Below are 56114 nucleotides of genomic sequence, written 5' to 3' on the forward strand. Positions count from 1 at the left end.
CTGGTTCATTCCGGGCGGTGCAGCCGGAGCAGCTTTCTATACGTTCCAGCAGCCCGGCATCTATGCCTATGTGAACCACAACCTGATCGAGGCCTTTGAACTTGGCGCAGCAGCCCACTTCAAGGTCACGGGTGAATGGAACGACGACCTGATGACATCGGTTCTGGCCCCGTCGGGCACATAAGGCCAATGCACGAAGGCGCTTCGCCTCCCGGAGCGCCTTTGGCAAATCTTCCCCAACTGTTGCTTTGCAAAGAAAGGCTCGGGGCTGCATCCGCCTGCCTCCCGGATGGATGCGGTCCCCTGTTATCCGATGAACAAATGCAAAGGAAAGAAGTGCCTGCGAGAGCTTGCGGTGGCCGTTCCGGCGGTTCTGCTGGCAGTTGTGGCGGGGCTGTTCGTCGTTGACGCCGTAGGACGTCCGGGTCAATCGCTGCCGGGCGCATCCGCGCTGCGTCCCGAAACGGTTGTCATTACGCCCCGCACCATGACCTATCGGGCCGATGGCGACTTCCAGAAGAACAATTACCCCGTCGATGCCCCGTTGACGACGCGCAGGCTGTCACGGCCATTCGAGATCATGAAATATCAGGTCGGCACGGCCGACTACGAGCTTTGTGTGGAGGATGGCGCATGCCAGCCTGCCGAGGCCCTGCCGCACAATCACGATGCATCGGCTGCCGAGGCGCCGGTCGTCGGCGTGAGTTACGATGATGCACTGGCCTATGCCGACTGGCTGTCGCGCAAGACCGGCGAAAACTGGCACCTGCCGACGGACGAGCAGTGGGCTTTCGCCGCAGGGTCGCGCTTTCCCGACGATGCGCTTGGCATCGAGGACGATGCCGCAAGCAATCCTGCAATCCGCTGGCTGAGGGATTATGAGAAACAGAGCGCCCGCAAGCTGGACAGAAGCCCCGCGCGACGCCCCGCCGGTGCCTTCGGCGTCAACGAACTGGGAGTAGCCGACATTGCAGGCAATGTGTGGGAATGGACGCAGACCTGCCACCGCCGCGTCAATATCGATGCCTATGGCAAGCAGGTTGCGGAAGTGCCGTCGTGCGGGGTTTATGTGGTCAATGGCAAGCACCGCGCGGCGATGAGCTCGTTTATCCGCAACCCGAAAACCGGAGGATGCAGCGTCGGCGTCCCGCCCGACAATCTCGGTTTCAGGCTGGTGCGTGACAACCGCTGGTATGCCGTGGTGTGGAAGCGTATCCAGAACATAGGTGCATGAGCTGTGAATGCCCGGTCCCCGGCTGCGAAAACAATTCCAAGCCCGCTGTGCTGTGCTAAGGTGAACATGGGTCTTGGAGTGTGAGAAAATGCAATGTCCATGATAGATCGCGGACTTGTCAGGAAACTGTCCCTGTTCGCCAAAATGAGTGATGGCGAACTCGACAAGCTTGTTTCATATGCAACCACAAAGCGCGTTCTGCCCGGAGAGGCGATTTTTGAACAGGGCGACGATGCCGTCCTGTTCTATCTGCTCCTGCACGGGCGATTGAAGGTCAATCAGGTGACGCCGGACGGACAGCAGATCATCGTCCGCATGGTGCATCCGGGCGACCTTTTCGGCTTTGCGCGCGCCTTGCAGAGAAGCGATTATCCCGGCACGGCGGTCGCCGTGGCGGAGAGCATCGTTCTCGCCTGGCCAACCGAGCTTTGGGACTATTTCGTCGAGCAGAATCCCGGTCTGGCGATGAATGCGATCCAGACCATCGGCAAGCGACTGGAAGAAGCCCATACGCGCATCCGCGAAATGTCGACGGAAGAAGTCGAGCGGCGTGTCGCGCACACGGTTCTGCGCCTCGCGCGTCAGGCCGGACGGAAAGAGGAAGACGGTATCCGCATCGATTTCCCGATCACGAAGCAGGATATCGCCGAAATGACCGGGACGACGCTGCATACGGTGTCGCGCATTCTCACCGGCTGGGAAGGACAGGGATTTGTTCGCGGCGGACGCCAGAAACTGACCGTTCTCAATATGTCGGGCATCAGGCGGCTGGCCGATGGCGAGCGATAAGGCGGCGGAAAACGCCTGAAAATCGAGCGAAAACAGCCGCCGAAATCCAAGCAAAATTCAATCAAAACAAATATTTAAAGATATTTCTTTTCAAAGAGATTCGGGACGACGGGCAGCGCATTCGTGGCTCCCGTCTCCCTCGCCTACTGACCGAGGAAAAGGACGGCGGCAATTACGATGGAAGCCGCAACGGCGGACAGGGTGCCCGCGCCCTGCAAGGCTCCCATACGATAGAGAACCAGTGAAAAACCGATGATCGCCGGTGTCGCGACGATGAGCCCGATCTGTGCGTCCGTCATTGAAGTTTCCTTTGCTATGGTGGCGATACACTGGCCCGGTCAGTGCGTTTGTTCTTTGCCAAAACGCAAAGAAGCTCCCGATTGCGGGCGCTAGGCATGTTCCATGTCTGGAACCGAAGATTTGACCATAGTTGCAACGGGTTCGGAGGATCGCCCCGAAGACGATCTCCTGCTCTGGATCCTGGTGTGGAGCGAGCTTGCCGCCTTCGCAATCCTGCTGACCGCTTTCATGGTGATGTCGATCATCGACGTGGAAGGCGTGACGCAGCTGCGTTCGCATCTGAGCCCAGCCCTCGCCGCAACCAACACCGTCGTGCTTTTGATGAGCGGCTGGCAGGCGGCAATTGCCGTGCGCAGGCGCAACGATTTGAGCAAGGCTCGCCGTCCGCTTTTATATGCCGCATTTTTCGGTCTCGTTTTCGTGGCGATCAAGCTCGTGGAATATTCGCATGAAATCGAGTTCGCGGGCGATGATGCCGCGGGCTCCTTCTTCGAGCTTTATTTTCTGCTGACCGGCTTTCACCTGATGCATGTGCTGTTCGGGTCGGTGGTGCTGGCGCTGGTCGCATGGCGGCCGACACGATCCAATGTCCTGCTGATCACGACGCTCTGGCACGCCATCGACCTCGTATGGCTGGTGATGTTTCCTGTCCTTTACCTTGCCTGAGGCCCACAGTGTCCGATCGCGCTTCTTCGCTCACCCGAACATTCATTGTCCTCGTTCTCCTTGCCCTGAGCGGCGCATTCATCGCAGCCACCAGCGCAGGAATGCTCGCAGCCGTCGTCATCGTTCTGATCCTCGCCTTCGCGAAGGGCTGGTTCGTCATCCTCGACTTCATGGAGATGCGCGGGACGGACGGCCTTTTGAGGCCTGCCTTGCTGGCCTGGCCTGCGCTCCTGCTGGCGCTTGCGCTCGGACGTTCCATTCTTGTCCGCATCCTCTTGTAAACAACTGTTCCATCTCCCGTTCTGCGCTTTTCTGGAAACGCTCCAGTCTTTGCCAAATCGCAAAGAAGGCTTTTGCCCGACCGATAGAACGGTCCTGTCCCGTGATGCTGGCGAGGGGAAATGACCAGCCACATTATCGACGGGGGAATTTGCCGGGCTTTGACCCCGGCCAATGAAAGGACGAAGGGATGGCAGAACGCCTAACCAAGACCGGCGCTCGAAACGTCTTCTACGGCGGGTCTATTTTCTTTTTCGCGATCTTCGTGGGGCTGACGGCGCACAGCCACTACTACATGAAAACGACGTCCACGGATGAATCGACGCTGACGGCATCCGTCGCCCGCGGCAAGCACATCTGGGAGAAAAACTCCTGCATCAACTGCCACACGCTGCTGGGTGAAGGCGCCTATTTCGCGCCCGAGCTCGGCAATGTCTGGAAGCGCTGGGGCGGGGAAGAAGACCCCGAAGGCGCACGCGAGACAATGAAAGCGTGGATGCAGGCACAACCCACCGGGATCGAAGGGCGTCGCCAGATGCCCCAGTTCAACCTGAGCGAACAGGAACTCAACGATCTGGCTGATTTCCTTGAATGGACCAGCCGCATCAAGACGCAGGACTGGCCGCCCAACGAGGCAGGCTGAGCGCGGGATGAACGGAGTTACACATTATGAAATATGAAAGCCAAAAGGTTGCGATGCTCTATTTTTATGGAGCGCTCGTACTGTTCATCGCGCAGGTCGCATTCGGCGTTCTCGCCGGTACGATCTATGTCCTGCCCAACACGCTCTCCGAGCTGCTGCCCTTCAACATCGTCCGCATGATCCACACCAATGCGCTGGTGGTCTGGCTGCTGATGGGCTTCATGGGTTCGACTTATTATCTGCTGCCGGAAGAGACCGAAACCGAGCTTTACAGCACCAGGCTCGCCGTCATCCAGTTCTGGCTTTTCTTCGTCGCCGCAGGCATCGCCGTTGTCGGTTACCTGTTCCATATTCATGAGGGGCGGGAATTTCTCGAACAGCCATTCATCATCAAGGTCGGCATTGTCGTCGTCTGCCTGATCTTCCTGTTCAACATCACACTGACGGCGCTCAAGGGCCGCAAGACGACCGTAACAAACATCCTTCTGTTCGGCCTGTGGGGCCTTGCCCTTTTCTTCCTCTTCGCCTTTTACAACCCGATCAATCTCGCGCTCGACAAGCTCTACTGGTGGTACGTCATCCATCTGTGGGTTGAAGGCGTGTGGGAACTGATCATGGCGTCGATCCTCGCCTTCCTGATGATCAAGCTCAACGGCATCGACCGCGAGGTCGTCGAAAAATGGCTCTATGTCATTGTCGGGCTGGCCCTGTTTTCCGGCATTCTCGGCACCGGTCACCATTATTACTGGATCGGCGCGCCCGGTTACTGGCAGTGGATCGGTTCGCTGTTCTCGACGCTCGAAGTCGCCCCGTTCTTCACCATGGTCATCTTCACCTTCGTGATGACATGGAAAGCCGGTCGCAAACATCCAAACCGTGCGGCTCTTCTCTGGTCCATCGGCTGTTCGGTGATGGCCTTCTTCGGAGCGGGTGTGTGGGGGTTCCTGCACACGCTGTCGTCGGTCAACTATTACACCCACGGCACGCAGCTTACCGCCGCCCACGGACACCTCGCCTTCTTCGGCGCCTACGTCATGCTCAACCTTGCGGTGATGGCCTATGCGATCCCTGAACTGCGTGGACGGGCGCCATACAACCAGATGCTCTCCATGGTGAGCTTCTGGGCGATGTGCACGGCCATGTCCGTGATGACGTTCGCCCTGACCTTTGCGGGCGTCGTCCAGACCCACCTTCAGCGCGTGCTCGGAGAAGCATTCATGACCGTGCAGGATCAGCTGGCCGTATTCTACTGGATACGCCTCGGCTCCGGCGTCGTGGTGGTGATCTCGGCCTTCATGTTCATCTGGGCCGTGCTGGTTCCGGGCAAGGAACGTCGCGAAAACACCTCCGGCTTCGTACAGCCCGCCGAATGATCGACGCTAGGCCCCGCCATCAGGCGGGGCTTCACCGCCTGATGCAAAGGAAAACGGCCATGAACTCCATTCTCAGAAATATCGACAATACCGGTGTCTCAATCCCTGCCTACAGCCCATCGGGCAATGAATGCGCGCTTTTTGAAATGGCATGGACGCGCAAGCTGCCATTGCTTCTGAAAGGTCCGACCGGCTGCGGCAAGACGCGGTTTGTAAGCCATATGGCCGCAAAGCTCGGCCTGCCGCTCTCGACGGTTTCCTGCCATGACGATCTGGCAGCCGCCGACCTGACCGGGCGTTATCTGCTGAAGGGCGGCGACACCATATGGGTTGACGGCCCGCTGACCCGCGCCGTGCGCGAAGGCGGCATCTGCTATCTCGACGAGATCGTCGAAGCGCGCAAGGACGTGGCCGTGGTCCTGCATCCGCTGACCGATGACCGCCGCCTTCTGCCATTGGAGCGCACCGGGGAGCTGCTCGAAGCGCCCGACCGCTTCATGCTCGTCGTATCCTACAATCCGGGTTACCAGAACCTGCTGAAATCCCTGAAGCCCAGTACGCGACAGCGCTTCGTTGCCATCGAGTTCGACTTTCTGCCGAAAGAGCAGGAAATCGCGGTGGTGAGTGAAGAAAGCGGACTTGCCGCACAGAAGGTCGCGCCGCTGGTGGCGCTGGCTCACCGGCTGCGCGGGTTGAAAGGCCACGATCTGGAAGAAGGTGTTTCGACCCGCCTGCTGGTCTACTGCGCCACGCTGATCGAGGCGGGCATGCCGCAACGCGAAGCGGCGCGCGCCGCAATGATCGAGCCTCTAACCGACGAGCCGGACGTGAAGGCCGCGCTGATTGAAGTTGCCGATGCAATGCTGAAATAGGCGGGCGCACCATGCTGGATTTTCTGGAACTGGAGGAAACCGTCGGTCGGGCGTGGCATCGCCTGATCGGCAAGACGGGATCATGGCCGCATTATCCCGAGCAAGCCGTGCAGCTTGGCGATATTCGCCAGAAGCTCGCTATCTGCTTTCGCGGTTTTGGCGGCGACGTAGCCGTGCAGATTGCCCCCGCCCGCGCGCGAACCTCCGGGCACAGGCTGGGCCTGCGGCAGCGAATGGCCCTGGGTGAAGAAAAACTCAGCCAGCCGTTGCGGGATGAAGCGACATTGATGCTGCCGCCAGAGATCGCGCTTTTTCCCGACCGCACGCTCAATTACGATCTTTACGTCTGGCTTGCCGGTTACATGGCGGTGATGCCGGTTGAGGTGAACGAGCTTCCCACCGATCCGCTGCGCCGCAATCTTGCATCACTTGCTGTCGCATCGGAAACGGTTGCGAAGACTTGCCGGGTATTTCCCGGCTTGCAGAAACGTTATGCGCGGTTGTGCGAAGCAGTGCTGGCTGCACGCCCCAAACGCCCGCTCCATGGGCTGGAGCGACAGGTGGAAGAGCGGATTCTGGCACTTCTGAAACAGGGCGCGGGACTGCCCGACGACAGCCTCCCCACGATCTTTCCGCATTGCGCGCCCGCGAGCTATCTGCCTGCCCTGCCCGCCCCACTATGGCCGGAATTGATAAGGCGCGAGGAAACCGCCCCGCGCGACAGTGACGACCAGCCGGTGCCCGGCAGCAAGGTCGAAGGCGTCGAAACCGGACGGCAGATCGCCAATCGCGAGAAGCAGGACCCCAGACTGGCCGACAGAAGCCCGTTCATTCTCAACCGCTTCGAAAAAATCCTGGCCATGGCCGAAATGGTGAGCGTCGACCGGCCAACCGACGATAGCGACGAGCAGAACGCCAAATCCGCCGACGAGCTTGACGATCTGACACTGGGTGAGCGCAAGGGCAGACCTGCTGCCCGTTTCCGGTTCGACCTCGACCTGCCGCCGGAAGCCATCGACCGAACGGCTCTCACCGCCGGACTGACCTATCCGGAATGGGACTACCGCAAGGCAAGCTATCTTCAGGATCATTGCCACGTTCTGGCTACCCCCGCGCAAGCTCGTGACGTGCCAATGGAACTCGATGATGAAGCAATGAGCCTTGTACGACGCGTGCGGCGCCAGTTCGAAATCCTGCGTCCGGGCCGCGAATTGATGCGGGCGCAGCTCGATGGCAATGATCTCGATCTTGATGCCGTGGTCCGTTCGCGATGCGACTTTGCCGCCGGTGGTCAGGGGAGCGACCGTGTGCACCTGATGAACCGCCCCAAGGCCAACGACCTTGCGGTCACCATTCTGGTGGACGTGTCGCTATCCACCGATGCCTGGATCGACAATCGGCGCGTGCTGGATGTGGAAAAGGAGGCGCTTCTGGTTCTGGCCAATGGCATTGCAGCCTGCGGCGACCGCTGTTCCATCCAGACCTTCACCTCGCGCCGCCGTTCATGGGTGCGGGTCGAGACAGTGAAAGATTTTGACGAAGCTTTCGGACCGGCGGTCGAACACCGGATTGCTGCGCTGAAACCCGGCTTCTATACGCGAATGGGAGCAGCCATCCGCCATTCTACGGCAAAGCTTGCCGAACAGCCCAACCGCAAGAAGCTCCTGCTGGTGCTGACGGACGGCAAGCCGAACGATGTCGATCATTATGAAGGCCGGTTCGCCCTTGAGGACAGCCGCAGGGCAGTCCAAGAAGCGCGCGCCAGAGGCGTCAACGTCTTTGCCGTGACGGTCGACCGCGAGGCCAGCAGCTATCTCCCCGCACTTTTCGGCCGCAGAAACTATGCGCTCGTGGCCAGACTGTCGAAACTGCCATTCGCTCTGCCCGCGATCTACCGGGTGATGACGGGATAGCGGGGTCGATCGACTTACTCGATAGCGCGACGCCTATCCCCGCTCCGCATTGTGGGTTTCTTCCGAAGGTTTCCAGATTCTATAGCGGATTTCGAAACCGTCCTTCGCATAGATGACAATCGGGAGGCGGCTATTATAGCGGAGCATGAAGTTCTCGCCGCGCACCGGCACGAAATCGGTTCGCTTGCTGTCTTCCGGGCAGGCCATCAGGGTGCCGGACATGCGGTCGCTTGCCGTGAGGGTGAAATAGTCGAAGCCCCAGCCTTCAACGGTACTCGGGGTCAGACTTCCGCCGAACCAGCTTATATTGCAGTCCACGGTTGCGTTGCGCCCCGCGATGATTTCCACTTTCGCATCCTGTTCCTTTTCAAGCGGCGGAAGATGGATGACATAGCGGTAGGAACCGGACGGCGCGGCCGGAAAAGCCTGCAGGTTCCTTTCAGATTCGGTCTTTCCCTCGGCGCTCGCGACCTGGGGAACGGCGAAACTGGCTGCGATCAGCCCTATCTGCAAGAATTGTCTGGCTTTCATGGTCATGCTCTCGTTTTCTGTTGCGTTCCCACTATCGCAATAATGGAGCGGAAGCTGTGGGAAATTTCACTCTTGCACGGTTTCAGAAACTGAATCCTTTTTCTCATCGGGTCGCCCGCCCAGGCGCTCGGGCAGATGCTCGGCCAGTCGCTGAATGACGAAGTAGAGACCGGGGGTGAGAAGCAATCCCAGACTGGTGGCGGCCACCATCCCGCCAAAGATCGTGACGCCGACAGCCTGTCTCGCGCCAGCGCCTGCGCCCGACGACAGGATGAGGGGCAGAATGCCGAGGATAAAGGAAACGGCTGTCATCATGACGGCACGAAAACGCTGTTCGGCACCGGCACGGGCAGCCTCCCCCGCCGTCAGACCGGCCTCGCGTTGTTCCTTGGCGAACTCCACAATCAGGATGGCGTTCTTTGCGGCAAGCCCGATCAGCAACACCATGGCGATCTGCACATAGAGGCTGTTCTGCAGCCCGAAGAAAGTGAGACCCGCGACGGCCCCCAAAAGCGCGGCGCCCAGCGACAGGATCACGACTGCCGGCAAGGCCCAGCTTTCGTATTGGGCGACAAGGAAGAGATAAGCAAAGAGGAAGGCAAGCGCGAAGATGAGCGTCTCCTGACCGCTGCTTCTTCTTTCCTGGAAGGATAGTCCCGACCATTCATAGCCATAGCCTTCCGGCAGGACTTCCGAAGCGACCTGTTCCATCGCCGCCATGGCCTGCCCGCTGCTGGAACCCGGTGCGGTTACGGCGTTGACCTGCGCCGAAGCTGCAAGATTGTATCGGGTGATGACGAAGGGCGCCAAAACCGTGGTCAGCGACACAACGCTTCGCAGCGGGACCATGGCTCCGCTGCGGTTGCGGACGTGAAGCTTGAGGATATCCTCGCTATGCGCGCGGAAGTCGGAATCGGCCTGCAGGTTGACCTGGAAAACGCGCCCGTTCAGAGTGAAATCATTGACGTAGCGCGAGCCGAAATTCGCACCGATCGCCGCATATATATCCGATACGCTGAGGCCAAGGGCTTCGGCGCGGGAACGGTCGACATCGACATAGATCTGCGGGACATTCGCGTTAAAAGTGGTTGCCGCACCAGCGATTTCGGGACGCTGATTGATGGAGCCCAGCAAGGAGGCAACCACCTGCGCGATCTCCTGCGGAGGCTGGCCCTGCAAGGCTTGCAGCCGGAAATCGAGACCGCCAACCGCTCCCATACCCGCGATTGCGGGCGGCGCGAATACGGCAACATTTGCGCCCGGAACCTGCGAGAACTTAGCGCGCAGGCCGTTGACGATACTGTTGAGCTGCAAAGCCTTCGTCTCGCGGTCCGCCCATGGCGTAAGCGCGGCAACGGCCATGGCGCTATTGGGCGTGCTCGTTGACTGCAGGATGCTGAACCCCGCCACCGTTATGACATCCTGAACGCCTTCGGTCTCGCTCAGCGTCTTGCGCACATTCTCGACGATCAGGTTCGTGCGGTCGAGCGAAGCCGCGCTCGGCAGCTGTATGTCGACAAAGAGCGCGCCCTGATCTTCATCAGGCAGGAAGGTTGCGGGAAGATTGACAAAGACGAAATAGGCCAGTGCAAAACAGGCGACGACGCCTGCAACCGGTATGACCCAGTGCTTCACCAGAATGCCGACGATCTTGCCGTAGCCTTCGCGGGTTTTTTCCATGGAGCTTGAGAACCACGCCAGTGGACCCCTGCGGTAACCGCGCTGGCCGTGCCTGAGCAGAAACGCCGCAAGCGCTGGACTGAGCGTCAGGGCCACGAATGAGGAAAGTACCAGCGCCGACGAGATCGTGACTGCGAACTGCCTGTAAAGCTGTCCGCCGATGCCCTCCAGAAAAGCGGTGGGCGTGACCACCGCCAGCAGGACGAGCGTCGTGGAAATAATCGGCCCGGTGATCTGGTGCATCGCCTTGCGCGTCGCATCGATGACCGGAATGTCCGGCTCGTCTTCCAGCACATGCTTGACGTTTTCCACGACCAGGATTGCATCGTCCACCACAAGCCCGATGGCAAGGACGAGAGCCAGCAGCGAAATCATGTTCAGCGAATAGCCGACCGCAAACAGCACCGCCACCGCACCCAGCATGGAGACCGGTATGGCCAGCGCCGAGATCAGCGTCGCCCGCCAGTCCTGAAGGAAGATGAATGTGACCGCGAGCACGATCACGAAAGCCTCGAACAATGTTCGGGTGGTCAGTTGCAGGCTCGCCTCGACGAACCGTGTCGCATCATAGACGACATGATATTGCAGCCCCGCCGGAAATCTCGATGACAGGCGTTCAAGCTCCGCCTCCACGGCTGTCGCGGTCTGGATCGCATTGGCGCCGGGCGACTGGTTGATTTGCAGCATAGCCGATTCATGACCGGCAAAACTTGCTCTCGAAGCATAGTTGCGTGCGCCCAGTTCCAGACGCGCGATGTCGCGCAGGAACACTTTCGCACCGTCGGCCCCGGTACGAACGACGATGTTTCCAAACTCCTCCGTATCGCGAAGCCGTCCCTCGGCTACCAGCGTATATTGAAGCTCGGTCCCCACGCGCATGGGCGGCGCGCCAGCCTGACCGAGCGTCGCCTGGATATTCTGGCGCTGGATCGCCGCCGAAACCTCATCGACCGTTATGCCGAGCGCGTCCATTCGCTGCGGATTGAGCCAGACGCGCATCGAATATTCGGACGCGCCCACGACATTCGCCTCGCCGACGCCGGGTACGCGGGCCAGCGCATCGACAATCGTGGTCGTGGCGAAATTGGTGATTTCAAGGGCGTTCAGGCTGTCGTCCGGTGAGTAGAACGCTATGCCCAACACGAAATCCGGTGAGCGGGACCGGACCGACACGCCTTGCTGTGCCACCGCTGCGGGCAGACGGGAGATCGCCAGCTGCGCGCGGTTCTGGACATTGATCTGCGCCAGTTCAGGGTCGGTTCCCACTTCAAAAGTGACGGACAGCGAATACTGCCCGGCATTGGAACTGGTGGACGACATATACATCATGCCATCGACACCGTTGATTGCCGTTTCCAGCGGTCCGCCGACGACATCGGCGATCACTTCCGCGCTCGCGCCCGGATAGGAGGCCGATACATTGACCGTCGGCGGCGTGATCTGCGGATATTGCTGGATAGGCAATGAAAAGATCGCAATCGCACCAGCGATGGAAATGATGATCGAGATGACGATTGCGAGGCGGGTTCGCCTGATGAACAGCTCTGAAATCATTGCCCCACCCCTGCACTGCCGGGGATCGGGTCAAGGGGAGATACGGCCTGCCCGTCTGCGATGCGCTGCAAGCCCTCGACGACAATCGTTTCACCGGCCTTGAGGCCATCCGTGACCGACCACCCATTGTCGATGCGTGTGCCCGTCACGATGGGTCGCCGGGAAACCGTGTTTCCTTCGTTGAGAACGTAGACATATTTGCCCTGCCGGTCCTGCAACACGGACGCCATGGGGACCACCGGCAATTCACCGGCCGTTTCATCCATGAGATTGACGGCAACCACCTGCCCCGGAACCAGAATATGGTTCGGATTGGCAAACAGCGCCCGCACCGCCACTGTGCCGGTCTGCGCGCTCACTTCATTGTCGATGAACTGGATGGTCCCGCGTTCGCCATATTGCGTACCATTGGCAAGCGTCAGGCTCACCTTGAAGCTTTCCGGGCTGACCGTGCCACCTCCCGCTTCCTTCTGGCGAATGGCGATCAGCGCGCGGTCCGGGATGGAAAACACAACCCGCACGGGATCAAGCTGCACGATGCGTGCAAGCGACCCCATGCTCGGGCCGACCAGATTGCCCACTGTGAAGAGCGAACGTCCTATCGTCCCGTCGATCGGCGATCTTACCTGCGTGTAAGAGAGATTGAGCCGGGCATTGTTGAGCGCGGCTTCGGCGTTGCGCACATCCGCCGTGGCAATGTCGAACGCGGCCTGCGCATCATCGAGAGCGGCTTGCGAAACGGTATTCCGGTTGGCGAGGGTCCGCGTTCGGGCGAGTGTTTGCCGGGCGGCATTCTGGGCGGCTTCCGCCCGCGCGACCTGTGCTTCCGCGGACATGACCGCCGCCTGCATCTGATCCGGCTCGATTTCGAAAAGGAGATCGCCTGCCTTGACCGCCGATCCCTGTTCAAACGCCTTTTCCTTCAGGAAACCCGTGATCCGGGCCTGAATATCGACCGCTTCAATCGCCTCCACCTGCCCGTTGAAACGAAACGGCGCGGTTGCGGGCGCCAATTCCACTTTGCGCACGACCACGGGAGGCGCTCCCCCAGCCGGAGGCTGCTGGGCGAGACCGGGCAGCACCGGCAAGGTCCAGAGCATCGTTACAAGGGCAGCGGTAACAGAACGACGAACGAGAGACTTCTTCAATTGCGTGTCCTCCCTCCGGGACGGCATCGGTCGATCACTCACGCATTTCGGGTACTCAGGGCTATTCCGATATAGGCAACGCCCGCGATCATCAGCGCAATTCCAGCGATTGATCCGGACGGCAGGTCACGCGTCAAAGGCCATTTCGCCACCAGTGCCGCACTGGCGGACCAGGCAATGAGGCCGGACAGGGTAAACCACCACCAGCCGCCTGCGGGCCTGATTTTCCAGGACAGCGCCAGTTGAAGGAAACCATGGACGAACACGACGATTGCAATCAGCAGGGTGATGGCGAGCGCGCCCTTGAGCGGGTTCAGATAGATCATGATCCCGCCTATAAGCTCCACCACGCCGGACAGTTCCTGCCAGACGAAACCTGCCCAGCTCTTGATCCAGAGCGACTGGATTATCTTGACGACGCCGATGGCCATCAGCACCAGCCCGAACATGGTGCTGGCTGCAAAGTCCGAGATTGCGGGCAAGAACAGGCAGAGTATTCCACCCGCAAAAAGCAGAATGCCGATACCGAGAAAACCTTTCCATTTTCTCTGTTCGACTGTCTTTCGTTCCATTAATTGCAGTTGCTGGATGTCCATTGCGGACCCCTCAATGTCAACAGGAGGACGTTACTGCGAATGTGAAAGTATGTGCATGTTTCGATATAATAGTATAGTCCGCTTGCAATAAAACCAGAGGGCGGATCACCAATCGCCGTCTTCCAGTTTCAGCCAGCTCGTTGAGGTAATGCCGGAACGCAGGCTCATCTGCGCTACCAGCGCTTCGACCAGCCGGTCATCTTCCTTGCCCGCGAACAGCGTCGCCTCTATTTCGGTCTCATTGCTTCCTTCGATGTGATGGCTCCGGATCGCGTGGAAGCGGAGTTTCTTCAGATCGAGCGTCTGGATCAGCAGCGCCCTCACCGGAATTTCGCTTTCCGAAGGACACCGGAATTTCACGAGATAAAACTGCTCGTTCTCGGGTTCGACGAAGGAATAGCGGTTCACGAGCACCGCGATCCTTGGCAGCGAAATGTTCAGGCAGACGATGAAAAAGGCCGTTTCGATGGCGAGCGGCCACATCCCGTAACCGGTCAGAACGCCAACCGCGCCAGTGCTCCAGACCGTGGCTGCGGTACTCAGCCCCTTGATGCTCGCGCCGTCCTTGATAATCAGCCCCGCGCCGAGAAAACCGATGCCTGTCACAACCTGCGACCCCATTCGGAGGTCGCTACCAAGGCCGAGCGAATAGGGCAGCGAAGCATAGGCCGCAGCGCCCAGCGCCACCAGGCCGTGCGTCACAAGGCCGGAATGGCGTTGTTTGATCTGGCGCTCCAGACCAATCACGCAGCCGAGCAGAAGCGCCAGCCCGAGATTGATCATGATAGACGGGATTGCGACGACTTCCGTCATGCAGGTCCTTTATGTCTCGGGCGATCAGGCAGGCAATTGCCCCATGAAGCAGAGATGTCCGCCCTTGCGCCAGACACCCGCATTACAGCTGATTGTGCGCAGGCAGGGCCGCTCAACTGAACAGGAGGCAGTATAGGCATTCTTTGTGCAGATTAGGAAGACTTGTCATCTGTGCGATATCATATTTTTATTATAGTGCTTGAATTATTTCATCTAAAGTAGTTTCATCGAAAAATTCCGGACGCATTCTTTCCAAAATCGACTGAGGGGTCAGATTGCATGGGTTTGCTTGGAATACTACTCGGACTAGCCCTGCTCATGTGGTTTGCCTATCGCGGCTGGAGCGTCATTCTGCTTTCGCCGGTGGCGGCGCTGCTTGTCGCGCTTCTCTCCGGCGAGCCCCTTCTGGCCAACTGGACATCGAATTTCATGGGCGGAACGGCAAGCTTCGTCAGCCGATGGTTTCCGCTTTTCCTGCTTGGCGGCATTTTCGGAAAGCTGATGGATGACAGCGGCTCCATTACATCCATTGCAAGATATCTGACGGAGAAACTGGGTGTGAAGCGCACGATGCTTTCCGTCGTGCTTGCATCGGCAGTCGTCACCTATGGCGGCGTCAGCGTGTTCGTCGCCTTCTTCGTTCTCGTGCCCATGGCGCGGGAAATGTTCAAGGCAGCCAACATACCGGCGCGCCTGATGCCTGCGGCCATCGGGCTTGGCGCCTTTACCTTCACCATGTCGGCAATGCCGGGCACGCCCTCCACGAACAACGCCATTCCGATGCCCTATTTCGAAACCACGACATTCGCGGCGCCGGGACTGGGCATCATAGCCTCCATCATTACGCTGGTCTTCGGCATGTGGTGGCTGCAGCGCGCGGAAGCCAAGGCGCGGGCTGCGGGCGAAAACTATGTCGATGACACGGGCGATGTCGAAATCACAGAGAAAGTCAGGGAACAATCGACCCTCTCGGGCGACTTCGACCCGGCCGAGTTCGAACACGGAGCGCGCGCGGCCGCGCTGCCACCCTTCTTCTTTGCTCTCCTGCCCTTGCTCGTTGTCATCGTCGTGAATTTCCTGATGGCGCTGATTATCCTGCCCCGTGTCGATTTCTCGTTTCTCGAGCAGGAGCCATGGAATATCGACGTCGGTTCTTCGATCGGCTTGTGGGCTGTCCTTATTGCGCTGGCAGCGGCCATCGTGACGTTGTTGGTGGTCAATTTCAACCGGCTGCGGGCAATCCGGGAAAGCCTCGACGCCGGGGCCAACTCCTCGGTCCTGCCGATCCTCACCATAGCAAGCCTCGTCGGCTTTGGTGCGGTCGTGGCCGCCATGCCCGCCTTTACCGTGGTTCGGGATGCGGCGCTTGAGGTGCCGGGCGGTCCTCTCGTCTCATTGATTGTCGCCATGAATGCTCTCGCGGCTCTCACCGGGACCGCATCCGGCGGCATGGCCATAGCGCTCAACGCGCTGGGCGATGAATATATGCGACTTGCGATCCAGTATGGGATAAGCCCCGACCTCATGCACCGCCTCACCGTGCTCAGCGCTGGCACGCTGGACGCTCTGCCTCATAACGGTACGGTGCTTCTGCTCCTGCAGATCAGCAAGCAGACCCACGCATCAAGCTATTTCGACATGGTCATGACCGTGATTGTCGGTGTGATCATATCGCTCGCTGTCGTCTTCGTGCTCGGGTCTGTGTTTGGTTCCTTCTAAGCATAATCATTGTTGTTGAAAGGAAGCGAAAATGAAAAGGACATTTCTTCTTGCCGCCGCACTGTTTTCAGTGATGGCAAGCCCCGCATTCGCGCATCTCAACCCCGCCGAACACGGTTCGTTTGCGGCGGGCTTTACTCATCCCCTGTCCGGCGCCGATCACATACTTGCCATGGTCGCCGTCGGTCTTTGGGCCTCCATGCTTGGCGGGCGCGCGCTCATCGCCGTTCCGTTGAGTTTCGTGGGCGTCATGCTGCTGGGCTTCGTAGCCGCTCTCAGCGGCGTGCCGATCCCCTATGTGGAACCCGTCATCCTCGCATCCGTTATCGTGCTCGGCCTTCTCGTGGCCGTGGCATTCCGTGCATCGACCCCGGCTGCTGCACTTATCGTCGGGTTCTTCGCATTTTTCCATGGCTATGCGCATGGCGGAGAAATCGGCGGCGCTGCGTTTCTTTCCTATGGTGCCGGTTTTGCGCTTGCGACCGCATTGCTTCACGCGGCGGGCATTGGCGTAGGGCTTGCAGCCGGACGCGCGCTGCAGGGATCCGGCGGGCAGATGGCAATGCGAGTGGCTGGCGGCTTTGCGGCCCTCAGCGGACTTTACCTGATGGCAGGATGATGTGAGCGTCATCTTGCTGGATCATTCGAAGAGAAATACTGAACCTGAAATGCCAAACGATGGGCCGGTGCCGGAAATGCCCGTGCATTCTCCGGCGCTGCCCATGCTGCACCTCATGCGGCTGGTCAGTCCCAGCCAGCCCGTGGGTGCTTTTTCCTATTCACGCGGCCTCGAATGGGCCGTCCATTCGGGAACGGTCACGAATGAGGAAAGCTGTGCCGGATGGGTATTCGGCCTTCTGGAACATAGCTACGCCGCGCTTGACGGCGCTATTTTCTGGCGAATGGTTTCGGCGTTGATGCAGGACAATGAGGCCGAATTCCATCGTCTGAACGACTGGCTTGGAGCAAGCCGCGAAAGCAGTGAACTTGAACTGGAGGACCGCCGGATGGGCGAGTCCCTGCTCACATTGCTGTCGGAACTCGGTGTCGAGCGGGCCCGCAGCTTCGCTTCGGACCAGCGCGCGACCTATCCGGCGGCCTTTGCGATTGCAGCGTGTCACTGGAATATCGCGCCCGTCGATGCCCTGCGCGGCCTTATGTGGAGCGTGGTTGAAAGCCAGATCATGGCCGCAATCCGTCTCGTGCCGCTCGGTCATACGGCAGGCCAGAGGATACTTATCGCCGGCGCAGCGAAGATCGAGCGCGCCGTCGAAAAGGCCCGCACGCTGAATGACGATGAAATCGGCAACACGGCACCCGCGCTGGCCATGGCCAGCGCCTGGCACGAAACACAATACAGCCGCCTATTCCGGTCGTGACCGGAGCGTTTGCCTGTATCGTTTGAGATTTTCTTCCGCCGTGGTCGCATCCGCCGGAGCAACCGGCACCAGAGCCTTGAAAGCATACTGGCCGATCAGCATGATCCAGGTGACGATCACGAATGTCGAGGTCAGCACCGGCATTCCAATCGGTTTCAGGAATATCGCGACCGAGGCCCAGACCCAGGTGGACACGACGGCGCCGAAGACGGCGTAGAGGAAGCTGCTCCAGTTGAAAACAAGGAAGAAGCCGCCCAGCGCCATTGCCGTCAACGCCGCGTTATAGCCGAAAAGCCCGTCACGAATGGCCCCTTCCGGACCGCCGAAGGTGGCGGCGATCACCGCTCCTATTATCGCCCCCAGAAGGCCCATGAAGGCGCTTATCCGGGAGTGGATGGCGATGCCGACAAGCATGATGTAGCCGGTGATCCAGTTATCCTGAAAGAATATCTGCCCGATGGCCGTGCCGATCCCCATGTACCAGGTCGGAAGGTCATAGGGGATGGCGTAGGAAAACTGCTCCGGTGAAACCGGCTTCGCCATCGGCCCCGCATCTATGGCATCGAACTTGAGAATGGCGAACAGAAACAGCCAGCCGACCAGCACGAAGGGCATTGTCAGGGGCGCGACCTTGTGCGGTCCCAACAATGCGGCGATGCTGGTGAAGGCCATGGTGGTCAAGGCAGCGGCACAAATGACATAAATCGTCATGGCGGGCGACGGCACTGCGCCGCTGCGGAAATCCTCACTGGTGAAGGCGACCAGCGCAAGGGCGACCAGAACGCCGTTGAACCCGAACAGGCCGTCGCGGATGAGGCCCTTGTCAGCCTTGAGGATGATTGCCGTCAGCGTGCTGGACACAACCCCGAGCAGGCAGACAAGCGCGTAAATCCAGGAGTTCACCAGAATGGCGAACAGAATGACCAATCCGGATAGCGGGTTGTTCTGGAACACCACTTGCCCGATGCCGCGCAGCGTCCAGTCGATAAATCCCAGAGAAGGATGATCCCGCATTGCATTGAGCTGCATGGACGTATTCCCTTCTATATTGATCCAGAGCATTTCCCCGTTCAATCGAAGCGTCGGAAATGCTCCATCCGTTTGTTTCTACGCATGTCCTTACCCCGAGACCGGTTTCCACCTTCGGGAGACATGCTCTATTTCCTCCGCTACGGCATCGGCTCCCGAAATCGAAATCGATTTTCGGAAGCACGATGCGCAGCTTCGACAGGTAGAGCTTCCTTGCGTAGTCCCGAGGGACACGAGGGCGCTCTAGAACAGGAAATAGCGTTGTGCCATCGGCAGGACGTCAGCCGGTTCACACGTGATCAATTCACCGTCCACCCGCACCTGATAGTTCTGCGGATCGACCTCCAGTTTGGGCGTCAGCCCGTTGTGGATCATGTCTTTCTTGCGGATATTCCGGATACCCTTCACGGCAACGAGCTGCTTGTTGAGCTTCAGCTTTTCGCCGATGCCGTCATCCAGCGCCGATTTCGACACGAAAGTCACGCCGGTGGAACCGAGCGCGCGCCCCAGGACCCCATACATCGGCCGGTAATGGACCGGCTGCGGCGTTGAGATCGATGCATTGGGATCGCCCATCGGGGCCGTTGCAATCATGCCGCCGATCATGACGAGGCTTGGCTTCACGCCGAAGAATTCGGTTTTCCACAATACGAGATCGGCCCGCTTTCCAACTTCAATCGAGCCTATCTCATGCGCAAAACCGTGCGTGATCGCCGGGTTGATCGTATATTTGGCGACATAGCGCTTGGCGCGGAAATTATCATTCCGGCTGCTGTCTTCGCCGAGCGGGCCGCGCTGCACTTTCATCTTGTGGGCCGTCTGCCAGCAGCGCAGAGTGGTTTCCCCGATGCGGCCCATGGCCTGCGAATCCGACGACATCATCGAGAAGACCCCCAGATCATGGAGAATGTCTTCCGCCGCGATGGTTTCACGCCGGATACGGGATTCAGCGAAAGCCACGTCCTCGGGAATTTTCGGGCTGAGGTGGTGACAGACCATCAGCATGTCGAGATGTTCGTCGACTGTATTGATGGTGTAGGGACGCGTCGGATTTGTTGAAGACGGCAGGATGTTTTCTTCGCCCGCCGCCGTGATGATATCGGGCGCGTGACCGCCACCGGCGCCTTCCGTATGGAAACTATGGATGGTCCTGCCCTTCATCGCGGCAAAGGTATCCTTGACGAACCCGCTTTCGTTCAGCGTATCCGTATGGATGGCGACCTGGATATCCTCCTCGTCGGCCACGTTCAGGCAATTATCGATGGCGGCGGGCGTCGTTCCCCAGTCCTCGTGGAGCTTCAGGCCGACAGCTCCGGCCCTTATCTGCTCGCGGAGGGGTTCGGGCTTGCTGGCATTGCCTTTGCCCAGCAGTCCCACATTGATGGGGAGCGCCTCCACGGCTTCCAACATGCGGTGGATGGCCCATGGCCCCGGTGTAACCGTGGTTGCGAGCGTGCCGACCGTCGGCCCCGTTCCGCCGCCGACGAGCGTCGTGGTGCCGCTGGCCAGAGCTTCCTCGGCCTGCTGCGGCGCAATGAAGTGAATATGCGTGTCTATCCCGCCGGCGGTGAGGATCTTGCCCTCGCCCGCGATGACATCTGTGGCGGGACCGACGACTATATCGACGCCCGGCTGGATATCGGGATTTCCGGCCTTGCCGATCCCCGAAATACGGCCGTTCTTGATGCCGACATCGGCTTTGATGATGCCCCAATAGTCGAGGATGATGACATTGGTGATGACGAGATCGGCTGTTTCGGCAGCAGGTCTCTGTCCCTGCCCCATGCCATCGCGGATAACCTTGCCGCCGCCGAAGGTCACTTCCTCGCCATAGATGCAGCGGTCGTCCTCGATCTCGATGATAAGTTCCGTATCGGCCAGCCGCAGACGGTCGCCCTTTGTCGGGCCATAGAGTTCTGCATAGGCTTGTCTTGAGATGGTCCCCATCTCCCCCTCCTACAGCTTCCCGTTGATTTTTGCATTGAAGCCGTAGACCTCGCGGTCACCAGCCAGCGCGACCAGTTCGACTTCACGGTCCTGCCCGGGCTCGAACCGCACGGCGGTCCCAGCCGGAATATTGAGGCGGAAGCCCCTCGCCCGTTCCCGGTCGAAGTCAAGAGCCTCGTTCGTCTCGTAGAAATGATAATGCGACCCGACCTGTATCGGCCTGTCGCCAGTGTTCGCCACGGCGATGACGCGGGTTTCACGACCGTCATTGAGTTCGATCGTCCCGTCTTCGATGAAATATTCACCCGGTATCATGATCGTCTCCTCAAGCGCATCCCGATATTTTCAAGATGCGCGTTAAAGCAAAAGCCCAAACGTTCCCGGCAGTGCGGGAGATGTTCTACGGAATTGGATTGTGAACGGTCACAAGCTTGGTACCGTCCGGAAAGGTGGCTTCCACCTGAATGTCATGGATCATTTCGGGCACGCCCTCCATCACCTCATCGCGGGTGAGCAGGGTGGCTCCGTAGGACATGAGTTCCGCAACCGTCTTGCCGTCGCGGGCTCCCTCCAGAATTTCGGCGGAGATGAAAGCCACGACTTCGGGATAATTGAGTTTCAGCCCTCTGGCCCTTCGTCGTTCCGCAACCAGTGCTGCGGTGAAAATCAGAAGTTTGTCCTTTTCACGTGGCAATAGTTCCATTTGTAGGCCCTCTCAAAGTCATTATGTTGCCCATATGCGTGGTGCAGCCGCCGGTTTTCCCAATCCGGTTTCGCGGATGACTTCCCAGGCTTTGCGAAACAGTGCTTTGGCTTCCGACATGCGTCCACCGAGATAGCGACAGACGATCACCCGCTCGAGCTGCGATACCGAAAAGAGATTTTTTCCTGCATCGCCGAGTGCTTCGCGAATGCGCTGAAGTGTGTTTTCATGCGCGGGACCGGCATAAACCATCGTTGCGACGATGGGCCTGGCGCAGAATGCAAAGGCCGCATTCATTGCCTGGTCGGCACCTTGAAGGCGAAACTGCTCGAACCAAATCGGCCTTCCGTCCCGAAATACTTCGACCCTCTGGCGAAGCTCGCCCGCATCGAAATTCTCCCGACAGGCGGGCCGTCCGAGACTGACAATGTCCCACCCAAGATAAACTGCGTCTCCACTCAGGGAGACATGCGTGCTTATGGAAGCCTTCGCGCCATCAAAAACGATTGTTTCCTGCGGGAGATATTCGCATACGCCACCCTCGCCCACATTGATCCGCGTGGTCTGGATGCTGCGGCCCCGGTCGCTGCGATAGAACTTGGTAGCGCCCGGCGTCGTCAGGACGGCTTTGGAGCCCGGCCCCAGAAAACAGGAAATATCAAGGACATCCTCACCCGCAACACCACCGGGCGGATGAAGAAGATAGACATGTGCGCTTCCGTCTTTTTCGGGATAGAAGGGTTGCTGCACCGCGAGCGGCCCAACGTGACGGCGCCGCATCAGGCGCGTCACTTCATGACTATGCTCGAACCCCAGTTCAAGCTCGGCATGCCAACCCTTGCTCATGAATGCTTGCCACCTCTGCGTTCCCGTAGATTTCGATGCGTTATCGATGTCGAGCAATAAAACGAAGGCAGAATGCAATATTGAGGCAGGATAACCCCGCACATCACCATAGACAAGCTTAATTAGAGACTTGATTGATACGTCCGTCAACTTGATTCAATAGAACACCGTAAAATAACCCATAGTCGAGTTCATATGGATAAAGGGTCATGACGGATGCGAGCGTGTTCATTTTTTGAGCAATCCGCATTTTCGCTGGACAATAGAACGCTCTAACTATTTGTTTCCCCGCATTATCTTCTCTAGCGGGTAGCCAATCGGTCAATCACACGTGCAGGCAGGTGAAGAGCCAGCGAGGCCTGCTCGAAAGTACCCTGGCCCGCTGCGAGGAATGTATCGTCCATGCCTGCATATTCGTCCGTGATAAGCCTGCGCAGCAGATGGCCCGAGCCCAGAAACTTGATCAGCGTATTTGAACTTGCAAACAGGCTGTGGCCGCCGCTGTCGACTTCGGAAATATCAAGAACCTGAATATTCTTGTTCTGCAGGAAAGCGATGTCGAATCCACTGCCGACCCGCGGCGCTCCACCGGCCAACCTGCGGGAGAGGTCCAGCGCCCGGTCGCGCCGGGATACGATGATCGTAAAGGGCTGGGGCAGATAATCGATATCGTCAATCTGGCTGCGGAAAAGATCGGGATCGAGATCGGGGGCAGCAAGAAGCACCCCCTTGATGCGTTTCAGCACGTCGCGGCGCTTGTCGCCAGATAGCGTTCGCAAGGCTTCCATGACGGCCACCGCGCCCATGGAATGGCCGACGATGACGATGCCGTTGGCTTTGGTCTGCGCCGCCAGCGCTAACGTTTCCGCCAATCCCCTGCGCGCAATGATGGCGCTGTCCCGGTCATACAGGTATCGCGTAAACGACGCGGCGGATGCCCACGAAAAATGAACCGGCACCGATGTGACGCCATAGTCGTGAACAATCTGCGCATTGCGAAACAGTCCTTCGGCAAAGTTGTTGTTATAGCCGTGGACGAAAATGAATATTTCGCGTTGCGCGGCGGGGCGGTTCGCCAGACGCCGGTTCAGCTCGGCGACCATTGCGCGCCGGTCCGGCAACGGCACATAGTTTGACGCCATGAAATGTCGGCGGGGATCGGGGTTCACCGATGATGTTTCAACATTTCCCGGACGGTGCATTTCAGGAATATGGACGTCTATGGTCGAGAGTTTCAGCGTTTGGGATCTGTCGCGGGAATAGGCAATAGCTGGATCGTCTATACGCTCCCGAACCGTCGCAACAGCGAAGGGAACCACCGCGCCGGAATGGGTCTCGCCCGCCACATCCCTTCCCAGCCCGGTGACAGCCCTGTTACCGGCGCATCCCGCGGTGGCAAGCAAAACAAGTGCGAGGATGAAAACCTGCTTCAATTCACGCCCTCGCTCGATAGAACCGAATGCGCTCACATGGGTTCGCCCTTCCGCTCTACCTGATTGTCTTTTCGCATTTCTTCCGCGTCGGGCGTTTCCACCTGACTGCAAAATGCTGTCAAGACGGGTCTCGGCAGCGCCATGTTACGAGGTTGCCGGCAACGCTCCTTCCAGCGCTTCCTTCAGGCGTTTTTCCTGCTCAACAGACAAGGATGTTTTCAACACCCTGCCCCGCAGGTCAGGGAAATCCGCCATGACCCTGTCCCACTGAATCTTGCGCAGGAGGACAAACAGGGCCGACGAGTTTTCCGGAATTGTCTCACCAAGCGACACGATGAACTTGTCATCGATCCCGTAGTCGGCGAGCGAACCCGACAAGGCTCCTGCCCCGGCTCCCACCGCCCCGCCAAGAGCCATGCCGGCAAGCGGGTTGAGGAATATAAGCCCGACCAGTCCGCCCCATATCGCACCGGAAAGCAATCCCGACCCTGCGCCCATGGCGAGCATATTGTACTTCTGTTTGAGATGAACCTTGCCTTGTTCGTCACGAACGACGATCACAGCGTCTTCGAGATCGACGAGATATTCCTTTTGAAGCTGGTTGAGCTTCAAAAGCACGGCGTCCGCCTCTCCGACGGTATCAAACCCAATAACGACCAGTTCCGACACAGCAGTGTTCCTTTCTTGATAACCAAAAATGATGACGCCGCAAGGATCAGCGACGCCATCTCACAGGGCGAACATTGGTTATTCTGCCGTCTCTGGCCCGAACCGTGACGTCGTAGGTTCTGCGCTGCCTGTCACCCCGGTAAAGAAAGTGGCTGCCGCGGCAATCCAGGGCGCGAACATTGCGGAAGCCGCGCATCCTGAGGAGTCTGACGCCATCGGAGCAACGTATTCTGTGACCGTTGTTGATCCGCACGCCTACGGTAGCCGAGCGGCTCTGGCTGAATGCGGGAACAGTCTCGGCAACGGTTGCGACGGAAAAGAAGGCGGTGAATGCAAGAATAGCGGTTAATGAATGCAGTTTCATGTTTCCCTCCAAGTAACAAAGAACCACAAACTCACAAGCCAAACCGCTTCGCCAATGTCTGTCTGGCGGTCCATGCGGACACCACAAGATCAGGCGACACGGTTCGGGAAAAAATGCCATTCAAACAGTCTTTTGGAGCGCCTTTTGATGCAATCGGATCAAGAGGCGCTCCATAACGGATGCACGGTGCCGGAGCGACCGCGCAGCATCCTTGTCCCCTCAAGGGCGGATCCGGAAATCAGTGTTTCATAGCGTTCTGGAGTATTTCCGGTTCCCGCTTTCGGGAGATATGCTCTAGCGGCAGCGTGCTTCAAAAACGCGGCCGTGGCGATCGCGATAACGGCAGTACTGCACACCGTTGCGGGTCTGGGCGACGCCCACCAGCGTGCCTGCTGCTGCACCGATAGCTGCGCCGGTCAGCGCGCCGCGTGTATCGCCACCGATGGCCGCTCCGGCAAGACCGCCAATAGCGGCGCCGCCGAGACCATAGCCGGCTGTTCTTCGTTCATCTGTCGTGCACCCGCTGGCGGTGGCTCCTATTACGGCCATCGTCACGACGCTGTACAGGATCATTCTCATCGAAATATCCTTCCCATTTGGATGATGCGCTTTACCGCAGAATACATAGGCCGCATCTTGAAAGGTCAAGATATGGGACGGGTGCCGGATAGCAATTTCTATCCCACAACTTTCAAAGCTGCTCGCGAGAAAAGCCGAATATTTCCGCAAACCAGCTCGTGGCGGAGTATTGCGCGCAGAAAGTCAGGGCAACGATAGTGATCGGTACGCCGATGAACGCTCCGAAGACGCCCCACAGGGAACCCCATGCGAAAACGGAAAAGAGCGTTGCGAAGGGGGACAGGGAAATCGTCTTTCCCGTCAGCCGGGGCTCGATCACGCTTCCAATGACGGACTGCACGATGTTCAGACCGATAAAGACCATGAGCGCCATCTGCCAGTTGGCAAAATGCGTGAACGCAAAGGCGGTAATCAAGAGGGTGGCGACCAGCGGCCCGAGAAACGGGATGAAATTGAGAATGAACGCTACAAATCCCCACGTTTCGGCAAATGGCAGACCGACCAGCCAGGTCAGGAGCCAGACGAAGGAACCCGTCGCAATGCTCATCAGCGCCCTGAGCACCATGTAGAACCGGATTTTGGCTGCTGCCGACCGGCTGGCGCGCAGAAACGCGGTCGCAGCCGCCTGATCTTTCAACTGCCTGATCCGCGCCCCGAACTCCTCGGTTTCCGCCAGCCCCAACAGTACATAGACCAGCGCCACGATCCAGAAGCTGAACGTATTGTTGAGGCGGCTTCCTATCGTCTGGAGCGTTCGCAAAGTCCAGCTGACGCTGAAATTCTCCGACAACAGGACCGATGCGGCAATCCCATGCCCGTCGAGCCAGGTTCTGAGCTGTTCATAGAGCAACTGGTATCGCACTGCGTCGATCACTATCCGGCGTCCCACCTGCCCGACTGTCCAGGCGATCAGCCATCCAAAACCGAGCAGAAGACAGACGACCAGAAGAAAAGTGATCGCCAATGCAACATAGCGCGGCATGATCAACGAAAGTGCCCGCTGGATCGGCCAGACGAGCATGATGATGAACAGCGCGAAAACGACCGGCGCAAAGACCGCGCTGCCATAATGGAGCATTGCAATCAGCACGCATCCCGCGATCAGGATCAGGGCTGCATTGCCAGCTTTCAGCATAGGACCTCCCTGACCCGAGGACGAAACGAGCTTATGATTTCAGGGTATTCTTGTGAATCTGCCCATCCTTCATGATGATCGCCAGCGTTTCTTCCGGCTTTTCCAGCACATGAATGTCGTCGAGCGGATTCTCGTTCAGCACCAGAAGATCGGCAAAAGCACCGTGCTCTATAAGACCGAGCTTGCCGGGATAGGGATTGCGCAGATTGGAAAGCGCGAGAAGTTCGGCATTGACCGATGTGGCCGCACGAAGCACCTCTGCATTCGAGTACCAACGGCTCAAGTGAGTCAGCATGAAATTCTGGCGCGGGGTCAATTCGGGGGAAAACAGAACGTCGGAACCCCAGGCGGTCTTGATCCCGTATTTACGGATAAATTCATAAATTCGCGGCGTACCTGCGAAAAGCTGCTGAATTCGTTCGGCACCGGGGCCTGTCTGCGATGCAGCATCGTCCATCGTCAGGAAAGGCTGGGTGCTCAACCAGACATTTTTTTCCGCAATCATCCGCGCGGTTTCCTCGTCCATCAGATGCGCGTGTTCAACACAGGAAACACCCGCACGTATGGATCGCTGGACTGTATTCGGCGCATAGGCATGAACCGTGACATAGGTGTTCCAGTCCCTTGCCACATCGACCGCAGCGCGTATCTCGTCTTCGCTGAATGTGGACATATCCAGCGGACTGCGCGGCGAGGACACGCCGCCGCCAGCAACGATCTTGATCTGCGATGCGCCCTGCAACAATTGTTCGCGCACACGAAGTTTCAAGCTGCCTGCATCATCGACTATGGCCGAAGCGCCCATCAACTCGCTGGTGCTGAGCTTGCCGCCATCACGCGGTATTTCCGTGGGCAACCGGAGATCGCCGTGGCCACCGGTCGTCGTTATCATCGCGCCTGCCGGAAAGATACGCGGCCCGCTGATAATGCCGGTATCGATCGCGCGCTTGAACGAGAAAGTCGGCCCGCCCATATCGCGCACCGTCGTGAAGCCGCGCAGAAGCGTTCTTTCCGCCTCCGCCGTCGATGCGGCGAAAATAATACCAAGATCACCTTCCAGCAGAACCGGAAGCGGCACCGCCGCATATATGGCATGCCAGTGCGCATCGATCAGCCCCGGCATCAGCACACGGTCGCCGCAATCGATGACCGTCGCTCCATCGGGCGGAGCGCTGTTCGACATATCGACAGCCGCAATGCGATTGCCTTCGACCAGAACCTGTACCCCAGACTTCAGCGTATCCGCCTTGCCGTCGAAAAGCCTTGCCCGCGTCAGCAAAACCTTCGCTGATTGCGCGACGGAGCGATCCGCAACCATCGTTGCGCCGACTGCCGCTGCCACGCCCGTCAGGAAATGCCTTCGGGACAGCCGATCCAGCCGCCGGGAAACCTGCTGCAATATCGGGTTGGAGCAACCGCAGCCGTTGCCGTGAACAAAATGCTGATACTTCCCACCCATTCTAAACATGGCAGCTCCTGCATGAGGCACCGTTGAAGGCAGCTATTTGATGACCTTGAAATAATATACGTCGATGAACCTGCCCCTGACGTCGTTTTCGACGCGGCCCCGGATTTCGATTACATTCCTTGTGCTTATTTCTCGTCCGCGCCAGACTTCCCGCTCAATCCGGACCCTCGTTCTTCCGGTGCGGTCCTGAAAAACATACTCGGCTCTTCGGACATTGCTTTTGATCGACCCCGTAAGCTCGACACGGGTGCCGACCGGCGTCCGGGTAATGACGTCTGCCGTTACTGTATTTCGCGGCCTGAAAGAGTCCAGGAACTGGGCATTTGAAACATCAATGGAGCCAAGGGAAACAAGCCCCAACATCAACGCGAATTGAATCATACGCTGCTTTATCGAGGTCATGAATATTCCCTCCTTATAGCAATGATTGAATTTCTTCTTCCGCAACCAAGAAACTCTGATGAAAATTAGCTTTATCGCAGAAATAAACAAGTCTCTTATTTAAAATATCAAGTACCGTTCGCCTTGAGAAAAACCCTGCCAATATCGATAAAAGCGGCAAATTACGGAACTTTCATACTTCTGCCGGGTTCATTGCATGAAGGAGCCCGCCATGGAACAGGTGCACTGGGATGACGCCGTCATCATCGAAATTGCCGACGGCATCACGCAGTCAGTACGAACGGTAGCGGATGCGGAGAACATATTGTTATCCCAATGGAACCGGTTTGAACTGAACAGCCTCGGGGCCGCTATCAAAGCCTGCCTTCTGTGCTCGCACGACATTACCAGTACAGAAGATGCAAGGCTCGCTTTCCAACGGGCAGCTTCAACGTCCGGCATTCTGGTTTGACGCCAGCCCGACGCGGCAGGCCGAGCGCGTCATGGATGTGCCTTCTCAAGGGAAAGCAGCCACTTCAAGGTGCGTCGTTCCGCACTGTTCAGTTCGGGAGCCATCAGCCGGATGGCCGAAGCCGCCTCTACCTCTGATGCCAACCCACCGGCCAGCCAGTGTTCGGGAACGGCGGGATGGATATAGGACTGCCTGCACACCGCCCTCGTATTGCCGAGCCGTTGCGCAACCTTGTCGATTTCACCGTTCAGCGTCCGCTTTTTTCCACTCTCACTGTCAGGCAGCTCAATGCAGCAAAGCGCCTCCAGCGCTGCTGCCGTTGCAGCCCATGTCCGGAAATGCTTGGACGTAAAGTCAGCCTGCATGATCGTTCGCAGGTAGTCGTTGATATCCTGCGAAGTAACCGCACAGCGGTTTCCTGCATCATCGACATATTGAAACAGCTGCTGTCCCGGCAGTTCCTGTATGGAGCGAACAATACGGGCGATCCGCTTGTCGGAAAGTTTCAGGCTCCACATTTTGCCCGACTTCCCGGTGAAGACCAGCCGCAGGCCCGTGCCATCATCGCGCAGATGCCGGTTGCGCAGCGTGGTTGCGCCGAAACTGTTGTTGCTGCGCGCATAGTCGGGATTTCCGACACGCAGCAGCAGCCGGTCCATCAGCCAGATGACGGTGGCGACAACTTTTTCACGACAGAGCGAGCGCCGTCGCATATCGGCATCGACAGCCTTGCGCAGCCGGCTGAGGGCGCGAGCGAAATCCGGCAGGCTCGAGAATTTCGTTTCGTCCTGCATCGCCATCCATGACGGATGATAACGATACTGCTTTCTTCCGCGCGCATCGCGGCCCGTGGCCTGAATATGTCCACGTTCATCGCAGCATATCCAGACATCGGTCCATGCCGGCGGAATGGCAAGCCGGACGATCCTGTCCCGATCCGCATCGGTGATCGTCTTTCTGTCAAAGCGGACGTATCGAAACCCCGTCCCGCAACGCAGGCGTTTGATACCCGGCGCGGCGTCGCTGATATGAAGCAACCCGTTCCGAGCGACCTCCGTTTCAACTCGCGGCATGGTGGGAGATTTTTCAAGCAATGGGAAACCCCGATCTTATTCTTCCAGCCGGATAACCACGATGAGCCTCGACTGGTTCCCGGCTTGTACAAATCCGGTCCGGAACCATCTGGCCGCCAGCCGGTTATCCTGTTCTCCGGAGGATCAGATCGTGCCCCACAGTTTCTGGAAAGGTTATCTCAAACTTTCGCTCGTCACCTGTGCGGTGGAACTGACGCCTGCGACCAGCGAAAGCGAGAAAGTGCGCTTTCACACCCTCAATGCCGAGACCGGGAACCGGGTGATAAGCCGATATGTGGATTCGGTCACGCACAAGCCCGTGCGCGACGACGACGAGGTCAGGGGGTTCGAGAAGGAGGATGGCAGCTATATCGTCCTTGAGGAGGATGAGCTTGAGGCCGTGGCGCTAGAGAGCACCAGAACGATCGACATCGACAAGTTCGTGCCGCGCGACAGCATCGGCTGGATCTGGTACGACAAGCCGCATTATCTCGCTCCTTCCGACAAGGTGGGCCAGGAAGCCTTTTCGGTCATTCGGGAGGCGATGGAAAAAAGCTCGGTCTCCGGTCTCGCCCGCCTCGTCATGTACCGGCGTGAGAGAGCCGTGCTGCTCGAACCGCGGGGTCCGGGAATTGTCCTGTGGACATTGCGTTTCGGCGATGAAGTGCGCAATGCCGACGACTATTTTTCAGCGATTGAGGAAGGCAAACTGGACACGAAGCTGCTTTCGATGGTCCGCAAGCTCATCAAGGACAAGACGGAAGACTGGAACCCGGACTTCCTTCAGGACCCTGTACAGAAAAACCTTCAGTCCATGATCACTGCCAAAAAGAAGAAGAAACCGGCAACAAGTCCGAAATCCCGGAAGACGGAACCGGCAAGCGGGGGGAATGTGATCAATATCATGGACGCGTTGCGCAAGAGTCTCGCCAAGGAAGGCAAGAAATCGTAGGCAAAAAATCCTAAGGCCGCCGCGTTTCATCCCTTAGACGTCACCCGCCTTGCTTCTTCATTTTCGGCAGCGGCGTTTCCGCGCTGCGAAAATCCTGCCAGGGATCGCTTTTCAGCGCAGCCAGCCGGGTCGGCGTGTTGAGAATGGTAAAATGCGCAGGGCCAATTGCCGGAGTGACTTCCTCCCAGGCGAGCGGCATGGAAACTCCGGCACCGGGACGTGCGCGGGGAGAATAAGGGGCTACGGCCGTCATGCCGCGCTGATTGCGCAGATAATCGATAAGAATCTTGCCTTTGCGCTTGGCCTTGGAAATCGTGGATACATAACGATCCGAGCTGTCCGCAGCCATCTGGTCGGCGATAGCCTTGGTAAAGCTTTTCAGCGTGTCCCAGTCAGCTTTCGGCTTCAGCGGCACCACCACATGCAGGCCCTTCCCGCCGGACGTTTTGACAAAGGTCGTCAATCCCAGTTTTTCCAGACGTTCCCTGGTCTCGGTAGCAGCTTCAATCACGCGCGGCCAGGATACCCCTTCGCCCGGATCGAGATCCATCGTCAGCGTATCGGGCAGCTCCCAGTTCTTGAGCGTTGATCCCCAAGGGTGAATTTCCAGTGTCCCGGCTTGTACCAGACCGATCAGCCCATTGAAGTCCCGGATGCTGATATAGGGTTCCTCGTCCTTGTCCTTCGGGTCCTGAACTTCGACAATATGCTCGTTCAGCCCTTTCCATGCATGTTTCTGAAAGAAGAATTCTCCCTCGATACCGGTCGGGCAGCGCAGCAACGCCAAAGGGCGATTGACGATGAAAGGTTCGATGCGAGGCCAGACCTCGGCATAATAATCGGCGAGCCCCTGCTTGGTGACACCTTCGCCCGGCCAGTAGACCCGGTCGGGATGAGTAAGCTTCACATCGATCTTCTGGGTATCCTTGTCGGAAACACGAGCTGGCACGTTTTGCTCCTCCCATCTGACATCGCTGGCGGCCTTATCCTCACGCAGCCCCCTGAAGGAAGCGTGGCGCAATCGCTTGTCGGCGGTCCAGGCGCGAAACTCGATCTCGGCCACCAGCTGCGGCTTGACGAACTTCGCGCCGCGCCTTTCATCTGCTGTCAACGGCACTGCGAAAGGGCTTTCGTCCAACCGCATGGCGTACAGTCGTTTGTAGAGTTCCTTGGCGACCTTGACCGAAAAGCCCGTTCCAACCCGCCCTACCGGAACCAGCCCCTTTTTATCCTGTACGCCCAGGAGCAGCGAGCCAATCGCCCCTCTTGTTGCCGTTGAAGGAACATAGCCCGCAATTACAAATTCCTGCCGTCCAATGCATTTGGACTTGCGCCAGTCGTTGCTGCGTCCGCTTTTGTAGGCTGCATTCTTGAGCTTCGACACAATCCCCTCGAGACCAAGTCCGCACGCATTCTCCCATACCGCCGCACCATCGGCATCGAAAGCCTCGCTGAAACGCAGAGTGGACGACGCTTTGGAAAGCAGTTTTTCGAGCAGCTTTTTGCGCTCAACCAGCGGTGTCTGGCGAAGGTCATTGCCGTCCACATGAAGAAGATCAAAGAGATAGTAGGTGAAACGATCTGACCGCCCCTCGCTCAAATCTTCCTGCAGGGCAGAAAAATCGGACAGTCCCGACTGATTTTCGACAACTATCTCGCCATCGAAAATGGCTTCGTCCACGCCTGTTCCTACAAGATCGGCGACGATCTGCTGACCGAATTTTTCGGTCCAATCCAGCCCGCTGCGCGAATAAAGCTTGACCTCGCCCTGCGCAACATGGGCCTGGATACGATAGCCATCGAACTTTATCTCGTGGAGCCAGCGGTCTCCTTCAGGTGCAGCCGGTACGAGCGTAGCGAGTTCCGGCTCGATAAAATCCGGCATCGCTCGCTTCTGGCTGTTCGTGGGACGTGAGGCTGCAGGTTTCTTTGCGGGGGCTGGCTTCTTCTTCTTGATGCGACCGGTTTTCGATGACCACCCCGGCTCTTCGTCCTCAACATCGGCGATCACGCGACCGGTCTTCACCGATTCAGGCTTTTCCTCGAGAATGTCAGGTTCATCGGGTTCGCGGGCGAAATCATCCTCTCCCTTGATGAGAAGCCAATTCTCCCGCTTCTCGCCCGGCTTTCCGTGCATACGGACCAGATGCCATCGCCCTTTGAGTTTTTCTCCGGTGAGTTCAAACTCCAGATGCCCTTTCTTGTATTGCTTATGTGCATCGCCGGTGGATTTCCAACGCCCCGTATCCCAGACGATTACCGTGCCGCCGCCATATTCGCCCTTGGGTATCGTGCCTTCGAAGCCCGCATATTCGAGAGGATGATCCTCGACATGCACCGCAAGGCGCTTTTCGCCGGGAACGAGGCTTGGGCCCCGCGTCACGGCCCAGCTTTTCAGGACGCCGTCCATTTCGAGGCGAAAGTCATAATGCAGCCTGCGCGCATCATGTTTCTGCACGACGAAAAGATCACCTTTCGCCCGTGCAGACTTGCCCCTCGGCTCGCTGGTCAGGGTGAAATCGCGTTTCTTGCGGTAGGTTTCGAGTGGCTGTCCCATGATCACCCTGCCCTCTTGCGAGACTTCACGCCAGATTCAGTTCGCGACTTCGGCTTGCCTTTTTTTGCTTTGGCTGACGTTCGCCCGCCCCCGTCGAGGCCCGCGCTCCTGCGAAGGGCCTCCTTCAGTTCGATAACGTCTGCGGTCTTCGGCGCAGCCGGTTTCCTGAGCGGCTTGCCTTCAATCTTTGCCTTGATCAAATCTGCCAGGGCGGCATCGTAACGGTCGTCGAAGCTGGCCGGGTCAAAGCTGCCCATCTTGGTATCGATGATGTGTTTCGCCAGATCGAGCATTTCCCGATCGAACTTGAAGGAGCCAAGATCGGCGAATGCCTCCGCCGCGGCGCGCACCTCGTACTGGAAATTGAGCGTAGTGGCGATCAAGCCCTGATTGTCGGGACGGATGAGAACCTGTCGCGCACGGCGAAAAAGGACAGCCTCTGCAATCGCCGCCACCTTTTCAGCTTTCATGCCCTCACGCACGAGCGTGAAACTTTCGTCATCTCCCGCAGGTGCGAGATAATATGGCCGGTCAAGATAGACATCGTCGATCTCGTCGCATTTGACGAAACGGGTGACATTGAGTGTCTTGTTGCTTTCGGGAATGGCCGAGGCGATTTCCTCTTCGTCGAAACTCAAATAGGAGCCGGACGAAACCTCGTAACCCTTGACCTGGTTATCGCGCGACACAGGCTTGCCCGTGTCGCTGTCCACGAACTCCCGGCTGAGCCGGTTTCCGGTCTTGCGATTGATCAGATGAAACGAAACGCGCTCTGAAGTCGATGCTGCCGTGTAGAGTGCGACAGGGCACAAAAGCTGCTCGATCTTCAGTTGGCCTTTCCAATTTGCACGGGGTGCCATCGATTGTCTCGCTTCCCTCAGGCGCCATCTTCATGGCGGGTCGTTCCCCCGGTACGCTTGAGATAGTGCGCATAGGCGAACCCGCCTGCGAGAAGTGCTGGCAGTCCGATCAAGACGATCCAAAACAAGAATCCACCCAATTTGCCCTCCTGCGCTCTCGGCTGGCGATGCCAGTCACGGCATCTGATTGCTAGGGAGGACAACTCATGAACGGCACCAATTGTTCCGGCACCCTTCGCGGGCCCGGTCACTTCGCTCACCAAGGGCGGTCGCCGTGGTGAAGCGCAACGGGTTGAACTCACAGGGGCCTTGGGGCTTCTGTTTCTGTTGCCAGCGTTTCAATCCTATTATCGATATCGGCGTCGTCGTATGAGAAGCCGCTTTCCGTGGATGAGCAACCATATGTCCGCCTGGAAGCCTGGAACTCTCGCAAAGCGCGCTCCTTTTCACCGAGAGCTTCCAAGGTCGCTCCGCGCAAAGCCCTTATCTGACGGCATAAATTATACCGGTCAGTGGCACCGTCGAGATAATACAGCGCCTGCTGCGGTAAACCCTTCTGCAGGCTATCATAGGCAAGATAGCTGTTGGCGAAACTTCTCAACTCACCGCCCCAATATCCTTCCTCAGCGATTGCCAGTGCGTAATGCGCCGCTGTTCTGGCTTCGTCCGAGTTTTTTTCAGCGCTGAGATTTGAAATCTGCGCTTGGAGCCCGTCACGAGTTGTAGCACTAAGGGCAGCAGGCGCATGAGGCACGCGGCACGACGGGATATCAAACATTCCCGCCCCTCTCCGTACCTCTGCTTCGCTTCGCGTGAAAATCACGAACTCTTCATTGTGCTGTCATTCGACAGGTCTCGGGTCCTTCAGCACTCGAAAACCAGCTTAGGTTGCTCCCCGAAATGCTGACCCGAACGTAGGGTCGGTTCTCCAAGACGCTTCATCCATTGATTCGTGGCAACTAGGGCGAACCGGGATTTTCCAGGACGTCATGTGTCAATATTCGAGCGCATATCCGATATCATTCCAAATTTCATTGAATGATGCCGCGGGAACTTTAGGGAGTTTTGAGGAAGAATGCTCATGCCGTCACGCAAGGGGTTTGCCGTAGCTACAGCAATGCTGTTGCTAGGCTGTTGCTAGGCGAAAAACGCGAACAACCGCGCAATCTATTCAGTCAAAATTTACAAGCAATTTCAAGGGGGTAAGTGGTGGGCGATGAGAGACTCGAACTCCCGACATCTTCGGTGTAAACGAAGCGCTCTACCAACTGAGCTAATCGCCCGACTGCTTCGCCAAGTGTCTGGCCAGTCGTTGTGAGAGCCGTTTAGGCAATTCGCGCGACGAGCGCAAGTGCAAAAATCAGCATCTGGCTTCTTTCTTGTATTTTTCTACAAGCACCTCCGTCCTCCCGCCAAGGGACCAGTCAGACGCAGGACAGCCACCCGAAAAACACCGCATCAAGCCAAGCGTCGGCTAAGTCGGCACCCGGTGTTGATGATTGCTGAACGAAGCAGGAAAACAAATTGTCGGGGGCGGCAAGCATTCAGCCGCCGCCCCGAATTTTATCCCGCCAGACGGTCAGGCGAACGCAGGATGGAAGCGCCGCCCGCCGCCTGCACTGCAAGGCTTCCATATTCGATACCGGCAGCGAGTGCACGATGAACATCGTGACCTTCGAGCCAGGAATCGATGAAACCGGCATTGAAGGCATCGCCGGCCCCGGTCGTATCGACAACCGGCACATCCTTTGCCGCCATATGAATATTGGAATCAGCAGTGCGCAGCCACGCGCCCTCGCCGCCCCCCTTGAGAGCGACGACCGGGAAATGGACCGCCAGCGCATCGAGCGCCTTTGCGGGGTCATCGTAGCCGGTGATGGCCTGCGCTTCCTCGCGGTTTGGCAGGAAGATATCGACGCCTTCACAGGCGGCAAGCAGGCTTGGATCATGGATCCGCGCATCGTCCCAACTTGGGTCGAGCGAGACGGACAGACCCGCCGCCTTTGCCTGCCGCACGAGGTCAGGGATTTCGTGCAGCGTTGCAAATTCAGCAATATGCAAATGCCCTGCATCCTTCCATTGCAAGGCAGCAGAAAGGGTTGTGGGAAGCGCCGAACCGGCGCGGCGCGACAGAAATGCGCGGTCATTGCCGATCACGCTTGCCACCGTCACCTGCGGCCCGGCATCGTCGGCCCGCTCCAGAAAGCGCAGATCGACACCGTCGATCTTCAGATCCGGCTCAAGCCCGCGTGACAGTCCGTCGAAGCCAAGCCGCGCAACCAGCGCAACCGCCCTTCCCGCATGGGCGAGATGCGCCGCGGAAATGAAAGCACCGCCTCCCGCCGCCATCTTCATGTTTTCTGCAAAGACCTCGCGTCCCGGCTGCGGCAGCGATTGCAGCCCGGTGAAGATGAGGTCGCAATAAATCCGTCCGATGCTGAGGACAGCCGGACGCCTGAACTGTTGCGGCATCATAGGCGGCCCAGGCTCTTCTCGGTCCTGGCATCGAAGAGATAAAGGCTTCCGGCTGGCGCAGACACGGAAAGCGTGCCGCCCGTTGCGGGAATGACCTTGCCCGGCGCCGTTGCAATGACCGAAACGCCGTTGACATCGAGATGCACGAGCGTTTCCGCACCAAGCGGCTCAACCGCCGTCACCGTACCGGTAAGCGACAGGCCATTGGCCGTTCCCTCCTCGACTTTGAGGTCGTGCGGGCGAACGCCGATCAGAATGTCGCCATCGGGTGCAAGTTCGACGCCCGCACCGCTTCGGCGGCCGGCAATCAGGTTCATCGACGGGCTGCCGATGAAGCGTGCCGTAAACACATCGGTCGGGTTTTCATAAAGCTCTGTCGGTGTGCCGGTCTGAAGAATACGGCCATCCCGCATGACGACGATGCGGTCGGCCATGGTCATGGCCTCGACCTGATCGTGGGTCACATAAACGGTCGTCGTCTTGAGGCGCTGATGCAAGCGCTTGATTTCAATGCGCATTTGGGCGCGAAGCTGGGCATCGAGATTCGACAGCGGCTCATCGAACAGGAAGGCCGACGGATTGCGCACCATGGCGCGGCCGATGGCGACGCGCTGGCGCTGGCCACCGGACAACGCTGCCGGGCGACGGTCGAGATAGGGTTCCAGCCCCAGCGCCTTGCCGGTTTCCTCAATGCGCTTGTCCTTCTCGGCTTTAGACAGCTTCGACGTGTAGAGCCCGAAACCGATGTTCTGGCGCACGGTCATATGCGGATAGATCGCATAGTTCTGGAACACCATGGCGATGTTGCGTTGTTTGGGGTCACGTTCATTGACGACTTCACCGCCGATCTTGAGATGACCGCCAGAAATATCCTCAAGCCCTGCAATCATGCGCAAGGTGGTGGACTTGCCACAGCCTGAAGGCCCGACAAAAACGACGAATTCGCCGTCCTTGATCTGGAGATCGATTGCCCGGACCGCCTCGACCTTGCCATAACGCTTGACCAGCTTTTCAAGTTCGATGGTTGCCATCAGCGTGCCTCCACAAGTGCACTGAATTTTTCATTGAGTTCGCGAGCAGCCTTGGCCTCTGCGGCTGCATGATCGTAAGCCACCGCCTTGAAGCGATCTGCTTCCGCCTTATGCCGCGCAAGCGCTGCATTCATCGCGGCCGGTGCCGGACCGCCGAGACGATCACGCACAGCCACGAAATGCTGCGGCGACACCAGTTCTTCAAACTTCTCACGCCCGAAGGATGGCTCGCGTCCGGCGGATTCGCGGAATGCTTCAAGGAAAGGTTCGAAACCATCCTTTTCCAGCCCGCCGCCCATCGACACGACAGAGCGAGCAACCTTGGCCGCGATTTCATGCGCCTGGCGGAAAGAGAGGTTTTCGATACGGACCAGTGAGTCCGCCAGTTCGGTGATCGTGATGCAGGAACGGCGGATGTTTTCCGCGACACGGGCCGGATCGATGCGGATCGCACCGATGAAAGCGGCCAGAAGTTCGAGCACGCGGCCTGCGGAAGCGAATGCCTCATAGCCCATCTGCTGCGTTTCGCCTTCACTGTCGTTCATGTCTGTGAAGGGCGTGTTGTGCATCACATCCAGAACAGTGCGGGCGCGGCCCATGGTCTGGCTTGCCAGATGGCGCATATGTTCCACCGGAACCGGATTGCGTTTCTGCGGCATGATCGATGAAATCTGCACGAAGGCATTCGGCACATAAATCTGGCCGACCTCGAAACTGGTCCAGAACTGGAAGTCCTGAATGAGACGCCCGAGATGGACGAACATCAGTTCCAGCGCCGAGTAGGTCGAGGTGATGTAATCCACCGCTGCGATGCAGCTATAGGAATTGGACAAGGGGGCGGCAAAGCCCAGCAGGCCAGCGACCTGTGCGCGATCGATCGGGAAGCCTGAGGTGGTGATGGCCGCCGCCCCCATGGGCGACATGTTGACGATGGCGCGCGCAGCTTCCATTCGTTCCATATCGCGAATGAGAACCTCGATTGCCGCCGAAAGATAATGGCCGAAAGTCGATGGCTGCGCAGGCTGGCCGTGCGTATAGGCGACGATCAGTGTCTGCTTTTCGCGTTCCGCGGCTTCAATCATTGCATCCAGCAGGTTGCGCGCCTGCGCCATCAACGTATCGATACGGGCTTTCAGGCCGAGCTTGAACAGCGTATGGTCGATATCGTTGCGCGAACGCGCCGTGTGAAGGCGGCCTGCAATATCGGCGCCGATCCGCGCTTTCAGCTCCTTCTCGATGAGGAAGAAAAAGTCCTCCACCTCACCGGTATAAGTCAGTTTCGCAGGATCGATTTCCCTGTCGATTGCTTCCAGCGCACCGGCAATGGCTGCAGCCTGTTCGCGGTCGAGAATGCCGGTTTCAACCAGCATGACGAGATGGGCGCGGTCGATGCGGCGAAAGCCATCGACATGGTGGGTCTTGGCGCCGTCAAAAAGCGGGCGAAGCACGGTTTTCTTGTAAACCGGATCGGGAAAGACGCTTTTATCGGACAGCCGTGGATCAAGATCGGACATGTTCAACCCTTGAGGCCAGCAAGCATGACACCGCGCACGATGTAACGCTGGAGAAGAAGAAAGACGACGAGCGTGGGAAGCGTGGCGATGGCTGCGCCGGTCATGATCATTTCCCATTGGATGGACTGCTCGACGGCGAAGCTCGAAAGCCCGACCGGCAGCGTGTAAAGCTCCGGACTGGTGGCAACGATCAGCGGCCAGAAGAATGCGGTCCAGTTGCCGAGGAAGGTGAAGATTGCGAGCGCCGAGAGCGCAGGCGTCACAAGCGGCATGGCCACTTTCCACCATATCTGGAATTCGTTGAGACCATCGACGCGGGCAGCTTCCAGAAAGTCGTTGGGAACGCCTTCAAAGAACTGCTTCATAAGGAAGGTGCCGAAGGCCGTCATCATGCCGGGGAACATGATGCCCCAGTAGCTGTCCAGCCAGCCGAGCTTGCTCGACATGAGATACCAGGGGATCACCAGCATTTCGGTGGGGATCATCAGCGTGGACAAAATGGCGAGGAAGATGAAATAGCGTCCGCGGAACTGGAATTTCGCCAGCGTATAGCCGACGAGACTGTCGAAGAACACGTTCGACAGCGTGACCACGACTGCAACGATCATCGAATTCAGGAACCAGCGGAGGAAGCGGCCATCGGCGAGAATGGTGACATAGTTCTGCAATGTCGGCTCTGCCGGTATCAGGCGCAGGTCGTAGACCTGCCCTGCCGTCTTGAGCGAGGTGGAGAACATGAAGGCCAGCGGCGTGATCATGATGAGGCCGCCGATAAGCAGCAATGTCCATGTCACGATGCGACCGGGCCGCAGGTTCTGGAACGGGAGCGGTTTGTTTTGAGCGGACGCTGTCATTTCTTTTCCCTCAGGATCCAGAGCTGCAACAGCGAGACGCAAAGCAGGATGGTGAAGAGAACGACGGTTTGCGCAGCCGCATAGCCCATCGCATAGGAGGAGAAGGCGGTCTGATAGATCATCAGCACCAGCGGCTTGGTGGAGCCGAGCGGCCCGCCTGGATCATTCGTGGTCATGTTGTAGACCTGATCGAAGATGCGCAGGAAGCCGATGGACGAGAAGACGACGAGGAATACCGTAGTGGGCTTCAAAAGCGGGATCGTGATCTTGCGCAGGATCGCCCATTCGCCGAGGCCGTCGATGCGTGCGGCTTCATAGAAAGTGTTAGGAACAGCGCGCAGGCCCGCCATGAAGATGATGATCTGGAAACCGAGGCCGGCCCAGATGGACGTCGCCATGATCGCATAGAGACCCTGATCGACCGAGCGCAGGAAACCCTGCTGCGGAAGGCCCAGTGCATTCAGGATATTATTGATGAAACCGATAGGCGCAGGCTGGTAGAACCAGCGCCAGACCCATGCCATGGCAGCCGCCGTTGTGAGATAAGGCAGGAAATAGAGAGCACGGATAAAGCCGTGCATGATGCGCACACGATCCAGAAAATAAGCGATCGTAAACGCCACCACGAGGCTGATCGGTGTGCCGACCAGAAGATAGGTGAAGGTGTTCCGGAACACTTTCCAGAATTCGGGATCGGCAAAAAGCTTCTGGTAATTGGCGAAGCCGATGAACTTTGGCGGGTTCATCAGATCCCAATCGGTAAGCGACAGCCAGAAAGCCTCTATCGTCGGGTAAAAGCGGATGACCGAATAGAACAGGATCGGGAGAGCCAGAAAGCTCCAGACCCAGATCAACCGTCTTGTGCGCATGGAAAGGCGATCCGTCAGGCGGTTGCCCGAAGGCTCCTTCGCCGTGCCGCCTGTTGCAGTCGTCCCGGCTACAGTCGTTGTCATGTTTCAAGATCCTTCGGTTGCGGCGAGGCCGTACCTCGCCGCAATTTCAAAGCCTGTTACTTGGCTGCGTCGAGCACTTCCTGCTCGGTCTTGGCGGCCTGTTCGAGAGATTCCTTGACCGGCTGCTTTTCCAGAATGACGCGGTTGGCCATGTCGACCGCAGTCTGGCGCTGCTTCAGTTCGTCCACGAACATGGTCGTGTGCGCATATTCCAGACCTTTCAGGAACGGACCGTAGATCGGATCGGCAAGGTTCGTTTCCGTCAGGGCCGCCGAACGGCGCGCAGGCAGTTCACCCACGTCCTTCAGCCAGATTTCCATGGCTTCCGGCGAGGAGATGTAATTCAGGAACTTCTTGGCAGCTTCGAGTTTCTCACCGCTTGCCTTGGCGCTGATGCCGTTGGCGAAGTAGCTGGCATAGTTGGAGCGCACGCCTTCCGCATTGGCCGGAAGCTCGGTCACACCCCATTCGAAGTCCTTGATGGTGCGGAACGAACCGAGACGGAAGGTGCCGTCGATGGTCATGGCTGCCATGCCGGCACGGAAAGCCGCCTGCCCTTCGTCCATGAACTTGACTTCGCCGACCTTATGTTCGGTCTGGAGACCGGTATAGAAGGCAAGCGCCTTTTCACCGGCAGCGTCATTATAGGCGACCTTACGGTCGTTGTCGGTGTAAGGCTGACCGCCGAACTGGCGCACCAGAACCTCACGCCACCAATGCTGGTCCTGTCCCGGCATGTCGAGCGTGATGCCTTCGGCCAGAAGATTGCCGGAAGCGTCGCGCTTCGTCGTCTTCTTGGCGGCTTCGACCATTTCATCCAGCGTCTTGGGCGGATTGTTCGGATCGAGACCAGCTTCGGTGAAGAGCTTCTTGTTGTAGAAAAGCGCCAGCGAACGCACGGCGGTCGGCAGACCGTAATATTCGTCGCCGCGCTTCATCGCCGAAACGATCGGGAAGAATTCGCTTTCGATCTTGTCATGCGGGAACGCATCCTGCGGCAGCGGCTGCAGAATGCCGCCAGCCACGAACTTGTCGAGCCAGCCATAGAAGAGCTGCATCACGTCCGGGCTCTTACCGGCCATCTTGGCTGCGATAACGCGCGTCTGATAATCGTCGTAAGGGAACGTGACCTGCTTGACCTTGATATCCGGATTGGCCTTTTCGAAATTCTCGATCAGCTTGTCCATCGCCTTGACGCGTGTCTCAAAGACATACTGCCAATATTCGATTTCGACAGCCTGTGCGGCATTGATTGCAACGGTGCTGAGCCCCGCAACCAGACCTGCCAATAACAGCTTGCGCATTTAAACCTCCCTATTGCCCCGCCCACCGGTACGAATGCGGTCCCAGGCACGGCCACGGAGATGCCTGGCATCATCCGCTTATTCCACCACATGCCGCGCAGGTCGTGCGCAGCGCCCATTTTCCTCACGCAGGGACCCACTTCCCCACATGAACAAGAGCAGTCTTCACCACCCTCTCTTACGGTTCAATGTTGCGAGCGTTTTGTCAATAAGATAATTTAGTTGAATTAATATATTGCTGTTAGAAACAGCCCGCGATATCTCTCTGACGGGAGACAGGAGGGACCATGACATCGAAATCGGACGGCGAACCGGTCACCGCATCTGCGACCGCTGCAAACGGGGCGCTTGCGGTTACCCTCGGCAAGAATCCCGAACGAATCCGCGATCATAACCGGCGCGTGGTGCTTGACGTCGTGCGCCGGCATGGGCCGCTTGGCCGTATGCACATCGCCCGCCTGACCCACCTCACCGCACAGGCCATCGCCAATATCGTCGACGAACTGGTTTCAGAGAACCTGTTGATGCAGCTCGGGCGGCTGAAAACAGGGCGCGGCCAGCCGCCGATCCAGTTCGCGGTCAATCCTGAAGGCGCGATGACCATCGGCGTCGAAATGGGATCGACGCATATGGTAACGACTGCCCTCGATCTTTCCGGCAAGCCAAGAACGCAGCATGTACGCCCGATCCATGATGTCAGCCCCGACAAGCTTTCCGCGCAGTTGCGAAAGGAAGTCGATGCAGTAAAGACTTCGTTTCCGGCGCGCCTCCTCGGCATAGGCGTGGTGATGCCGGGGCCTTTCGACATTGAAGGCATGAGTTCGGTTGGACCGACCACCCTGCCCGGCTGGTCCGGAATCGACGCGGCGGCGGTTTTGAGTGAAGCCTGCGGAGAATCCGTCCTGGTCGAAAACGATGCCAATGCCGCCGCCGTTGGCGAACGCCTGTTCGGTGCGGGGCATGCCATTTCCAACTTCGCCATGATCTATTTCGGGGCCGGTATCGGGCTCGGCATGATCCAGGAAGGTGCACCATTTCGCGGTGCTTTCGGCAATGCCGGCGAAATCGGCCATATCGTCATTACGCCCAATGGGCGTGGCTGCGCCTGCGGCCAGAAGGGCTGTCTTGAAACCTATGCCTCGCTTCATGCCCTGCGTGAAAAGCTTCATGCGTCGGGCATCGGGGAAACCGATTTCGACGCACTCCAGAAACTGCACGAAGCCCGCAATCCGGTTCTGATGGGCTGGGTGCAGGAGGCTGCCGACCATCTGGCGCCAATGATCGCCATGATCGAAAATATCCTCGATCCCGAGACGATCATATTGGGCGGCATGTTGCCCGATGCGATTATCGACGACCTGATCTGGCATATGGGCGGCCTGCCGATTTCGGTCGCGAGCCGCCGCGCCCGCGCATTGCCGCGCGTCATTCGCGGACAGACGGGACAGTTTACCGCTGCTCTGGGTGCCGCGTCCCTTCCGATGTTCGAGGCCATGACGCCGAAGCTCGATACCAATTCGGAAGTCTGATCATGCTGACCGCCCACCAGCGCATTGAGCGCCAGAAATCGTCCCCCGCCCTCGTCCGCCTGCATCGGGCGCTCGGCAGGCTCCGCTCCACCGTGACGCTGATGCATACGGGCGCGCATCCGGACGACGAGCAAAGCGGCCTCATGGCCTATTTGCGGTTCGGACTTGGTGTGCGGGTGGTGATCGCCTGTTCGACGCGGGGCGAAGGCGGACAGAACGCGCTCGGCCCTGAACGCGGCGGTGCGCTCGGCGTCATCCGCGGCCGCGAGATTGAGGAAGCGGCGCGCATTCTCGATTGCGACGTGCATTGGCTTGGCCACGGGCCTGACGATTGCGTCCACGATTTCGGCTTTTCCAAGGATGGTGACGGTACCTTTGCCCATTGGGGAGAGGAGCAGACCATCGAGCGGCTGGTTCGCGCCTATCGCGCCGAGCGCCCGGATATCGTGCTGCCTACCTTTCTCGATGTTCCCGGCCAGCACGGTCACCATCGCGCCATGACCCGGGCCGCCGAACGGGCTATACGGCTCGCCGCCGATCCCGATGCCTTTCCTGAACATTTTGCTGAGGGGCTGACGCCGTGGCAGGTAGCGAAATTCTATCTTCCTGCATGGTCAGGCGGTGGCGATACATATGATGACGAACTTCCGCCGCCGGACGCAACATTGACGCTTTATGCCAGTGGCCGGGAAGAGGCAACGGGCGCGGATTTTGACCGCATTGGGGAGTGGTCGCGTGCCTGCCACGCCACTCAAGGCATGGGTCAATGGCCGGAAAAGCCAAAGGTCGAATGGCCACTGCATCTGAGACTGCCGGATAGCCGTTCGGAAAAGACAATTCTTGAGGGACTACAGGAGACCCTCGCCGTTCTCGCCGATGGGCTGGCATTTGAAAATCGGAAGCAGCTTGTTCATGTTCATGAATCCGTCGAACAGGCCATTGCAGCGTTTCCGGATCGTGAAGCCATCATCAAAAACCTTGCCGATGCGGCGAAAAGTCTGAAAACAGTCCTGACCAGCGCACCTGACGGTTTTCTCCTGCTGCATGGCCACAGGCTGGAGCGCAAGCGGCAGGAAATAGATGCTGCCCTGATGGAAGCGGCTTCGCTATTCGAGCGTGCTTATCTGGAAAAACCGATATTGGCGTCGGGGGATGAGACAAGGCTCGTCATCGAGCATGGTCCCGGAGCGGCAGAAATCGCAATAATGGCTGAACCTGTCCTGCCTGAAACCTGTTCTATCGCCTGCAAGCAGCAAACCTCGGAACGAAAGATTTTCACCGTTTCGCTCATGGAAGACGCGCCACCTTCCCCGCTTTTCGAGCCTGCATGGCGGTCGCTGGGCGGTAACGGGCAAGCTTTTGTCCGGCTAAGGGCGCAGTTTGACGACCATCTGGCGGAGTGCGGCTTCGATCTCGAAGAGCCATTCGCTATTGTTCCCCCCGCTTCACTGAAGTTCGATCCGCCTGCCGTCATTGTATCCGGAGGGGAAGAACATTTGCGGGTCAGGCTTGCTGTCGACGGAAAGGCTGACCGGATTGCTTTCACATCGCAAAACGGCTGGAATATAAGCCTGAACGGTCAGAGCGCCGTGCTGCATGGGCCTTCCGCTCCGAAACCGGGCCTGACAAACCTCCAAGCTGCGATCAACGAAAACCCCGCCTGGCAGATGCAGTTTACCGACTATCCGCATATTGGCAGAACCGTGTGGCGCGAGCCTGCAGTGCTGCCGGTGCTGGTTCTTGATGTGAAACTGCCCAATGCACGCATTGGCTACATTGGCGGCGGTGCCGACAATGTCGACCTTTGGTTGAAACGCATGGGTTTCGACATGACCGACCTCGAAGCGCACCATCTTGCGGGCGATCTTTCACAATTCACCACAATCGTGGTCGGAATATTTGCCTTCGGCATACGCGACGACCTCGCAGCAGCGACAGCCAGGCTGCACCGCTTCGTAGAAGATGGCGGGCATCTCGTGACGCTCTATCATCGGCCATCCGATGGTTGGCATCCCGACCAAACGCCGCCGCGAAAACTGACGATTGGCTCCCCCTCGTTGCGCTGGCGCGTTACAAATCCCGATGCGGCGGTTACAGTTCTTAAGCCTGAACACCCACTGCTCGTCGGCCCCAATGTCATCACTGAAGCGGATTGGGATGGCTGGCACAAGGAGCGCGGGCTTTATTTCGCTTCCGCATGGGACGATGCTTATCAGCCGCTGCTTTCAATGCATGATGATGGAGAACAACCGCTTTATGGCTCACTTGTTTCGGCCCGAATTGGCAAAGGCCGTCATACGCATACGAGTCTTGTATTGCACCACCAGCTCGACCAACTTGTCCCCGGTGCTTTCCGTTTGATCGCAAATCTTATGCAACCTGCGGAATGACTGGCGTATGACGCCCCCATGAAATATTCATGACGCTCACGCCTTCAGCGAGGAATTATTTTTCTTTATTTTTCATTTCACTATTTAATTTTTCTTGAGTTTCCTTCGCCGAAAAATTTCGCTCTATCACAACGTGTATTTGACTCATGGAGATGAATTATCATGCGCAATCTGTTACGTGTTTCTTTGGCCGGTCTTTTCCTCGGCGCAAACCTTGCCACGGCTTTCGCTCAGGCAACGCCGGAGCAGATGGAAATGGCCTATAATGCCGCCCGCAATCAGCTTGGCGTTCTCCAGTACTGCCAGGAAAAGGGTTATACCGATGGCGGCGCCATCGAAATCCAGACGAAAATGATCGCGCTTATCCCAGCCCCAGCCGACACGTCCAAGGCCGAAGCTGCCGAAGCAACCGGCAAGCAGGGCAAGGTTTCCGCGATGGGTATGGAGCAGGATATTGCCACGAGCGCAAAAGCGCAGAACATCTCGGAGGAAAAGCTCTGCCAGACCATGGCCGATGCCGTTAAGCAGGCTGGCGCTCAGCTGCCGCAGTAAGCTGGACTACAACCACATCAGAATGGAGCCTCGCGCAAGCGGGGCTCTTTGCTATCTGCAACCCTGCATTCAGCAATTCTCCAATGTCCTTCATGGCGAAGTTTCGAATTTCATTTTGTATTCAGCACTTTATTAAGCATATGCAATACTCACCTTCCGTTTACCATGCAACTTAAGAGGGTGAACATAATTGCCGGATAGTTTGCTCGCAGGTCACAACGACCGCTAAACAAACAAAAATGATCTCAGGAGCAACACATGACCAAGTTAATCGCACGCTTTCGTAAAAATGAATCCGGCGCAACCGCCATTGAATACGCACTGATCGCTGGCCTCATCGCCGTCGTTATCATCGTCGGAGCGCAAACACTCGGAGGTGCAATTAACGATAAGTTCGATGATATCGCAACGAAGGTGGAGAATGCTGGTACCACCCCCAAGCCCTAAGCAAGCGCTATCTATTGGATAAAATACAACCGCCCTTCGGGGCGGTTTTGTTTGGTACAACCTTTTGCCGTTTCAGCCGCAACTTTTGAAACGCCTAAGCGCTTAATGAACATATGTAGAGCATAACTCACGGCCTATTGCGGCGGCTTGATCGCAGCTGACCAAGCTAACGCTCTGCAATCTTTATTGATTATGGGCTTCAGATGGAAACGCGCATAATCCCTCTAAATAGTGGTTCGCCGCGTGGTTATTGCGTTTCCAGCGCTGACCCCGGCCTTTCGGAGTAGCGAACATGTCATTGAAATCCATTTTACTGGCGCTTGGCATTGGCGCTGCCAGTCTGACGCTTAGCGGCTGCGTGTCCGAAGGCTATTACGGCGACGGTTACGATCCCTATTATTCGCGCGGCAGCTATATCGGCACCGGGGTCATTTATGACAGCGGCGGCTATTACCGCGATTATCGTCGTTACCCGCGTTACTATCGGGATTCTGGTTATCGCTATCGCGACGGTTATCGTTACCGCGACCGTGACAGGGATAGGAACCGTCCAAGCTACAACAGGCCGGACCGCCCTCGCCCGCCGCGGCCCGAACGTCCGTCATCCGGAGCCCCTGTCGTAGAGCGGCCCGGACCGAATACGGTTCCGGTTTTCCGACCGATCAGGCGCGAGTCGCATAACTGACAGCATGCCACCAACCAAAACACCCGCCGACATCCGGCGGGTGTTTTATTTGATATAGCGGCATTTGCGTCAGAGCCTGATCACATATTCCTTGCGGGTAGTCTCGATGACCTCCCAGCTGCCCTTGAAGCCCGGTCGGATGACAAAACTGTCCCCGGCCCCGACTTCCCGGCTCCCGCCGCCTTCCTCGCTGACGATGGAGCGGCCGGAAAGAATGTGGCAGAATTCCCATTCGTCATATTCGATACGCCATTTTCCCGGCGTACTCTCCCATATGCCTGCAAAAAGCGTTCCTTCGGCGTTCTCCTCCAAATTCCATGTGCGGAATTCGGGGCTACCTGAAAGAATGCGCTCCGGTGGGGGAGCGCCTTCTTCCGGCTCGATGCCGGAAAGGTTGAAATCGAGAAACCGGCTCATCGATCAGACCTTCGCCAGCGCCTGTTCCAAATCGGCGATGATATCATCAGCATCCTCGATGCCGATGGAAAGGCGCACCACATCCGGTCCCGCACCCGCAGCCACCTTCTGCTCGTCGGTCAGCTGACGGTGGGTTGTGGATGCCGGGTGGATGACCAGCGAGCGCGTATCACCAATATTGGCAAGCAGGGAGAAGAGGTCGAGGCTGTCGACGAATTTCACGCCAGCGTCGTATCCGCCCTTGAGGCCGAAAGTGAACACCGAGCCGGCCCCCTTCGGTGCGTATTTCTGCTGGAGCGCGTGGAATTTATCATGCGGCAATCCGGCATAATTGACCCATGATACCTTGTCGTGACCGTGCAGCCAGGAAGCAACCTTCAACGCGTTGTCGCTGTGGCGCTGAATGCGCAGCGGCAGCGTTTCCACGCCCGTCAGGATCTGGAACGCATTGAACGGTGAAATGGCAGGCCCGAAATCCCGCAAGCCCAGAACACGGGCAGCGATAGCAAAGGAAATATTTCCGAAAGTCTTGTGCAGTTCCAGGCCGGCATAGTCTGGGCGCGGTTCTGTGAGCAGCGGGTAATTGCCGGACTTCGCCCAGTCGAATGTTCCGCCATCGACCAGAATGCCGCCCATCGAATTGCCGTGACCGCCGATAAACTTGGTCAGCGAATGGACCACAATATCCGCGCCATGCTCGATCGGGCGCACCAGATAGGGCGATGCGAGCGTGTTGTCCACGATCAGCGGCAGGCCGTGCTTGTGAGCGATTTCGGCAATCGCCTCGATATCCACGACAATACCGCCCGGATTGGCGAAGCTTTCGATGAAGATGGCGCGGGTCCGATCGTCAATCTGCTTGGCGAAATCGGTAGGATTGGTAGCATCGGCCCAGCGCACATGCCAGTCGAAAGACTTGAACGACTGGCCGAACTGGTTGATCGAGCCGCCATAGAGCTGCCGTGCTGCGATGAAATTGTCGCCCGGCCGCAGAAGCGTGTGGAACACGAGCAGCTGTGCCGCATGGCCCGATGCGGTCGCGACCGCCGCCGTACCGCCTTCAAGCGCGGCAATGCGTTCTTCCAGAACCGCCGTGGTCGGGTTGGTGATGCGCGTATAGATATTGCCGAAAGCCTGAAGGCCGAACAGGGATGCCGCGTGGTCGGCGTCCTCGAACACGAAAGATGTGGTCTGGTAGATCGGCGTTGCACGCGCCCCCGTCGTTGGATCGGGCTTTGCGCCTGCGTGGACAGCCAGCGTTTCAATTCCGGGCGAACGTTTCGACATGATTTCCTCCAGCGTCTAAGCCCCAATGATGACAGGACGTTAGGCGTTGCCGCCAGGAAAGCAAAGGCGGATTTTCCGCGAAATGGCGGAATCGCAGAATTTAAATCCAAAACTTTCTATTCAGCGATCAGGCGGGGGTATTCGATGGCTGGACAACGGTCCATGACCACGGTCAGACCTGCTTCGCGGGCGCGGTTTCCCGCTTCTTCGTGCACCACACCAAGCTGCGTCCACAGGATTTTCGGCCTCGGCTGCATGGCCAGCACCTCATCGACGATTCCCGGCAGCGAATAGGGTTCGCGGAAGACATCGATCATGTCCACCGGCTCATCGATATCCGCCAGCCGGGCCACCACGCGCTGGCCGTGAATATCCTTGCCCGCCTGCCCCGGATTGACCGGAATCACGCGGTAACCCTTGGAAAGCAGGAACTCCATGACGCCATTGCTCGGGCGCTCCGGCTTCGGCGAAGCGCCGAGAAGCGCTATGGTTCTGACGGAAAGGAGAATTTCGCGAATCTGGTCGTCGGAAGGATTTTGCATCTCTGTTCCCTTCGAATGGCTGGAGCCGGTGCTTGCATAGAGGCACATGCACCCCTTATTGAGTATTTAAGTTGGGAGGAACGCATGAATATCAATACCACGCATCGCACAGGCGTCGGCCCCGTGATGACAATCGGGGATCTGCAAGCTTTCATGAAACGCGAGTTCCCACAGCTTGGCGACACATTCGAGATCACGGCAATCGACGATGGTTCTGCAACGATGCGCCTTCATGCCGACGAGCAGCATCTGCGACCGGGCGGCACCGTGTCCGGCCCTTCGCTTTTTGCCCTAGCCGACGTAACCGCCTATGCCGCCATACTCGCCCATATTGGTCCGGTTGCCCTGGCGGTGACGACCAGCCTGAACATCAATTTCCTGCGCAAGCCATCTCCCGGAGCGATCGATGCCGTGGCGCATCTCCTGAAACTCGGGAAGCGTCTCGCTGTGCTCGAAATCAGCCTGACCGACGCTGCAAACGGCGAACTCGTTGCCCACGCGACGGCCACTTATTCGATCCCGCCGCGCTGAAAATGATGGAAAATTATATGGTATTATAATACCAAATCTATAACTTATTGATTTTGTTTAATTTTTAAACGGGCGCTCGGATTAAAGGGCTTGACGGAAGCGTCAACATTGTATATCGACCCGCCGGAAGCGAGCAGAAGTGATCTTTTGCCCGCTCGTTCGGGTTGGATCAGTCCAACACAAGCAACAAAAAAAGCCCGGTTCGCAAGGACAGGGATCAAGTCAAGGAAGACTTCAATGGCAACTTTCTCTCAGAAGCCGGCTGAAGTGGTGAAGAAGTGGGTGCTGATCGACGCCGAAGGTCTCGTCGTCGGCCGTCTCGCATCGCTCGTCGCCAATCGCCTGCGTGGCAAGCACAAAGCAACCTTCACCCCGCATGTTGACGATGGCGACAATGTCATCATCATCAATGCCGACAAGGTTGTTCTGACCGGCAACAAGTATGCCGACAAGAAATATTACTGGCACACCGGCCATCCGGGCGGCATCAAGGAGCGCACTGCTCGCCAGATCCTCGAAGGCCGTTTCCCGGAACGCGTTCTTGAGAAGGCAATCGAGCGCATGATCCCGCGTGGTCCACTCGGCCGTCGCCAGATGAAGAACCTGCGCGTTTATGCAGGCCCGAACCATCAGCATGAAGCTCAGCAGCCGGAAGTCCTCGACGTCGCAGCGCTGAACCGCAAGAACAAAGGGAATGCATAATCATGGCTGAGCAGCTCAACTCGCTCGAAGAACTCGGCACCGTTGCCAAGACCGAAGCTGCCGCTCCGGTTCATGTCCAGAAGCTGGACGCACAGGGCCGCGCCTATGCCACCGGCAAGCGCAAGGACGCCGTTGCACGCGTATGGGTCAAGCCGGGCACTGGCAAGATCACCGTCAACGACAAGGAATTCGAAAAGTATTTCGCACGTCCGGTTCTGCAGATGATCCTGCAGCAGCCGATCGTCGCTTCGAATCGCGCTGGTCAGTTCGACATCGTTGCCACCGTTGCCGGTGGCGGTCTCTCCGGTCAGGCCGGCGCCGTTCGTCACGGCATCTCCAAGGCCCTCACCTACTACGAGCCGGGCCTGCGCACGGTTCTCAAGAAGGGTGGCTTCCTGACCCGCGACAGCCGCGTTGTCGAACGTAAGAAGTACGGTAAGGCCAAGGCTCGCCGTTCGTTCCAGTTCTCCAAGCGCTAATAATCTTTTCGCTTCGGATTTACAGAAAAGCGGGCCTTCGGGTCCGCTTTTTTGTTTTCGTTCCACACCGCATTTCAGCCTGCCCAACTGCGGATGGACTTGCGTTTGATCTCAAGCTGCCTTTGCGGAGACTGTTTGTAATAGTCCTGCGCCATGCCTGAAACCCAGTCGCCGTAGCTCGGATTGGGCAGCATGAAAAACTTCGTGCCGAATGCTTCCCGGTTGGCTTCGACGAATGCGCGTCGCTGCTGGTTGTTCTTGTGATAGGTTGCAGCTCCGAAGTCGTTGAGATTGTCCCCCATATAGATGACGACATCATATCCCTCAGCCTTGATACTATCGAAACGCTCCTGCTTGTTGGACTGACCGCTGTTCAGCAGAAGCGTTTTTGCGGACACGCCCGGAAAGCCAAGCCTTTCAATGTTGGCTGCGGTAGACTGAAACGACCGGGCATCGCGGTTCGTGACGTAGAACATCGTGCCGCCGTTCGCGTTCACATGCCTTGCAAACTCCACAGCGCCCGCAATTGGACGTGCCTGCCCGGCGGCCATCCAGCGCGCCCATGCCTCCTCCGTAAAGGGTACGCCCTGCCTGACGCGCCATCCGGCATAGGCGGTATTGTCGATCATCGTCTCGTCGAGATCGACGATTACGGCCTTCTTTCTTCCCTTTGCCGGTTTTGCTGCGTCGAAGGCCCGACGCGCGCCATTGAATGCCTGATAAGCCAGCGCGTCATATTCGCCTGACAGTTGCATCCAGTTGATTGCGCTTACATTCTGCTGCTCCAATTGATAGCTGGCGGAGCGTTGGTTCGTTGCACAGCCCGCAAGTGAAGCGGAACAAACAAGAATGGCCGAGATCGCAAGAAGCGTTTTTCGCATGATGTCCCTCCATAAATGAGAGCCATTAGCGCTTAACGGTTCCCGCACCTCAATTGCTGTTATTTGCCCTCAAGATGTTAGGTAGCAGTGCGCCTTCGCCACAGTTGCAAGCCGGTTCGATAGCAGTCATGACTATTCCAAGAACCTCTGACCCTACTCACTAGCGGATAAACCCCATGTCCCTGCCTGTAGCATCAAACCGTTTCGCGGCCACGCCGGAGCCGCCCTACCTGATTGTCACCTTTGCTTCGCAGCGTGTCAGCGGCGAGGACGATGGCTATGGCGACATGGCAGTTCAGATGGGTGAACTTGCGGCGAAACAGCCCGGCTATCTCGGTATTGAAAGCGCGCGCGACGCGGAAGGCTTTGGTATCACCAATTCTTTCTGGGCCGACGAAGAAAGCATCCGCGCGTGGAAGCGCGACGTGGACCATCTGGTTGCGCAGAGACTCGGGCGCCAGAAATGGTATGAAGCCTATCGCGTGCGTATCGGACGCGTGGAGCGCGCCTATGGATTTGATGCCAAGAGCGAATGAAAACGCTATAGAAGCCAGACCATCATCCCGGACGACAGACATGCCTGCAAAGACCATCGACCACGCGATCACTGCCCGCAGCCTGACCAGCGCAGCCACGGACCCGACCCATGCGGGCGTGCTATCGTTCATGCGGCGGATATACACGAAGTCGCTCAAGGGAGCCGAAGCGGTTGTCTGGGGCATTCCCTTCGATGCCGCCGTTTCCAACCGGCCCGGCGCACGCTTCGGTCCACAGGCGATCCGCCGGGCCTCGGCCATCTTCGACAATGACCCGCAATATCCGTTCGAGCGTGACCTCTTCGAGAATCTCGCTGTCATCGACTATGGCGACTGCCTGCTGGATTACGGCAATCACTACAAGACCCCCGCCACTATCGAGCGCGAAGCGGCAAAAATTCTGAAATCCGATGCGTTCCTGCTGACACTTGGCGGCGATCATTTCATCACATGGCCACTTCTCAAGGCCCATGCAGCAAAATATGGCCCGCTGGCGCTGGTGCAGTTCGATGCCCATCAGGACACATGGTTCGACGATGGCAAGCGGATCGACCACGGTTCATTCGTGGCCCGTGCGGTGCGCGATGGCATCATCGATCCCGACCACTCGATTCAGATCGGCATCCGCACCCACGCGCCGGAAGATTGTGGCATCAAGATCATCTATGGCCACGAGGTGGAGGACATGTCGGCGGCGGCGATCGCCGATGAAATCCTGAAGCGCACCAATGGCACCAAGGCCTATCTCACCTTCGACATCGACTGCCTTGATCCGGCCTTCGCGCCGGGAACCGGTACGCCGGTCGCTGGTGGCCCGTCATCGGCAAAGATTTTGTCCGTCCTGCGCAAGCTCGCAGCTCTTGACTTCGTGGGCGCTGATGTGGTCGAGGTTGCACCAGCCTATGATCATGCCGATATAACAGCCATCGCGGGAGCGACGATTGCAATGTACTATCTGGGCCTTCTGGCCGAACGGAAAGAACGACGATGAGGCGCTTGTTCACAAAGTGATTCAAACAGCTCAAACGCTGATTCCACGTAATGTCGTAACTTTCTGAATTCAAAGGCAAAACGCATGAAACCGAAAATCTTCATCGATGGCGAACACGGCACCACCGGCCTGCAGATCCGCGCCCGTCTGGCCGAGCGCGACGATCTGGAAGTGATCTCGATCCCGGAAGCCGAGCGGCGCAACAAGGATTTGCGCGCCGACTATCTGCGCGCTGCCGATATTGCGATCCTTTGCCTGCCGGACGATGCCTCCAAGGAAGCGGTTTCCCTGCTCGAAGGTCACAACTCGACCCGCATCATCGATACGTCGACCGCTTATCGCGTGCACCCCGACTGGGCCTATGGTTTTGCCGAGCTGGCGAAAGGCCAGCGCGAACGCATCAGCGAGGCGCGCCTCGTCGCCAATCCGGGTTGCTACCCGACCGGCGCGATTGCGCTTGTTCGCCCGCTTCGCGATGCGGGCCTGCTGCCTGCCGACTACCCGGTGAGCGTCAATGCTGTTTCCGGCTATACCGGCGGCGGCAAGCAGCTGATCGCCCAGATGGAAGACAAGGACCATCTGGACTATCTGGCGGCAAACAATTTCCTTTACGGCCTGCCGCTCAAGCATAAGCACGTGCCGGAACTGCAAATGCATGGCCGTCTGGAACGCCGCCCGATCTTTTCACCCAGCGTGGGACGCTTCCCGCAAGGCATGATCGTACAGGTTCCCCTGTTCCTGAGCGAACTTGAAGGATCACCGTCGCTTGCAAAGATTCATGCTGCGCTGACCGATCATTATGCCGGTCAGGATATTGTCGAAGTCGTGCCGCTTGAGGAAAGCGCGAAGCTTCCGCGTGTCGATGCGGAAGAGCTTGCGGGCAAGGATGGCATGAAGCTTTTCGTCTTCGGCACCGTAGGCGACGGAGAAGTCAATCTCGTGGCGCTGCTCGACAATCTGGGCAAAGGCGCGTCGGGTGCCGCCGTCCAGAACATGAACCTCATGCTCGGCAAGGCATGATGCCGAAGCAGCCGGTGTTTCCTGTCGAATGGAATATCGGCTCGTTCGAGCCACTGGCGGATAAGCATTCAAGCCTCGTCTGGAAGGTCGAACGCATCGATCATCCGGGCGAGGTTTTTGTCGTCAAGCAATTGAAGCCGGCCGGAATGGAAGAATTGCGCGGAGCCCATTATCTTGCCTGGCAGAATGGGCATGGTGCGGCGCGATTATACGCCCTGGATGGTGCGTCGATGCTGCTCGAATATGCGGGCGACTACCACCTCGATGAACACCTGAAGCGCGGTAACGACGCCGAATGCCTGCTCATCTTCGGCGAGGTGCTGAGCGCGCTGCATACGCCCTCTCCCGCCCCGATACCGGTTGACTTGCAACCGCTCGACAAACACTTTTCCGGTCTTTTCGCGGTGGCGGATGAAAGCCCGCTCTATGCAGAAGGCACGGCGGTCGCCAGGCGCTTGCTGGCCACGCCACACGAAACTATCCCGCTGCATGGCGACATCCACCATGAAAACATCATCAAGGGACCCCGCGGCTGGCTCGCCATCGATCCGCACGGGGTGGCTGGGGACGCCGCCTTCGATGCGGCCAACATCTTCTACAATCCGCTCGATCGCGACGATCTCTGTCTGGATCTCGAACGTGCGCGGGGCATGGCCGAACATTTCGCGCCGATCATCGGGCGAGATGCGGCCTATATTCTGGATTATGCCTTCGCCTATGGCTGTCTCTCAGCCGCGTGGCATCGTGAAGACGGTAACGACGCGGATGAAGCGCGGGAACTGAAGATCGCCTCCGCGCTCAGGCAATTGCGTCGGACCAGCTACCCCTCGTAAGCGCCCTTGGTTGCGCGCCAGTGCGCAACCGCGAACGCCAGAACGATCAGCGCGAAGAACTGATGCGTCAGGCCCAGGTGCAGCGGAACGCTCATCAGAAGCGTTGCAATACCGATAACAGCCTGCACAAGTATCAGACCGAGGAGAACAATGGTGCGGCGCGCATGGGTGCTGCCCGGAGCCTGATTCCAAACCTGCAGCGAA

The 56114-nt window shown here is 58.1% G+C and carries 59 protein-coding genes and 1 tRNA gene (2 of these 60 only partly in view); 26 read left to right on the forward strand and 34 right to left on the reverse strand.

Annotated elements, in window-relative coordinates:
- The 3 genes from nirK to JNC63_RS05370 all read left to right on the forward strand — a co-directional run.
- Window positions 1–184, forward strand: the 3' portion of a protein-coding gene (gene nirK / locus JNC63_RS05360; protein WP_006466572.1) for a copper-containing nitrite reductase. The gene continues 947 nt to the left of window position 1, outside the view; only the last 184 of its 1131 coding nucleotides appear in the window; its start codon lies off the left edge, out of view; its stop codon occupies window positions 182–184.
- Between the two features lie 129 nt (window positions 185–313).
- The gene (locus JNC63_RS05365; RefSeq protein WP_006471815.1) at window positions 314–1234 is read left to right on the forward strand and encodes an SUMF1/EgtB/PvdO family nonheme iron enzyme; all 921 of its coding nucleotides are present in this window, start codon (window positions 314–316) and stop codon (window positions 1232–1234) included.
- A gap of 93 nt (window positions 1235–1327) precedes the next feature.
- Window positions 1328–2023 carry a Crp/Fnr family transcriptional regulator gene (locus JNC63_RS05370; protein WP_006466568.1) on the forward strand — a complete coding sequence of 232 codons (696 nt, stop codon included), beginning with the start codon at window positions 1328–1330 and terminating at the stop codon, window positions 2021–2023.
- A 143-nt stretch (window positions 2024–2166) separates the two neighbouring features.
- Here JNC63_RS05370 and JNC63_RS05375 read toward each other — a convergent pair whose 3' ends face one another.
- The gene (locus JNC63_RS05375; protein ID WP_006466567.1) at window positions 2167–2322 is read right to left on the reverse strand and encodes a hypothetical protein; all 156 of its coding nucleotides are present in this window, start codon (window positions 2320–2322) and stop codon (window positions 2167–2169) included.
- Window positions 2323–2425: 103 nt separating this feature from the next.
- Between JNC63_RS05375 and JNC63_RS05380 the strand changes: the two genes are divergently transcribed.
- The 6 genes from JNC63_RS05380 to JNC63_RS05405 all read left to right on the forward strand — a co-directional run bounded on the left by JNC63_RS05380 (window position 2426) and on the right by JNC63_RS05405 (window position 8069).
- Window positions 2426–2989: a cytochrome c oxidase subunit 3 family protein gene (locus JNC63_RS05380; RefSeq protein WP_006466565.1), complete on the forward strand. Its 564-nt coding sequence runs from the start codon at window positions 2426–2428 to the stop codon at window positions 2987–2989.
- Window positions 2990–2997: 8 nt separating this feature from the next.
- Window positions 2998–3270, forward strand: coding sequence for a cytochrome C oxidase subunit IV family protein (locus JNC63_RS05385; protein ID WP_006466564.1), 273 nt, complete (start codon window positions 2998–3000; stop codon window positions 3268–3270).
- Between the two features lie 188 nt (window positions 3271–3458).
- Window positions 3459–3911 (forward strand): c-type cytochrome, encoded by a 453-nt coding sequence (locus tag JNC63_RS05390; RefSeq protein WP_006466562.1) that lies wholly within the window; start codon window positions 3459–3461, stop codon window positions 3909–3911.
- A gap of 26 nt (window positions 3912–3937) precedes the next feature.
- Window positions 3938–5284, forward strand: a complete 1347-nt coding sequence (locus JNC63_RS05395; protein ID WP_006466560.1) for a nitric-oxide reductase large subunit — start codon at window positions 3938–3940, stop codon at window positions 5282–5284.
- 59 nt (window positions 5285–5343) lie between these two features.
- Entirely contained in the window at window positions 5344–6156 is an 813-nt protein-coding gene (locus tag JNC63_RS05400) for a CbbQ/NirQ/NorQ/GpvN family protein (RefSeq protein ID WP_025091395.1), read from the forward strand.
- A gap of 11 nt (window positions 6157–6167) precedes the next feature.
- Window positions 6168–8069 carry a nitric oxide reductase activation protein NorD gene (locus JNC63_RS05405; protein WP_006466559.1) on the forward strand — a complete coding sequence of 634 codons (1902 nt, stop codon included), beginning with the start codon at window positions 6168–6170 and terminating at the stop codon, window positions 8067–8069.
- Window positions 8070–8102: 33 nt separating this feature from the next.
- Here the strand turns inward: JNC63_RS05405 and eco are convergent, their stop codons facing one another.
- The 5 genes from eco to JNC63_RS05430 all read right to left on the reverse strand — a co-directional run bounded on the left by eco (window position 8103) and on the right by JNC63_RS05430 (window position 14391).
- On the reverse strand, window positions 8103–8600 hold the full coding sequence (gene eco / locus JNC63_RS05410) for a serine protease inhibitor ecotin (protein WP_235691658.1): 498 nt from the start codon (window positions 8598–8600) through the stop codon (window positions 8103–8105).
- 66 nt (window positions 8601–8666) lie between these two features.
- On the reverse strand, window positions 8667–11834 hold the full coding sequence (locus tag JNC63_RS05415; protein WP_006466557.1) for an efflux RND transporter permease subunit: 3168 nt from the start codon (window positions 11832–11834) through the stop codon (window positions 8667–8669).
- A complete protein-coding gene (locus JNC63_RS05420; RefSeq protein ID WP_006471818.1) occupies window positions 11831–12982 on the reverse strand; it encodes an efflux RND transporter periplasmic adaptor subunit in 1152 nt (383 codons plus the stop codon). Before JNC63_RS05420 ends, JNC63_RS05415 begins: the two co-directional genes overlap by 4 nt.
- 38 nt (window positions 12983–13020) lie before the next feature.
- Window positions 13021–13578, reverse strand: a complete 558-nt coding sequence (locus JNC63_RS05425; RefSeq protein WP_006466555.1) for an HdeD family acid-resistance protein — start codon at window positions 13576–13578, stop codon at window positions 13021–13023.
- Window positions 13579–13683: 105 nt separating this feature from the next.
- Window positions 13684–14391 (reverse strand): MgtC/SapB family protein, encoded by a 708-nt coding sequence (locus JNC63_RS05430; RefSeq protein ID WP_006466554.1) that lies wholly within the window; start codon window positions 14389–14391, stop codon window positions 13684–13686.
- A 279-nt stretch (window positions 14392–14670) separates the two neighbouring features.
- Between JNC63_RS05430 and JNC63_RS05435 the strand changes: the two genes are divergently transcribed.
- Genes JNC63_RS05435 through JNC63_RS05445 form a run of 3 tightly spaced genes read left to right on the forward strand, consistent with a single transcriptional unit; the run spans window position 14671 to window position 17489 of the window.
- Complete coding sequence (locus tag JNC63_RS05435) at window positions 14671–16110, forward strand: GntP family permease (protein WP_025091394.1); 1440 nt, start codon at window positions 14671–14673, stop codon at window positions 16108–16110.
- 31 nt (window positions 16111–16141) lie between these two features.
- Window positions 16142–16729 carry a HupE/UreJ family protein gene (locus tag JNC63_RS05440; RefSeq protein WP_006466553.1) on the forward strand — a complete coding sequence of 196 codons (588 nt, stop codon included), beginning with the start codon at window positions 16142–16144 and terminating at the stop codon, window positions 16727–16729.
- A gap of 49 nt (window positions 16730–16778) precedes the next feature.
- Window positions 16779–17489 carry an urease accessory protein UreF gene (locus tag JNC63_RS05445; protein ID WP_152848841.1) on the forward strand — a complete coding sequence of 237 codons (711 nt, stop codon included), beginning with the start codon at window positions 16779–16781 and terminating at the stop codon, window positions 17487–17489.
- Here the strand turns inward: JNC63_RS05445 and JNC63_RS05450 are convergent.
- From JNC63_RS05450 to JNC63_RS05500, 11 genes are all read right to left on the reverse strand, one after another.
- Window positions 17475–18518, reverse strand: a complete 1044-nt coding sequence (locus JNC63_RS05450) for an urea transporter (RefSeq protein ID WP_006472833.1) — start codon at window positions 18516–18518, stop codon at window positions 17475–17477. The genes JNC63_RS05445 and JNC63_RS05450 overlap by 15 nt on opposite strands.
- 243 nt (window positions 18519–18761) lie before the next feature.
- Window positions 18762–20465: an urease subunit alpha gene (gene ureC, locus JNC63_RS05455; protein WP_006466550.1), complete on the reverse strand. Its 1704-nt coding sequence runs from the start codon at window positions 20463–20465 to the stop codon at window positions 18762–18764.
- 9 nt (window positions 20466–20474) lie between these two features.
- Window positions 20475–20780 carry an urease subunit beta gene (locus JNC63_RS05460; protein WP_006466549.1) on the reverse strand — a complete coding sequence of 102 codons (306 nt, stop codon included), beginning with the start codon at window positions 20778–20780 and terminating at the stop codon, window positions 20475–20477.
- 85 nt (window positions 20781–20865) lie between these two features.
- Window positions 20866–21168, reverse strand: a complete 303-nt coding sequence (gene ureA, locus JNC63_RS05465; RefSeq protein ID WP_006466548.1) for an urease subunit gamma — start codon at window positions 21166–21168, stop codon at window positions 20866–20868.
- Between the two features lie 21 nt (window positions 21169–21189).
- Window positions 21190–22014, reverse strand: a complete 825-nt coding sequence (locus JNC63_RS05470) for an urease accessory protein UreD (RefSeq protein WP_006472832.1) — start codon at window positions 22012–22014, stop codon at window positions 21190–21192.
- A 302-nt stretch (window positions 22015–22316) separates the two neighbouring features.
- On the reverse strand, window positions 22317–23483 hold the full coding sequence (locus JNC63_RS05475) for an alpha/beta hydrolase (RefSeq protein ID WP_006472831.1): 1167 nt from the start codon (window positions 23481–23483) through the stop codon (window positions 22317–22319).
- Between the two features lie 108 nt (window positions 23484–23591).
- Window positions 23592–24116 carry a DUF1269 domain-containing protein gene (locus tag JNC63_RS05480; protein ID WP_006466545.1) on the reverse strand — a complete coding sequence of 175 codons (525 nt, stop codon included), beginning with the start codon at window positions 24114–24116 and terminating at the stop codon, window positions 23592–23594.
- Between the two features lie 658 nt (window positions 24117–24774).
- Window positions 24775–25059 (reverse strand): YMGG-like glycine zipper-containing protein, encoded by a 285-nt coding sequence (locus JNC63_RS05485; RefSeq protein WP_006472829.1) that lies wholly within the window; start codon window positions 25057–25059, stop codon window positions 24775–24777.
- Window positions 25060–25171: 112 nt separating this feature from the next.
- The gene (locus JNC63_RS05490; RefSeq protein ID WP_006466543.1) at window positions 25172–26194 is read right to left on the reverse strand and encodes an AI-2E family transporter; all 1023 of its coding nucleotides are present in this window, start codon (window positions 26192–26194) and stop codon (window positions 25172–25174) included.
- A gap of 31 nt (window positions 26195–26225) precedes the next feature.
- On the reverse strand, window positions 26226–27662 hold the full coding sequence (locus JNC63_RS05495) for a metal-dependent hydrolase family protein (RefSeq protein WP_025091391.1): 1437 nt from the start codon (window positions 27660–27662) through the stop codon (window positions 26226–26228).
- A 33-nt stretch (window positions 27663–27695) separates the two neighbouring features.
- A complete protein-coding gene (locus JNC63_RS05500) occupies window positions 27696–28064 on the reverse strand; it encodes a NirD/YgiW/YdeI family stress tolerance protein (protein ID WP_006472827.1) in 369 nt (122 codons plus the stop codon).
- A gap of 211 nt (window positions 28065–28275) precedes the next feature.
- On the opposite strand from JNC63_RS05500, the gene JNC63_RS05505 reads away from it, so the two are divergent.
- Complete coding sequence (locus tag JNC63_RS05505; protein WP_006472826.1) at window positions 28276–28515, forward strand: DUF982 domain-containing protein; 240 nt, start codon at window positions 28276–28278, stop codon at window positions 28513–28515.
- A 29-nt stretch (window positions 28516–28544) separates the two neighbouring features.
- Here the strand turns inward: JNC63_RS05505 and JNC63_RS05510 are convergent, their stop codons facing one another.
- On the reverse strand, window positions 28545–29552 hold the full coding sequence (locus JNC63_RS05510; RefSeq protein ID WP_235691657.1) for a DNA topoisomerase IB: 1008 nt from the start codon (window positions 29550–29552) through the stop codon (window positions 28545–28547).
- A 187-nt stretch (window positions 29553–29739) separates the two neighbouring features.
- Here JNC63_RS05510 and ku (JNC63_RS05515) point away from each other — a divergent pair, with 187 nt between their 5' ends.
- Window positions 29740–30540 (forward strand): non-homologous end joining protein Ku, encoded by an 801-nt coding sequence (gene ku, locus JNC63_RS05515; RefSeq protein WP_006472824.1) that lies wholly within the window; start codon window positions 29740–29742, stop codon window positions 30538–30540.
- 40 nt (window positions 30541–30580) lie between these two features.
- Here the strand turns inward: ku (JNC63_RS05515) and ligD are convergent, their stop codons facing one another.
- The 11 genes from ligD to JNC63_RS05570 all read right to left on the reverse strand — a co-directional run bounded on the left by ligD (window position 30581) and on the right by JNC63_RS05570 (window position 42088).
- Window positions 30581–33097, reverse strand: coding sequence for a DNA ligase D (gene ligD, locus JNC63_RS05520; protein WP_039852521.1), 2517 nt, complete (start codon window positions 33095–33097; stop codon window positions 30581–30583).
- Window positions 33098–33099: 2 nt separating this feature from the next.
- Window positions 33100–33957: a non-homologous end joining protein Ku gene (ku, locus tag JNC63_RS05525; RefSeq protein WP_374846124.1), complete on the reverse strand. Its 858-nt coding sequence runs from the start codon at window positions 33955–33957 to the stop codon at window positions 33100–33102.
- Window positions 33958–33974: 17 nt separating this feature from the next.
- Window positions 33975–34097 (reverse strand): hypothetical protein, encoded by a 123-nt coding sequence (locus JNC63_RS05530; protein WP_021584956.1) that lies wholly within the window; start codon window positions 34095–34097, stop codon window positions 33975–33977.
- A gap of 158 nt (window positions 34098–34255) precedes the next feature.
- The gene (locus tag JNC63_RS05535; RefSeq protein ID WP_022567420.1) at window positions 34256–34735 is read right to left on the reverse strand and encodes a hypothetical protein; all 480 of its coding nucleotides are present in this window, start codon (window positions 34733–34735) and stop codon (window positions 34256–34258) included.
- A 429-nt stretch (window positions 34736–35164) separates the two neighbouring features.
- Window positions 35165–35240 (reverse strand) — tRNA-Val (locus JNC63_RS05540).
- 280 nt (window positions 35241–35520) lie between these two features.
- Entirely contained in the window at window positions 35521–36432 is a 912-nt protein-coding gene (locus JNC63_RS05545) for a carbohydrate kinase family protein (RefSeq protein ID WP_006466535.1), read from the reverse strand.
- Window positions 36429–37463, reverse strand: a complete 1035-nt coding sequence (locus tag JNC63_RS05550) for an ABC transporter ATP-binding protein (protein WP_006466534.1) — start codon at window positions 37461–37463, stop codon at window positions 36429–36431. Before JNC63_RS05550 ends, JNC63_RS05545 begins: the two co-directional genes overlap by 4 nt.
- Window positions 37463–38977: an argininosuccinate lyase gene (gene argH / locus JNC63_RS05555; protein ID WP_006472821.1), complete on the reverse strand. Its 1515-nt coding sequence runs from the start codon at window positions 38975–38977 to the stop codon at window positions 37463–37465. Before argH ends, JNC63_RS05550 begins: the two co-directional genes overlap by 1 nt.
- 2 nt (window positions 38978–38979) lie before the next feature.
- A complete protein-coding gene (locus JNC63_RS05560) occupies window positions 38980–39831 on the reverse strand; it encodes a carbohydrate ABC transporter permease (protein WP_006472820.1) in 852 nt (283 codons plus the stop codon).
- Entirely contained in the window at window positions 39828–40700 is an 873-nt protein-coding gene (locus JNC63_RS05565; RefSeq protein WP_036565766.1) for a carbohydrate ABC transporter permease, read from the reverse strand. Before JNC63_RS05565 ends, JNC63_RS05560 begins: the two co-directional genes overlap by 4 nt.
- Before the next feature lie 140 nt (window positions 40701–40840).
- A complete protein-coding gene (locus JNC63_RS05570; protein WP_006466530.1) occupies window positions 40841–42088 on the reverse strand; it encodes a sugar ABC transporter substrate-binding protein in 1248 nt (415 codons plus the stop codon).
- A gap of 287 nt (window positions 42089–42375) precedes the next feature.
- Here JNC63_RS05570 and JNC63_RS05575 point away from each other — a divergent pair, with 287 nt between their 5' ends.
- The 5 genes from JNC63_RS05575 (at window position 42376) to JNC63_RS05595 (ending at window position 47691) form a co-directional block, all read left to right on the forward strand.
- Complete coding sequence (locus JNC63_RS05575; protein ID WP_006466529.1) at window positions 42376–43617, forward strand: ROK family protein; 1242 nt, start codon at window positions 42376–42378, stop codon at window positions 43615–43617.
- Window positions 43618–43619: 2 nt separating this feature from the next.
- Complete coding sequence (locus JNC63_RS05580; RefSeq protein ID WP_006466528.1) at window positions 43620–46007, forward strand: PIG-L family deacetylase; 2388 nt, start codon at window positions 43620–43622, stop codon at window positions 46005–46007.
- A 162-nt stretch (window positions 46008–46169) separates the two neighbouring features.
- Window positions 46170–46559, forward strand: coding sequence for a pore-forming ESAT-6 family protein (locus JNC63_RS05585; RefSeq protein ID WP_006466527.1), 390 nt, complete (start codon window positions 46170–46172; stop codon window positions 46557–46559).
- Between the two features lie 258 nt (window positions 46560–46817).
- Entirely contained in the window at window positions 46818–47006 is a 189-nt protein-coding gene (locus tag JNC63_RS05590; RefSeq protein WP_006466526.1) for a Flp family type IVb pilin, read from the forward strand.
- Window positions 47007–47298: 292 nt separating this feature from the next.
- Entirely contained in the window at window positions 47299–47691 is a 393-nt protein-coding gene (locus JNC63_RS05595) for a hypothetical protein (protein WP_006466525.1), read from the forward strand.
- Window positions 47692–47760: 69 nt separating this feature from the next.
- Here JNC63_RS05595 and JNC63_RS05600 read toward each other — a convergent pair whose 3' ends face one another.
- The 3 genes from JNC63_RS05600 to JNC63_RS05610 form a co-directional block, all read right to left on the reverse strand.
- Window positions 47761–48108, reverse strand: a complete 348-nt coding sequence (locus JNC63_RS05600) for a cupin domain-containing protein (RefSeq protein ID WP_006466524.1) — start codon at window positions 48106–48108, stop codon at window positions 47761–47763.
- Between the two features lie 3 nt (window positions 48109–48111).
- Complete coding sequence (locus JNC63_RS05605; RefSeq protein ID WP_006466523.1) at window positions 48112–49395, reverse strand: O-acetylhomoserine aminocarboxypropyltransferase; 1284 nt, start codon at window positions 49393–49395, stop codon at window positions 48112–48114.
- Between the two features lie 116 nt (window positions 49396–49511).
- Window positions 49512–49937 carry a CoA-binding protein gene (locus JNC63_RS05610; RefSeq protein ID WP_025091390.1) on the reverse strand — a complete coding sequence of 142 codons (426 nt, stop codon included), beginning with the start codon at window positions 49935–49937 and terminating at the stop codon, window positions 49512–49514.
- A gap of 84 nt (window positions 49938–50021) precedes the next feature.
- Between JNC63_RS05610 and JNC63_RS05615 the strand changes: the two genes are divergently transcribed.
- From JNC63_RS05615 to rpsI, 3 genes are all read left to right on the forward strand, one after another.
- Window positions 50022–50468 carry a PaaI family thioesterase gene (locus tag JNC63_RS05615; RefSeq protein WP_025091389.1) on the forward strand — a complete coding sequence of 149 codons (447 nt, stop codon included), beginning with the start codon at window positions 50022–50024 and terminating at the stop codon, window positions 50466–50468.
- A 237-nt stretch (window positions 50469–50705) separates the two neighbouring features.
- Window positions 50706–51170 (forward strand): 50S ribosomal protein L13, encoded by a 465-nt coding sequence (gene rplM / locus JNC63_RS05620; RefSeq protein WP_006472812.1) that lies wholly within the window; start codon window positions 50706–50708, stop codon window positions 51168–51170.
- A gap of 2 nt (window positions 51171–51172) precedes the next feature.
- Entirely contained in the window at window positions 51173–51649 is a 477-nt protein-coding gene (gene rpsI / locus JNC63_RS05625) for a 30S ribosomal protein S9 (protein WP_006466519.1), read from the forward strand.
- Window positions 51650–51723: 74 nt separating this feature from the next.
- Here rpsI and JNC63_RS05630 read toward each other — a convergent pair whose 3' ends face one another.
- On the reverse strand, window positions 51724–52530 hold the full coding sequence (locus JNC63_RS05630; protein WP_025091388.1) for a 5'-nucleotidase, lipoprotein e(P4) family: 807 nt from the start codon (window positions 52528–52530) through the stop codon (window positions 51724–51726).
- A gap of 176 nt (window positions 52531–52706) precedes the next feature.
- Between JNC63_RS05630 and JNC63_RS05635 the strand changes: the two genes are divergently transcribed.
- From JNC63_RS05635 to JNC63_RS05650, 4 genes are all read left to right on the forward strand, one after another.
- A complete protein-coding gene (locus JNC63_RS05635) occupies window positions 52707–53066 on the forward strand; it encodes an antibiotic biosynthesis monooxygenase family protein (RefSeq protein WP_006466517.1) in 360 nt (119 codons plus the stop codon).
- A gap of 40 nt (window positions 53067–53106) precedes the next feature.
- The gene (gene speB / locus JNC63_RS05640; RefSeq protein ID WP_006466516.1) at window positions 53107–54057 is read left to right on the forward strand and encodes an agmatinase; all 951 of its coding nucleotides are present in this window, start codon (window positions 53107–53109) and stop codon (window positions 54055–54057) included.
- Between the two features lie 84 nt (window positions 54058–54141).
- On the forward strand, window positions 54142–55077 hold the full coding sequence (argC, locus tag JNC63_RS05645) for an N-acetyl-gamma-glutamyl-phosphate reductase (protein WP_006466515.1): 936 nt from the start codon (window positions 54142–54144) through the stop codon (window positions 55075–55077).
- Window positions 55077–55910 (forward strand): aminoglycoside phosphotransferase family protein, encoded by an 834-nt coding sequence (locus tag JNC63_RS05650; protein WP_039852513.1) that lies wholly within the window; start codon window positions 55077–55079, stop codon window positions 55908–55910. The genes argC and JNC63_RS05650 overlap by 1 nt, the downstream gene beginning before the upstream one ends.
- Here JNC63_RS05650 and JNC63_RS05655 read toward each other — a convergent pair.
- Window positions 55898–56114, reverse strand: the final stretch of a protein-coding gene (locus JNC63_RS05655) for a COX15/CtaA family protein (RefSeq protein WP_025091385.1). The gene runs 854 nt beyond the window's last position; the window shows 217 of its 1071 coding nt (coding positions 855–1071); the start codon falls outside the window, past its right edge — the gene reads right to left on this strand; its stop codon occupies window positions 55898–55900. The genes JNC63_RS05650 and JNC63_RS05655 overlap by 13 nt on opposite strands.

Source organism: Brucella ciceri (genome assembly GCF_041930145.1).
GTDB lineage: Bacteria > Pseudomonadota > Alphaproteobacteria > Rhizobiales > Rhizobiaceae > Brucella > Brucella intermedia.

Bases quoted from the DNA above. Each gene is read 5' to 3' on its own strand.
- JNC63_RS05375 (WP_006466567.1), bottom strand. From the start codon at position 2,322: ATGACGGACGCACAGATCGGGCTCATCGTCGCGACACCGGCGATCATC.
- JNC63_RS05460 (WP_006466549.1), bottom strand. From the start codon at position 20,780: ATGATACCGGGTGAATATTTCATCGAAGACGGGACGATCGAACTCAAT.
- ku (WP_374846124.1), bottom strand. From the start codon at position 33,957: ATGGCACCCCGTGCAAATTGGAAAGGCCAACTGAAGATCGAGCAGCTT.
- JNC63_RS05650 (WP_039852513.1), top strand. From the start codon at position 55,077: ATGCCGAAGCAGCCGGTGTTTCCTGTCGAATGGAATATCGGCTCGTTC.
- JNC63_RS05595 (WP_006466525.1), top strand. From the start codon at position 47,299: ATGTCATTGAAATCCATTTTACTGGCGCTTGGCATTGGCGCTGCCAGT.
- JNC63_RS05630 (WP_025091388.1), bottom strand. From the start codon at position 52,530: ATGCGAAAAACGCTTCTTGCGATCTCGGCCATTCTTGTTTGTTCCGCT.
- JNC63_RS05545 (WP_006466535.1), bottom strand. From the start codon at position 36,432: ATGATGCCGCAACAGTTCAGGCGTCCGGCTGTCCTCAGCATCGGACGG.
- JNC63_RS05635 (WP_006466517.1), top strand. From the start codon at position 52,707: ATGTCCCTGCCTGTAGCATCAAACCGTTTCGCGGCCACGCCGGAGCCG.
- argH (WP_006472821.1), bottom strand. From the start codon at position 38,977: ATGTCCGATCTTGATCCACGGCTGTCCGATAAAAGCGTCTTTCCCGAT.
- JNC63_RS05550 (WP_006466534.1), bottom strand. From the start codon at position 37,463: ATGGCAACCATCGAACTTGAAAAGCTGGTCAAGCGTTATGGCAAGGTC.
- JNC63_RS05495 (WP_025091391.1), bottom strand. From the start codon at position 27,662: ATGTTTAGAATGGGTGGGAAGTATCAGCATTTTGTTCACGGCAACGGC.
- JNC63_RS05490 (WP_006466543.1), bottom strand. From the start codon at position 26,194: ATGCTGAAAGCTGGCAATGCAGCCCTGATCCTGATCGCGGGATGCGTG.
- JNC63_RS05500 (WP_006472827.1), bottom strand. From the start codon at position 28,064: ATGACCTCGATAAAGCAGCGTATGATTCAATTCGCGTTGATGTTGGGG.
- rpsI (WP_006466519.1), top strand. From the start codon at position 51,173: ATGGCTGAGCAGCTCAACTCGCTCGAAGAACTCGGCACCGTTGCCAAG.
- JNC63_RS05440 (WP_006466553.1), top strand. From the start codon at position 16,142: ATGAAAAGGACATTTCTTCTTGCCGCCGCACTGTTTTCAGTGATGGCA.
- ureA (WP_006466548.1), bottom strand. From the start codon at position 21,168: ATGGAACTATTGCCACGTGAAAAGGACAAACTTCTGATTTTCACCGCA.
- JNC63_RS05485 (WP_006472829.1), bottom strand. From the start codon at position 25,059: ATGAGAATGATCCTGTACAGCGTCGTGACGATGGCCGTAATAGGAGCC.
- JNC63_RS05590 (WP_006466526.1), top strand. From the start codon at position 46,818: ATGACCAAGTTAATCGCACGCTTTCGTAAAAATGAATCCGGCGCAACC.
- JNC63_RS05405 (WP_006466559.1), top strand. From the start codon at position 6,168: ATGCTGGATTTTCTGGAACTGGAGGAAACCGTCGGTCGGGCGTGGCAT.
- JNC63_RS05560 (WP_006472820.1), bottom strand. From the start codon at position 39,831: ATGACAGCGTCCGCTCAAAACAAACCGCTCCCGTTCCAGAACCTGCGG.
- JNC63_RS05380 (WP_006466565.1), top strand. From the start codon at position 2,426: ATGTCTGGAACCGAAGATTTGACCATAGTTGCAACGGGTTCGGAGGAT.
- JNC63_RS05430 (WP_006466554.1), bottom strand. From the start codon at position 14,391: ATGACGGAAGTCGTCGCAATCCCGTCTATCATGATCAATCTCGGGCTG.
- JNC63_RS05535 (WP_022567420.1), bottom strand. From the start codon at position 34,735: ATGTTTGATATCCCGTCGTGCCGCGTGCCTCATGCGCCTGCTGCCCTT.
- JNC63_RS05435 (WP_025091394.1), top strand. From the start codon at position 14,671: ATGGGTTTGCTTGGAATACTACTCGGACTAGCCCTGCTCATGTGGTTT.
- JNC63_RS05505 (WP_006472826.1), top strand. From the start codon at position 28,276: ATGGAACAGGTGCACTGGGATGACGCCGTCATCATCGAAATTGCCGAC.
- JNC63_RS05400 (WP_025091395.1), top strand. From the start codon at position 5,344: ATGAACTCCATTCTCAGAAATATCGACAATACCGGTGTCTCAATCCCT.
- rplM (WP_006472812.1), top strand. From the start codon at position 50,706: ATGGCAACTTTCTCTCAGAAGCCGGCTGAAGTGGTGAAGAAGTGGGTG.
- JNC63_RS05570 (WP_006466530.1), bottom strand. From the start codon at position 42,088: ATGCGCAAGCTGTTATTGGCAGGTCTGGTTGCGGGGCTCAGCACCGTT.
- JNC63_RS05395 (WP_006466560.1), top strand. From the start codon at position 3,938: ATGAAATATGAAAGCCAAAAGGTTGCGATGCTCTATTTTTATGGAGCG.
- ligD (WP_039852521.1), bottom strand. From the start codon at position 33,097: ATGGGACAGCCACTCGAAACCTACCGCAAGAAACGCGATTTCACCCTG.
- speB (WP_006466516.1), top strand. From the start codon at position 53,107: ATGCCTGCAAAGACCATCGACCACGCGATCACTGCCCGCAGCCTGACC.
- JNC63_RS05610 (WP_025091390.1), bottom strand. From the start codon at position 49,937: ATGCAAAATCCTTCCGACGACCAGATTCGCGAAATTCTCCTTTCCGTC.
- JNC63_RS05390 (WP_006466562.1), top strand. From the start codon at position 3,459: ATGGCAGAACGCCTAACCAAGACCGGCGCTCGAAACGTCTTCTACGGC.
- JNC63_RS05585 (WP_006466527.1), top strand. From the start codon at position 46,170: ATGCGCAATCTGTTACGTGTTTCTTTGGCCGGTCTTTTCCTCGGCGCA.
- JNC63_RS05600 (WP_006466524.1), bottom strand. From the start codon at position 48,108: ATGAGCCGGTTTCTCGATTTCAACCTTTCCGGCATCGAGCCGGAAGAA.
- JNC63_RS05415 (WP_006466557.1), bottom strand. From the start codon at position 11,834: ATGATTTCAGAGCTGTTCATCAGGCGAACCCGCCTCGCAATCGTCATC.
- JNC63_RS05445 (WP_152848841.1), top strand. From the start codon at position 16,779: ATGCCAAACGATGGGCCGGTGCCGGAAATGCCCGTGCATTCTCCGGCG.
- JNC63_RS05450 (WP_006472833.1), bottom strand. From the start codon at position 18,518: ATGCAGCTCAATGCAATGCGGGATCATCCTTCTCTGGGATTTATCGAC.
- JNC63_RS05575 (WP_006466529.1), top strand. From the start codon at position 42,376: ATGACATCGAAATCGGACGGCGAACCGGTCACCGCATCTGCGACCGCT.
- JNC63_RS05605 (WP_006466523.1), bottom strand. From the start codon at position 49,395: ATGTCGAAACGTTCGCCCGGAATTGAAACGCTGGCTGTCCACGCAGGC.
- eco (WP_235691658.1), bottom strand. From the start codon at position 8,600: ATGAAAGCCAGACAATTCTTGCAGATAGGGCTGATCGCAGCCAGTTTC.
- JNC63_RS05565 (WP_036565766.1), bottom strand. From the start codon at position 40,700: ATGCGCACAAGACGGTTGATCTGGGTCTGGAGCTTTCTGGCTCTCCCG.
- ureC (WP_006466550.1), bottom strand. From the start codon at position 20,465: ATGGGGACCATCTCAAGACAAGCCTATGCAGAACTCTATGGCCCGACA.
- JNC63_RS05470 (WP_006472832.1), bottom strand. From the start codon at position 22,014: ATGAGCAAGGGTTGGCATGCCGAGCTTGAACTGGGGTTCGAGCATAGT.
- JNC63_RS05615 (WP_025091389.1), top strand. From the start codon at position 50,022: ATGAATATCAATACCACGCATCGCACAGGCGTCGGCCCCGTGATGACA.
- JNC63_RS05365 (WP_006471815.1), top strand. From the start codon at position 314: ATGAACAAATGCAAAGGAAAGAAGTGCCTGCGAGAGCTTGCGGTGGCC.
- JNC63_RS05425 (WP_006466555.1), bottom strand. From the start codon at position 13,578: ATGGACATCCAGCAACTGCAATTAATGGAACGAAAGACAGTCGAACAG.
- argC (WP_006466515.1), top strand. From the start codon at position 54,142: ATGAAACCGAAAATCTTCATCGATGGCGAACACGGCACCACCGGCCTG.
- JNC63_RS05370 (WP_006466568.1), top strand. From the start codon at position 1,328: ATGTCCATGATAGATCGCGGACTTGTCAGGAAACTGTCCCTGTTCGCC.
- JNC63_RS05580 (WP_006466528.1), top strand. From the start codon at position 43,620: ATGCTGACCGCCCACCAGCGCATTGAGCGCCAGAAATCGTCCCCCGCC.